Consider the following 41,930-nt stretch of genomic DNA (forward strand, 5'->3'; position numbering starts at 1 on the left):
AGAACACCAATCGCCCCAGTGGTGGCGGTGGCCACGGCGGTGGTGACGGTGGGGGCGACGGAAACGGCGGAGGCAGCCAGGAGAACATCGGTCGGCGTCCCGGCGGTGTCGGTGAACCCGGCGGTGGCAACCGCATCATCGTCCAAGGTGGCCTGCCCGCCTCGGGCGAGGACGGCAGCGGTGATCACATCATCGTCCAGGGTGGCCTGCCGGCCTTCGGCCTCGGAAACGCCGCCACGCACCTGCCGGATTCCGGCCCCGCAGCGGAAGGCGACGAAGGCTTCAACGGCGGTGCGTTCCTCAGCGGTTCCGGCGCAGGCTGAGTCACCGCATGCTCTGCCGTGTCTGCCGCGTCCACGTGCGGCGCGACTTTCCGTACTGCCTGCACTGCGGCACCCCGCGCCGGGGTGTCGCACCGACCTCGTTCGCCGCACCCCAGCTGCGCGGCCTCGACGACCCCACGCTGCTCGTCGCGCTGACCGGCCCGGTCACCACGCTGGGCCGCGGCGAGGACAACGACGTGGTTCTGTCCGACACCAGCGTCTCGCGCCGCCACGCCCGCATCGTCCGCACCGCTGAGGGCTTCCGGATCGAGGACCTGGACTCCTTCAACGGCACCGCCGTCGGCGGCGTCGACCTGCACGGCGGTGCGGCCGGCCTCGCCGACGGCACCGAGTTGTCCGTCGGCGACGTACGCCTGGTGTTCGAGCAGCCCCGCGACACCCGGATCGGCTCGCGCACGATGGTCGTCGGTACGCAGCTGACCCAACTGCCCGCCGCCGGGCAGGCCGGGCAGGAGGAGGCCCCCGAGGCGAACGGTCCGCTCACCGCGCGGCCCCGCCGCCGTTCCGGCTGGGCCCTCAAGCAGATCCCCACCGAACGCGGCGCACCCCGCTGGGTGCTCAGCAGCACCCGTACCGGCCGCTATCTGGAACTGGACGAGCGCCAGGTGTTCCTGTGGCACGCCGTCGACGGCGAGAACACCGTACGGGACCTGCTTTTCGCCTACGCCGACCGCTACGGCGAACTCGCCCTGCCCCGCATCGAGTCCGCGCTTGCCGCGTTCGCGGACGCCGGGCTGCTGCGTGGCCTGCCGGGACGGCCGGAGGAGGAGCGGCCGAAGGGCTGGCAGCGGGCGGCACGTGCCGTGTACCGGGCGCTGCTGAAGCTGGAGGTGTCCGTCCCCGGCCTCGACCGGCTGGTGACCCGGCTCTACCAGGCTTTCGGCTGGCGGCTGTTCACCCGGACAGGGGTGCTGCTCGCCTGGCTGTCGGTGGCCGGCGGCCTCGGCGCCTTCGTCGTCGCGCAGGGCCGGCACCATCTGCTGGACTTCGGCGGGGCGGGCGTGTGGGGCCCGGTCGCGCTGGCCGCAGGCTATGTGAGCGCGCTGCTCATCCACGAGCTCACGCACGCGCTGGCCGTGAAGTCGTACGGCCGCAAGGTCAGGCGCGGCGGGTTCCTGCTGATGATGGGCATGCCGTTCGCGTTCGTGGACACCAGCGACATGTGGTTCGGCTCCCGCTGGTCACGGGTCGTCGTGGCCCTTTCCGGGCCGCTGTCCACGGCGGCGCTGGCCGGCTGGTGTGCCACGGGCGCGGCCCTGCTGCCCGCGGGACCGGCCTCGGCCGTCCTCTACCACCTGGCCTTCGGCCTCTACCTGAACACCCTCTACAACTTCAACCCGCTGATGCCGCTGGACGGTTACCAGGCGCTGACCGACGCCCTCCGGGTGCCCCGGCTGCGCGAGGAGGCGAGCGCCTACTTCCGCACGAGCCTGTGGCGGGACCTGCGCGCGGGCAACCGGCCCGGCCCCCGTCAGGCAGGCCTCGCCGCGTACGGCCTCGCGGTCGTCGTGGGCACCTACGGCTTCCTCGGCCTCGCCCTGCTGGCCTGGCGCTCCCGCATCGGTGACCTGCTGGACGGCCGCCTGCCCGAGCCGTGGACCACGGTGATCGAGGCGGCCGTGGTCGCCCTGGTCGCCTTCCCGGTGTGGTCCACACCCGCCCGCTGGCTGCTGCGCCGGATACGGCGTCGACGGGACGCGAGGCACGTACCGCAGGGGGCCGGGCTCCCCGCACCGGTGGAGAGGACCGCATGACCCAGGACACGCACACCGAGGGCGGCTGGGCCGTCCCCGGTTACGCGGCCGTCCGGACGCTGGGCGAGGGTGCCGGCGGCCGGGTCGTCCTCGCCCGGCACACCGCGATCGGCGTCCCCGTCGCCGTCAAGTACCTGAGTGAACGCCTGTGCGTGGACCGGGAGTTCCTGGCCCGCTTCCGCGCCGAGGCCCGACTGCTCGGCGAGCTCCGGCACCCGTGTGTGGTGCGGCTGTACGAGTACGTCGAGGCACGTGCCGGGGCTGCGATCGTGATGGAGGCGGTGGACGGCGTCAGCCTGCGCCAACTGCTGCTCCGGCACGGGGCGACCGGCCCCGAGACAGCGCTCGTCCTGCTCAAGGGCTCCCTGCTGGGGCTGGGCGCGGCCCACACGGCCGGGGTGGTGCACCGCGACTTCAAACCGGAGAACGTCCTGGTCCGCGCCGACGGCACCAGCGCGCTCGCCGACTTCGGCATCGCGGTGCGCAGCGGCCGGGAGACCGACGTCGAGGGCACGCCCGCCTATATGGCGCCGGAGCAGTGGAACGGCGAGCCGGCCGGCCCGGCGGCCGACGTCTACGCCGCGTCTGTGGTGTTCTTCGAGTGCCTGACCGGTCGGCGGCCGTTCCCCGGCGACGACGTGACGGCTCTGCGCCTGCAGCACCTGCGCGCCCCGACCCCGCTGGACGACGTACCCGCGCCGGTGCGTCCGCTGCTGCGCTCAGGCCTGGCGAAGGACCCGGCGGACCGGCCCGGCGTCGAGACGTTCCTCGCCGACCTGGAACGGTCCGCCGCGGAAGGCTACGGCGCCGGCTGGGAAGAGCGCGGCCGCCGTCGGCTGGCTGAACTCGCAGCGCTGCTCGCCCTGCTGTTCCCGTTCACCACGACCGCGACCCTCGAGGGCTCGGCCAGTGCGCTGACCCTGCTGGACCGGCTGAAGCGCGGGGGATGGAAGGCGGTGACCGGTGGGGCGGCCGCGCTGGTCGTCGTCGCGGGCGGAGCGACGTACGCGACGGGCCGTCCGCACGAGACGTCGACGACGGTGGCGAGCTCGACCCCGGCACCGGTCAACTCACCCACAGCGCCCGGCGTTTCACCCTCCCCTTCCCCTTCGGCGAGCAGCGCCCGGCCCACGGCCGACACGTCACCCACGACCACCCCCTCGGACAGCCCGTCGACCTCGCCCACGCCGTCCACGGAGACGACCGCGCCGGCCGTGACGCCGACCACCGGGTCCCCCGGCCCGGCCACCGCCGGCACGGTCAGCCTCACCATCGGCTCCTGGCAGCGTGGGCAGAAACCCGGCACGCTCATCGCGGCCGTGACGGTCGAGACGACGGGCACCGGTCCGCTGACCGTCACCGCGAACTACTACGTCGACACACCCGCCGACCCGTACGGCTCGCAGTCCCGGACCCTGTCCGGAAGCACGCACTACGACCTGACCTTCGAGGGCGATTTCTCCAACCATCCGTGCCGGGGGACCTGGGAGGTCTCGCTCAGCAGCGACCCGGCGGCAGCGAACGGTCCCCAGACGGCCTCCCTCGACGCACCTCCGTGCTGACCAGGCCCCCGAGAGACCCGAGAGACCTCAGAGCCACTCCCCGCCGCGACGAGAACGGATCGACATGACGACAGCCACCACAGTGGCCGGACGGCCCCTGTCCGGCTGGTCACGGGACGCCCGCCACGGCACCTGGTACGCCCTGTTCCCCGCGCGGTCCGGCGAGCGCACCCTAGGCGCGCTGCGCATCGACCGCGCCCTGCTGGCGCCCGAGGGCACGCGCGAGCGCCTGGCGGCCGTGGTGCTCGCCACGGCGAAGCTCAGGCTGCCCGGGCTGCTGGGCACGGTCGACCTCGTGGCCGAGGCCGATGAGGTGTGGCTGCTCACGGCCCGGCCGCCGGCTCCCACCCTGGCCGACGTCCTGTCATCGGCGGGGGGCCCGCGCCCGGACGCGGGCAGCGCGGCCAGCATCCTCAACGAGACCGCGCAGACCCTTCTCGCCCTGCGTGCGGCAGGCCTGCCCCACGGCCCGCTCGGCCCCGACACCGTCGTGATCGCTCCGGACGGTGTCGCGCTGCTGGCCGAGGCGGAGCTGGGCGCGGTGCTGGGCGACGCGGCCGTCATACCGGTGTCGGGCGACGCGCCGCACGCCGATCGCCGGGCAGCAGTCGCCACCGCTGCCTGGGCCGCTTTGGCCCGCACTCTTGGCGACGCCTGGACGCAGCCAGAAACCCCCGCGGCGGATCTGTTCGCCCGCTGTGCCGCCATCGCCGAGTCGCAGGGGCTGGCGGCGGCCCGGAGCGCGCTGGTCGCCGGAGGGGCGGTGCTCCCGGCGGACTTCCTGCGCCGCACGGCGCTCCGGGCGGTGGCGGTCGCATCGACCCCGGAGTTCGCACCGCCCAAGGCACAGGCACCGTTCGTCACGGCGGCTCCCGGTCGCCCTGCTCCACGTACGGACCCTCACCCGGTGCCGGACGCAACCGACTCCGACCCACGCCCCACGGCCCCCGAAAACCCCGCTCCCGCACCCGACCGCTCTGCCCGCCCCACCACCACCGTCGGCCAGCCCGCCACGGCGGCCCACGGAGCCGGTGGCCCGGATCCGCGAACCTCCCTGGCCGCCCCCGTCCCTCACTCCTCAGCCGCCGACCAGATCACCACGGTCGGCCGCGGTCACCGTTCCCGTGCCGCGGACACCCAGGCAACCGTCCTCGGCAAGCGCAACCGCGTCGTCAGGCCTCCGGCAGAGGCGGGGGAGGACTCAGGCGGGATCTTGCTCCGGTTCGGGCCAGGGGTCCCGTTGGAGGAGCAGGACGTCCTGCGGGCCCGATGGCGGACCGAGGCAGCGGTTCCCGCCGCCCCCCGCTCGCGGCGCGGACGACGGGGCTGGATCGCCACCACCGGCGTCGTCGCGATCGCCGCCGTACTGCTCTGGCTGCTGCTGCGCCCGGCGCCCGCTCCCGAGGTCGTCTCCGTCCGAGTCGACGCCCCCGCCCGGCCGTTGCACTGCGGTCAGACGGCCGACCTGACCGGTGTCGTCACCACCGACGGGCACGGCGGCCCCGTCACCTACCGGTGGCTGCGCGAGGACGGCCAGGACTCGGGCGAGCTGGTCCGCACCGCCGATCGCGGTGAGCGCCGGGTCAAGGTGCACCTGCGCTGGACGGTCCGCGGTTCCGGCCGCTTCCGGGGGACCGCCCGCCTGAGGATCACGCACCAGCCGGCCCCGATGGAGGCGAGGGCGAGCTTCACGTACGTCTGTCCCTGAGGCACCTGTCCTTGACGAGTGTGTCCTTGGGCATGTCGTCGGCGTGAGCCGCGTCGCATCGGAGCGGGCGAGGTTGCTATGCAACGAGTTGCATAGCAGGATCGGTGGCATGGCCCTCGAACACGCGATCTTGGTGTCGCTTCTGGAGAAGCCAGGATCCGGCTACGAGCTGGCCCGGCGCTTCGAGCGGTCCATCGGCTACTTCTGGACCGCCACCCACCAACAGATCTATCGCGTGCTCAAGCGCATGGAGAACGACGGCTGGATCGACGTCCGGGAGGTCCCGCAGCAGGGTCGGCCGGACAAGAAGGAGTACTCCGTCGCCGACCTCGGCCGGGCCGCGCTGTCCTCCTGGCTGCAGGATCCGATCGAACCGGAGAGTGTCCGCCACGACCTGGCCGTGAAGATCCGCGGAGCAGCCTTCGACGATCCGGCCGCCCTGATCCGCGAGGTGGAGCGACACCGCCAGGCGCACCGGGACCGCCTGGCGCACTATCTCGCAGGAGAGGCGCGCGACTTCACGCCCCAAGCAGGCACGCCCGGTCCTGGTGCGCCGCTCGACGCGGAGCGGGAACTCCAGCACGTGGTCCTGCGCGGTGGCATCGCGTACGAGCGGATGATGATCGACTGGCTGGACGACGTGCTCGCCACGCTGGCCCGATTCGGTCCCGCCCGCTGACCGTCGCTGTAGCCGCCGCCGATCCTCCCGATTCCCCGCTCCGTCCGATTTCCCGATCCGATCCGGTCCGTCCAGCCGTCCGACTTCCCGTTTCCCGCCCGTCCACCAGCCGAAAGGCGTCACACCATGGCCGACCAGCTGCTGTTCAACCCGCGCACCTACGACCCCGCGCACTTCGACCCCGAGACGCGGCGCCTGCTGCGTGCCACCGTCGACTGGTTCGAGGAGCGCGGGAAGAGGCGGCTGATCGAGGACTACCGGACGCGCGCCTGGCTCGGCGATTTCCTCGCCTTCGCGGCGAAGGAGAACCTGTTCGCCACGTTCCTGACGCCGTCGTCCGCCGCGGGGGAGGGAGAATCCGACAAGCGGTGGGACACCGGCCGGATCGCCGCGCTCAATGAGATCCTCGGCTTCTACGGCCTGGACTACTGGTACGCCTGGCAGGTCACGATCCTCGGCCTCGGCCCGGTCTGGCAGAGCGACAACGCCGCCGCCCGCGCCCGCGCCGCTGAACTCCTCGCCCAGGGAGAGGTGTTCGCCTTCGGCCTGTCCGAGAAGGTCCACGGCGCCGACATCTACTCCACCGACATGCTGCTCGAGCCCGACGGCAACGGCGGCTTCCGCGCCACCGGCTCCAAGTACTACATCGGCAACGGCAACGCCGCCGGACTCGTCTCGGTCTTCGGCCGCCGTACCGACGTCGAGGGCCCCGACGGCTATGTGTTCTTCGCCGCCGACAGCCGTCACCCGGCCTATCACCTGGTCAAGAACGTCGTCGACTCCTCGAAGTTCGTCAGCGAGTTCCGCCTGGCGGACTACCCCGTGGCGGCCGAGGACGTCCTGCACACCGGCCGCGCCGCCTTCGACGCCGCGCTCAACACCGTCAACGTCGGCAAGTTCAACCTGTGCACCGCCTCGATCGGCATCTGCGAGCACGCGATGTACGAGGCCGTCACCCACGCCCACAACCGCATCCTCTACGGCCGCCCCGTCACCGCCTTCCCGCATGTGCGGCGCGAGCTGACCGACGCGTACGTCAGGCTCGTCGGCATGAAGCTGTTCAGCGACCGCGCTGTCGACTACTTCCGCTCCGCCGGTCCTGACGACCGCCGTTACCTCCTCTTCAACCCGATGACGAAGATGAAGGTGACCACGGAGGGCGAGAAGGTCATCGACCTGATGTGGGACGTGATCGCGGCCAAGGGCTTCGAGAAGGACAACTACTTCGCGCAGGCGGCCGTGGAGATCCGCGGCCTTCCCAAGCTGGAGGGCACGGTCCACGTCAACCTGGCGCTGATCCTGAAGTTCCTGCGCAGCCACCTCCTCGAGCCGGTCGACTACCCCGCCGTACCGACCCGCCTCGACGCGGCCGACGACGACTTCCTCTTCCGGCAGGGACCGGCCCGCGGTCTCGGCTCGGTGCGCTTCCACGACTGGCGGCCCGCCTTCGACACGTACGCGCACCTGCCGAACGTGACCCGCTTCCGCGAACAGGCCGACGCACTCTGCGAGTTCGTCGCCACGGCCGCGCCGGACGCGGAGCAGAGCCGGGACCTCGACCTCCTCCTCGCGGTCGGTCAGCTCTTCGCCCTCGTCGTGCACGGACAGCTCGTCCTGGAGCAGGCCGCCCTGACCGGCCTCGACGAGGATGTGCTCGACGAACTCTTCGCCGTTCTCGTACGGGACTTCTCCGCGCACGCAGTCGAACTGCACGGCAAGGACTCGGCGACTGAACAGCAGCAGGAGTGGGCGCTCGGTTCGGTCCGGCGGCCCGTCGTCGACGAGGCACGCACGGAGCGGGTCTGGCAGCGGGTCGAGGCGCTGTCCGGCGCGTACGAGATGGCCCCGTAGGCGCGCGCGTCACCAGCCGGTGGCCGGGCGGCGTGGGCCCGGCCACCGGTCGGCGAGGCTTCAGCCCCGCTGCAGTTCCGCGGTCCGGCCGAATGCAGGGCCCGTCAGGCGGGCTCCTCCCCGGGGTCCGGCTCCGCCGAGGCCAGAGCGGTCGCCGGATCCTGGCAAGCCGCTCCGGCGGGCACCCAGCGGCCCCGCTCCTTGCGATACGGCCACCAACGCCCGTCCCGCCCCAGGCGCAGTTGGGCCGGTGCGCCGACGACTGTCCACCGGTTGCCGCTCGCCCGCAGTGACGGTCGCTCGTCCTCGTCCCAGGCCGACTCCAGGGCGGCACGCGCGCGTGCGAGAGCCTCGCCCGAGACGGTCCACTCCTCCTCCAGCACGGACAGCGCGGCCGCCCCTGCGAGGCGCCACGCGCGCGTGGCCCGCGCCAGCCCCTGCCGGTCGCGTCCGGACCCCTCGGCCAGCCGGTCCACCACAGCCCTGTCATCGGGTCCTGCGGCGAGACGGACCGCATCCTGCGCGAGCGTCAGCACCTCTTCCGGGGCCTGCGCTTCGCTCCCGGAACGGAGAGCGTCCGCGAGCAGGCGGTGTGCCTCTGCGGCCGTTCGCGCGGCCAGATACTCCAGGGCGGCCGGGTCCACGCCCGGCCCGGGAGGGGCCTCGGTGTCCAGGCATGGCGGAATACCGGGTTCCGCGGGCAGCTCCGGCGGGGTGGGCAGGGGCGGCAGGATGTCGCCGGTCCTGTAGGCCTCGGCGGCGTCCACCCCCTCCGGTTCGGCCGGCTCCTCAGTGGGTGTGGTGTCGCGGGCCTGGAGGTCGTTCAGGAGGGCCCGTTCGCCCCGGCCGCGGATCAGCAGCAGCACGAAGGGATCCTGGTCCAGGAGCCGCGCCACCTGATAGCACAGGGCCGCCGTGTGCCCGCAGTGGTCCCAGGCGCCGCAGTCGCACGCCGGTTCAAGATCGCCCATGCCCGGCAGCAGTTCGATGCCCGCGGCCGCCGCGTCCTCGACCAGATGCGGTGGCATCTCGCGGTCCAGCAGCGCCGCGACGTGTCCGGCCCGCTCGACCGTCATGTCCAGGAACCGGTCCCACCGTTCGCCGTCCAGCTCCTCCAGCAGGACGTCGGCCCGGTGAGGCGTGCCACCGCGGCTCTGGACCACTGCCGTGATACGTCCCGGGCGTACGGACACCGCGCCCACACACCCCGCACGCGCCAGCCTGCGGCCCGTCTTGAGCTGTTGGGAGTCGAGCGCCGTGTCCTCCAGGGCTTTGAGCCAGGCCTGGCCCCACCAGGTGTGCGCAAACCCCCGCCCGTGCGCGGGCGGCAGCGCGGCTAACGTACGCTCCATGTCCTGGTCGTGCCGGTTCATCGGCTGCCCCCTCGCAGCTCCACCAGATCGGCCAGCTCCGCGTCCGTCAGCTCCGTGAGCGCCCTCTCGCCGGAGCCCAGTACCGCGTCGGCAAGCTCCCGCTTGCGGCCGAGCATGTCGGCGATGCGGTCCTCGACGGTCCCCTCCGCGATCAGCTTGTGGACCTGCACGGGCCGGGTCTGACCGATGCGGTACGCACGGTCGGTGGCCTGCGCTTCGACGGCGGGGTTCCACCAGCGGTCGTAGTGCACGACGTGTTCGGCCCGCGTCAGGTTCAGCCCGGTGCCCGCGGCCTTCAACGACAGCAGGAAGACGGGGACCTCACCGTCCTGGAAGCGCCGCACCATGGCCTCGCGTTCGGCGACGGGCGTGCCGCCGTGCAGGAACTGCGAGGTGACGCCACGGGCCGTCAGGTGCCGTTCGATGAGGCGCGCCATGCGCACGTACTGCGTGAAGACCAGAACGCTCGCCCCCTCGGAGAGGATGGTGTCGAGCAGCTCGTCCAGCAGCTCCAGCTTCCCCGAACGACCGTCGATCCGCGGCCGTTCCTCCTTGAGGAACTGCGCCGGGTGGTTGCAGATCTGCTTCAGCCCCGTCAGCAGCTTCACGATCAACCCGCGCCGCTCCATGCTGTCGACCGCGGAGATCTCCGCGAGCGTCTCGCGCACCAACGCCTCGTACAGGCCCGTCTGCTCCTTGGTCAGGGACACCGCACGATCGGTCTCGGTCTTCGGCGGCAGCTCCGGCGCGATCCCCGGATCCGACTTGCGGCGGCGCAGCAGGAACGGCCGTACGAGACGGGCGAGCCGCTCCGCGGCGGCCGGGTCCCGGGCGCCCTCCACGGCCTGCGCGTACCGCGTGCGGAAGGTGCCGAGCCGGCCCAGCAGCCCGGGGGTCGTCCAGTCGAGGATCGCCCACAGCTCGGAGAGGTTGTTCTCGACCGGGGTCCCGGTGAGCGCCACGCGTGCGCGTGCACCGATGGAACGCAGCGCCCGTGCGGTCGCCGAGTACGGGTTCTTCACATGCTGGGCCTCGTCCGCCACGACCATGCCCCACGCAATCTCGCCGAGCCGACCCGCGTCCAGGCGCATCGTCCCGTACGTGGTGAGCACGAACTCCCCGTCGGTCACCGCGCCCAGGCTGCGCCGCGCCCCGTGGAAGCGGCGCACGGGCGTGCCGGGCGCGAACCTCTCGATCTCGCGCTGCCAGTTGCCCATCAGCGACGTCGGACACACCACGAGGGTGGGACCGGCCGTCGACGCCTCGCTCTGCCGGTGCAGATGCAGCGCGATCAGCGTGATCGTCTTGCCGAGTCCCATGTCGTCGGCCAGACAGCAGCCCAGACCCAGGGACGTCATCCGGGCCAGCCAACCGAGGCCCCGGCGCTGGTAGTCCCGCAGGGTGGCCGCGAGAGCGGCGGGCTGCGCGACCGGCTCCTGCGCCTCCGGGGCCGCGAGCCGCTCCCGCAGGGCCGCCAGCCACCCCGTGGGCTGTACGTCGACCCGGCGGCCGTCGACCTCCGTCGAGCCCGTCAGCGCGGCTCCGAGCGCGTCGATGGGTGTGATCTTGCGGTCCTGCTGGGCGCGGGCGCGCCGCGCCTCCCGGGGGTCGATGAGGACCCATCGGCCGCGCAGACGCACGACGGGCCGGCCGGCCTCGGCGAGCCGGTCCAGCTCCGCGCGCGTGAGCTGCTCGTCGCCCAGGGCGAACCGCCAGTTGAAGGCGAGCAGCGCGTCGGCGGACAGGAACGACGGCGTGTCCGAGGCGGCCCGGCCGGCCACCGGCTCCTCGTCCGGCGGGCCGATGACCGCGCGTGCGGTCAACGTCCGGGCCAGTTCCTTCGGCCAGTGCACGTCGACTCCGGCGGCGGCGAGATCCCGGGTGCCCGGTCCGAGCAGCTCGGTGACCTCCTCGTCGGCGAGTTCGACGGCGTCCGGCACGCTCGCCGACAGCAGGGGCGTCAGCGGCGGCCAGGACCGGGCGGCCCGGCGCAGCGCGAGCAGGGCGTCCATCCGCGCGCGCGGACCGAAACGCCGGCCCCCGCCTCCGGATGCGCCCCATACCTCGGAAGCGTCCGCCACCAGCGCCGGATCACTGACACTGTGCACCTGCAGAACGGCCCGGAACGGCCCCGCAGCATCCTCCGGCGTCAGCTCGGCGAGGCCGGGCACCTCGATCCGCAGCGAGAGCCGTACGCCCGCGTCGTGGCCCGCGGCGACATCGGCGGCCCACGCCCGCTGCCCGGGCATGTGCTGCGGTGCCTGCGCCGCGTAGGCGGGTCCGCCCGTCACCAGGAAGGCCGCGGGGGAGCGCGGGAGCGTGTCGGCCACCGCGTCCAGGAAGGCGCGCAGCAGCCCCTCCGGGGTGGGCAGCCGCAGCGGCCCGGAGCCGTCCACCGGGATGGCGTGCGCCTCGGGCGGCATCGCGGCGGCCAGCCCACGGATGCGGTCGACGTCGTCCGGGGACAGGGGGCCGATGCGCCAGGCGTCGTGATCGCCGGGGGACAGACCGGGCAACAGCAGCCCCCGGGCGAGGAGTTGGAGAGCCAGGACGGCTGCCGAGCCCCAGAAGACTGCCCCCCGGTGTGCGTGCGCCTCGGTACGCGCGCGCGTGAGGACCGGAAGCGCCGCACGCACCGGCAGCAGGACGGCGGGAAGCTGCACCAGCCCGACGCCGTCACCGCCCGGGAGGACGACGCCCAGATCCTGAGCGGACCCGGCCGCATGAGGTGATGGGGCGCTGCCGTCGGGCCGCCAGAAGGCGACCCGGCCGGTGCGGGCCGGGTCACCGGGCACGAAAACGGCGCAGCAGTGGGCCAGTTCGGAGATCTCGGACGGTGGTGCCGCAGGGATCCTCTGCACAGCGAAGCCGCATTCCTCAAATTTGACTACTGGGGTCGGGGTCGCCGAGGTTACAGCATTCGGCGGGCCGACGGGACACGGCCGAACCGCCCGCCCCCGGCCCGTCCCGCTTCTGCGGTGTCGTCAGCCCCACGACCCACCACCGGCTGACCCCCGCCCGTACACGGGTGGTGGCGTCATGGTCGCAACGGGTCGTCGCTTCGTACGTTTCCTCAGGTCAGCCCGTTGCCCGAGAGAGCCGGAGACCGGACATGCCCGAGTCCACCACAGCCGTAGCCGAACCCCTCCGGGGAACGTGTGACGCACCGCCCGGCGGAAGCGAGTTCGCGCCCCTTCTGCGCACGGTCCGGGGCCAGGGACTCCTGGAACGGCGCCGCACCTGGTACGCGCTCGCCATCGCCATCAACGCACTCGCCCTTGCCGGCATCGTCACGGGCATCGTCCTGACCGGCGATTCCTGGTGGTCGCTGCTCCTGGCACCGCTGCTCGCCGTGTTCGGCGCCCGCACGGCCTTCATCGGCCACGACGCGGGCCACTCCCAGATAGCCGCCGGCAAGTCGGCGGCCCGGGTCATCGGCCTGATCCACGGCAACCTGCTCCTGGGCATGAGCTACGCCTGGTGGAACGACAAGCACAACCGCCACCACGCCAACCCCAACCACATCGACAAGGACCCGGACGTCGTCGCCGACGTCCTCGTCTTCACCGGCGCACAGGCCAAGGAGCGCTCGGGCTTCCGTCGCTGGCTGACCCGCAACCAGGCCTGGCTCTTCTTCCCCCTCACCCTCCTCGAAGGTGTCGCCCTGAAGATCCACGGCTTCAAGGACCTGCGCCGGCAGACACCGCGGGAGCGTGCCGTGGAGGGCCTGCTGCTGGTGACCCACGTGGCCGCGTACGCGACCTTGCTGCTCACCTCTCTCTCCCCGGGCAAGGCCCTCGCGTTCGCCGCCCTGCACCAGGCGCTGTTCGGCCTGCACCTGGGGCTGGCCTTCGCCCCCAACCACAAAGGCATGGAGATGCCCGACCCGAACGGCGAGCGCTGGGGACATCTGCACCGACAGGTGCTCACCTCGCGCAACATCCGCGGCGGCATCCTGACCGACTGGTTCCTGGGCGGCCTCAACTACCAGATCGAGCACCACCTCTTCCCCAGCATGCCCCGCCCCCATCTCCGGCTCGCCCAGCCCCTGGTGCGCGCCCACTGCCGGGAGTTGGGTATTCCCTATGCGGAGACCGGACTCGTCGACTCCTACCGGCAGGCCCTGAGTCACCTGCATGCAGTGGGGGAGCCACTCAGGGGGGAATGACGGACAGTGTTCTCAGGGACGAGTCGGGGTCGCACCTCAGGGACGTCTCAGGGTCGTGGTCCGGAACCGTGGGAGGCACGGGCCCGTTTTCAGGAGAGAGCGGCACAGGCCGCGAAGGAGGCGACGTACATGTCGAACAACGCGAAGATCGCCATAGGAGGTGTGGCGCTCGGGCTCTTCCTGTGGATCTGGCTGCCCTTCTGGGCGGTGGTCCTGATCGTCCTCGGAATCCCGACCGCCGCATACCTCACGCTGGACCCCTCGCAGCGGCGCAGGTTGCGCCGCATCACCCGCAAGGAGCTCGGCCGCTGAAGCACTACCGCACGGGATCGGCCCGGTCGGCCAGCGCGCAGGAGTCGACCACATCGCCGTCCGCGGGCCGTACGACGGTGTGGTCCGCGGGCGGCTGCGCGCCCGTCTCCACCCAGGAGACCAGCGCGTCGAACGCCGAGCGGTAGCAGGGCAGGATCGGCCGCAGCCGTTCCGGAAAGGTGTCGTACAACCCGTCGACGTGCGTGCCGCCCTGGATCGTGTAGTAGCGGTGCAGCGCACCCCGTCCGCGCGCGGCCACCATGCGCGCGTACACATCCGAGTCGGCGGCCTTGGGCAGCAGCGCGTCCAGGTCGCCGTGCAGCGTGATCAGCGGCCGGCCGATGCGCCCCGTGAGCGCCACGCGGGCCACGGCGCGATGGACGGACGCGGGCCGCGACGCATAGTCGTACGCCGCGTCTGCGGGGCAGGGCGAAAGGATCTGCTCAGCGGTGCCACCGGCGGACGGGCCGGGGCAGCCGGGGTCGTACGCCGGGTCGAACTCGGCGCGGTAGATCTTCTGCGTGACGCCCCAGTACGCCTTCTCGTGATACGGCCACAGAAACTCCGAGCCACGCGCGAAGCCCACCGCGTACAGGTCCTCGTCCCGCGCCGAGCCCAGCATCCGTGCCACCGCCGTCGGCAGCGAGGTGAGCACGCTCGGGCCCTGCGCGGTCCACAGGGCGCCCTCCCAGTCCACGCCGCCGTCGTACAGCTCCGGGTGGTTCTCCAACTGCCAGCGGGTGAGATAGCCGCCGTTGGAAATACCGGTCATGTACGTGCGGCGCGGTGCTTGCCCGTATCGCTGGGCCACCGCCCGCTTGGCGGCCCGGGTGAGCTGAGTGGTCCGCGCGTTCCACTCGGCGACCGCGTCACCGGGCTGGGATCCGTCGCGGTAGAAGTCGGCACCGCTGTTGCCCTTGTCGGTCGCCGCGTACGCGTACCCCTGGGCGATCACCTGGTCCGAGATCGCCGTGTCCGTCGCGTACTGCCTGCGTGTGCCGGGGGCGCCGGTGACCACCAGGCCGCCGTTCCAGCGGTCGGGCAACCGGATCACGAACTGCGCGTCGTGCCGCCAGCCGTGGGTGGTGTTGAAGTGCGAGGAGTCCGGGAAATAGCCGTCGATCTGCACTCCCGGCACCCCGGACGGGGTACGGGTCGCCTTGGCCGTCAGTCCCGCCTGATCAGCCGTGTCGGTGTACGGCGTGCCGGCGAGCCCGGTCGTGGTCAGGTCGGGCAGACAGGCGCTCTGCTGGAAGGCGGCGCCCGGCACGTGCACCCGCTCCTGGCGGACACAGTGGTTCCCGCCCACGGCCGTGGCCTGGGCGGGAGCCGGCCAGGTGAGGGCCGCTGCCACCAGGGCGGCGGCAGCGAGCGGAACACCGCGGGACGGACGCATGACGGACCTCCGGGGCGGGACGGCAGGGAACGACGCCCGCAGGGGAGCGGGCGCCGACGGCTGCCCCATCGTGCGGTCAGGCCTCCACCGCATCCATGGGCTGGGACCACATGGCACGCGCCCGCGACATGGCGGCTCGTAACAGGGGTGGTGGATGAAATGCCGTGCGAGGGAAGGAGATCGATGCAATGCGGCCCGGCGGACGCTTCACCGTGAGCGCCGGTGATCGCGCCCGTGCCGTCGCAGAGTCTGCCCCGACTGCGTCTCGCCCGGCCGACACCGCGGAACTCGTACGCACACCCCAATGCCTTGGTTGCCCTGCCGTGCAAGGCACACGCCAACGCGCCCGTCAGCACCCGGAAACAGGACCGGCGCCCCACCGGAACAGCGTGCGGGGTGCCGGTCCGCGCTGACTCAAATGGGCCGCACGGCCATCTTGTCGAGCGCCTCCAGCAGACCCGGCAGCTCCGGCCCGCGGCCGACCGGCAGCACCTCGCCGGGCTCCGCGTCGAGCAGTATGAACGCGATGTCGTCGGTCCGGGCGACGAGCGACCAGCCCGGACCGTCGGCACGCAGGGTCCGCGCGTCGCCCGGGGCGAAGGACGACCGGACGCGGCCGAGGGGCGGCGGAGTGTCCACGTACGCGCGTGCCTCGGCGAGCACCCGCCGGACCCCGCCGTGTCCCGGCTGACCGTCCGCCTGCTCGCCCGCCGCGGCCGGAGCGTCCTCCTTCTCCGCGTCCTCGGAGGTTCGGTCCGCGCTCGGGAAGGCGGAGTCGTCGATCTGCTCCCGCCACACCGTCCACTGCAGCGCGATCTCGTCGGCACCCAGGCGCCGCTGAGCCGGCCCCCACCTGCTGGTGTCCGGCGGCGTCAACGGCGGGCCGTCCGTCACCTCGGGATCGGGATCGTGCGGCTCGGGCACACCGGGAGCCGCCACCGCGACCGCCAGTGGCCAGCCCGGCAGCGCGGCGACGACCGAGCGCTCGTCCGGCGACAGGTCGTACTCCATCCCGCAGTCCCAGGACGCGATCGCGACGGCGACCAGCGACACGTCGTCCACCACGACCGTCCACCGGGCGCCGTCACCGTCCTGGCCGAGCACCAGGCCGTATCCGTCGGCGAGCGGCGCGAGGCCGAGCGCCGCGCAGGCTTCCGGATAGTCGTCGCCCAGCACGCTCGGGAACTTCGCCGGCGTCAGCAGTACCGCCGTGAGCACATAAAGCGCATCGTCCGCGGCGGCGACGGCGTCCTCGTCCGTCCCGGCCATCCCAGCCTCCCCATGGATTCATCCGATCGCGCGCACCCTAGTGCGACCGGAAGCAGCTTGTCACGAGGCACAAGTGCACCTGGAGCTGCAGTTTTCCGGCTGGACGGGGCGAATCGACCGCACCTGACCCGACGCGTCAGGCCGCCGGGAGGCCCAGAAGCGCGCGGGCCACCGTCCCCGGCGACTCGTCGCGCTCCCGCGCGAGCGCGATGACAGCCCGGCACGCCAGCTCGTTGACCCCGAACGACAGCGCTTCCGGAGACACCCAGCCCGCCGCCTCCTCGATCCGCTCCTGGTCGTCCTCCGCGCACGCCGAGACATACGCGGCCGCGGCCTCGAAAAGATTGTGTGTACGTTTGTCCCGGCCGTTGTCGATGTCCGCGTGAACGGCTTTGAGGAATCTCGCACAGGACTTGCGCACCCTGCCCAACATGCTGACCACCTTCCCCCTGCGTGGTTGCCCTGGCCGATCGTTCATCTCCTGCTGTTCAACGTAGAGTTGGAGTTCCGGCGACAGAAGGGGGGCGTTACGGTGAAGCGCTTCCGGCGGCTCGCACAGATCCGGCGGATGGTCCCCTGCAAGGACGCTCCCGAGATCTAACGGCTCAGCGCGGCCGACGAGTTCCCGTGGGACTGCAGAAGGGCCGGACACGGTGACTCGTTTTACCGGGCGAGGGATGCGGGACGGGATACTTGTTGTCTTCTCACGACGTCGCGACCAGGGAGCGGATCTGTGAACTCTGCCGCCGGGACAGGCCGTAAGGGCGAGGGTGGCGGTCGGCGCGGGCGGCATGCGGTCGTCGTGGGTGGGAGCCTCGCCGGGCTCCTCGCGGCGCACGCCCTGGCCGGACATGCCGACCGGGTGACCGTTGTCGAACGTGACCGGTTCCCGGAGGGGACCGGGTCGCGGCCCGGCGTTCCGCAGGGCCGGCATCCCCATGTCCTGCTGCAGGGCGGGCAGGTGGCCCTGGAGTCGCTGCTGCCGGGCTTCCTGGCGGAGCTGCAGGCGGCGGGGGCGCCACGGGTGGGCATGCCGTCGGACATGGTGCTGTGGCAGAACGGGCGCTGGTTCCGCCGGGTGTCCGCGACGACGCACATCTACACCGGTTCCCGCGCGCAGCTGGAGGCGCTGGTGCGGCGGCGGGTTCTCGCCAATCCGGTGATCGACGTGGTGGAGGGGGCCGATGCCGTCGGGCTTCTCGGGGATGCCGCGCGTGTGCGGGGCGTGCTGCTGCGGGACCGCTCCGGCGGCACCGACGCGGAGCACCGGGCCGAGGAGGCCGATCTGGTCGTCGACGCCTCCGGCAGCGGCACCAAGGCGCCGCAGTGGCTCGCGGCGATCGGCGCCGAGGCCCCGCACGAGGAGACCATCGACACCGGCCTCGCCTACGCCTCCCGCGTCTACCGCGGCCGGAAGGGCGTACTCGACGGCGAGACACTCGGCTACTTCGTCTACACCGGCCCCGAACAGATCCACGGCGGCGGTGCGCTGCCGCTGGAGGACGGCAGCCACCTGGTCATCGTCTCGGGGCTGCGCGGCAGCGAACCACCCACGGACGACGACGAGTTCGAGACATACACCAGACGGCTGGCGCATCCGCTCCTGGACCGGTGGCTGGACGACGCCGAACCGCTCTCGCCGGCCTTCGGCTACCGGCGGACCGCGAACATCCGCCGCCGCTACGACCTGCCCGGCCGCCGCCCGGCCGGATTCCTCGCGGTCGGCGACGCGCTGTGCACCTTCAACCCGATCTACGGACAGGGCATGGCCATCGCCGCGATGACCGCGGTCGCCCTGCGCGACGCGCTCGCGGACCGACGCCGCACACCCACCACGCGGCGCGTGCAGCAGGTGCTCCTCGCGGCGTCCCGGCAGGCGTGGGACATCTCCGCCGGGGCGGACCGTGAGATGCCCGGCGCTGTCGGCAACGCGGCCGTCGGTGGCCCTGCGGACCGGATCGCGGGGTGGTACCTGCGCCGGGTCACGGAGCGGGCCCCCGGTGACCCCGTCGTGGGGCGTGCCTTCCGGTCCGTGGTGACGCTCTCTGCGCCTGTCACCGCCCTGTTCGCTCCGCCCGTGGCCCGAGCCGTCCTCTTCCGCCCGCCCGCGTCTACGCCCACCGAGCCGCCGGCTGTACCGGAGTGGACGAGCGAGAGCCGTTGACCCGCAAGGTGCCGTACTCGTGCCTCGCCGCGGCCGTCGCGGGCCGCTGCTGAGGCTCAGCCTTCCCGTACGGCCAGCGCCAGAAAGCGTGCGTCCTCGTCGACGTACGAGGTCATGTGCCAGCCCGAACCGGCCAGCAGCGGACGGAGGTTGGGCTCCGCGCGCAGGTCGTCCGGAGTGATTTGACGGCCTTGGCGTGCCGCCAGTGCCGCCCGGCCGATGGGGTGGAACAGCGCCAGTGTGCCGCCGGGGCGGACCACGCGGGCCAACTCCCGCAGATTCTCGGACGGTTGGGGCAGGTGTGCGATCAGCCCGGCGGCGAACACGGCGTCCAGCGTCTCGGACCGCAGCGGCAGTGCGGCGACGTCGGCGAGCAGCAGCTGCCCGTCGTGGCCCCTTCCGGCCCGTACGGCGGCCTGCAGCATGGCGGGGGTCAGATCGGCCCCGACGACCACTCCCGATGGCCCCACGGCGGCGCGCAGCGGTGTCAGGGCGCGCCCGGTGCCGCAGCCCGCGTCGAGCACCCGGGCGCCCTCGCGCAGCCCGAGCTCGGCGACCGCGGCGGCGTAGGCGGGACCGTCGTCGGGGAACCGGCTGTCCCAGTCGGCGGCGCGGGCGCCGAAGAATTCCTGGACATGTGTGTGGTCGTCGCTCATGTTCCGCATGATTCCTCACCGACACGGATGGGTGCTGCTGCGCACATGTTCGAGCGGGGCGCGATCGTTCACGTACCTCTCTGCGTCATATTCCAACAGCTTTCGAAATGCGCGCCCTTGGTGCGCCCTTGCCGGGACTAGCGTCCCGGAGCCATGGGACACCTGGACCACGCCACCTTCGGCTGGCTTACCCCCGTGCTGTCGTACGTGATGGCCTGTATAGGCGCCGCGCTGGGACTGCGGTGCACGGTCCGTGCGCTGGGCGCCACCGGGCGCTCGCGCCGCAACTGGCTGATCACCGCGGCCTCCGCCATCGGCACCGGCATCTGGACCATGCACTTCGTGGCCATGCTCGGCTTCGGCGTCAGCGGCACCGACATCCGCTACGACGTGCCGCTCACCATCGTGAGCCTGCTCGTCGCCATGATCGTGGTCTGGGCCGGCGTTTTCGCCGTCGGCTACAGCCGTGACCGCACCCGCGCGCTCTTCCTCGGCGGACTCACCACCGGGGTCGGCGTCGCGAGCATGCACTATCTGGGCATGGCCGCGGTGCGGCTGCACGGCCACGTCAGCTACGACCCGGCGCTCGTCGCACTCTCCGTCCTGATCGCCGTCGTCGCGGCGACGGCGGCCCTGTGGGCGGGGCTCAACATCAAGTCGCCCATCGCCGTCACCGTCGCCTCCCTGATCATGGGCGCCGCGGTGACCAGCATGCACTACACCGCGATGTTCGCGGTACGCGTCCATGTCACACCGTCCGGCCACACGCTGCCCGGGGCCACGGCGATGCAGTTCATCTTCCCCCTCGCCGTCGGCCTCGGCTCCTACCTGTTCCTGACCTCGGCCTTCGTCGCGCTGTCGCCGACGACCGGGGAGCGCGAGGCATCCGCCTCGGCCCAGCGGCCGGTCGAGAGCGCCGTCGCCCGTTAGCGACGGCCCGGCCCGCCCCCGTACCACTCCCGAGCGAGGAGGCCATGCGTACACCCCGTAGGACCCCCAGCCCCAGCCCAGAGGCGCCGCCCGCGCCTCCCGTGCGCGGCCGTCGCGCCCACGCCGGCCCGCCCGCCGACGAGGTCCCGGACGAGCCCGCGGGCGCGGCGCCGGCCGATGCACCCGCGCCCGGGAGCCGCTGGCGGATACGGCCGCGCACCGTCCGCGCCAAGATCGTGTGCCTGCTGATGGTTCCGGTCGTCTCGCTGCTGGCCCTGTGGGCCTACGCCACCGTCAGCACCGCCCAGGACATCGCCCGGCTACGGCAGTTGCAGCGCGTCGACTCCCAGATCCGCACCCCGGTCGCCACGGCCGTCGCCGCACTGCAGGCCGAGCGCTCGGCCGCGGTGCGCTCTGCGACCGCCCCCTCGGCCGGACGGAGCGACGACTACGAGAAGCTCGCGGACCGCACCGACCAGGCCGTGGCAGGGCTGCGGCTCGGGGGCCACAACACCGTCGCCGACAGCGAGGAACTGCCCTCCGGCGTGGCCCAGCGGCTCAAGACCTTCGTCGCCGGCGCCGAACAACTGCGCTCCTTGCGCACCGCGGTGCTCGACCGCCGCGCGAACTGGGCCACGGCGTACGGGCAGTACACCAGGACCATCAACAGCGCCTTCGCGGTGGGCGGCGCGCTCACCGGCATCCAGGACGCCGATCTGGGCTCCGACACGCGCGTGCTGCTCGAATTCTCCCGTGCCGGCGAGGCGTTGGCCCAGGAGGACTCGGTGCTCTCGGGTGCCCGTCTGACCCGCGGACTCAGCGGCGAGCGGCTACGGCTGTTCACCGGCGCCGTCGACACCCGCCGCACGCTCACCGAGGCCGCCGTCGCCGACCTGAGCGGCCCCGAGCGCACCGCCTGGCGCACCCTCGCCGAGGGCAATGACTACGCCGCCCTGGGCCGCACGGAGGACCGGATCCTCACCGCCGCCCCGGGCGGACGCGCGATCGCCGCCGCACCCGAGGCCGACTGGAACACGGCACACGCGCGCGTGCAGGACGGGATGCGGACGATCGAGCAGGACGCCGGCAGCAGTGTCGCGCACCGCGCCGACCCGTTCACCCGTGGCCTGCTCACCCCGGCCGGCGCCGCCGTGCTCCTCGGCCTCGCCGCGGTGGCCGCCTCGCTCGTCATCTCCGTCCGCATCGGACGCGGCCTCGTCGTCGAGCTGGTCAGCCTGCGCAACAGCGCCCTGGAGATCGCCCGCCGCAACCTCCCCGAGGCCATGCGGAAGCTGCGGGCCGGCGAGGAGATCGACATCCGGGCCGAGGCTCCACCGGGACCGCCCGCCGAGGACGAGACCGGACAGGTCGCCGAGGCCCTCGGCACGGTCCACCGCGCCGCACTGCGCGCCGCCGTCGAGCGCGCCGAACTCGCCAGCGGTATCTCCGGGGTCTTCGTCAACCTCGCCCGCCGCAGCCAGGTCCTCGTCCACCGCCAACTGAGCCTCCTCGACAGCATGGAGCGCCGCTCCGACGACCCGAACGAGCTCAGCGACCTCTTCCGCCTCGACCACCTCACCACCCGCATGCGGCGCCACGCCGAGAGCCTGATCATCCTCTCCGGAGCGGCACCGGGTCGGGCCTGGCGCATGCCGGTCTCGCTGACCAACGTGGTGCGCGCGGCCGTGTCCGAAGTCGAGGACTACGCGCGCGTGGAGGTGCGACAGCTCCCCGAGGCGGCCGTCGTCGGCTCCGCCGTTGCCGACCTCACCCACCTCCTGGCCGAGGTCGTCGAGAACGCGGCCCAGTTCTCGCCGCCGCACACGCGCGTGCGCATCACCGGCGAACCCGTCGGCAACGGCTACGTGATCGAGGTCGAGGACCGCGGCCTGGGCATGGGCACGGAGACCCTCACCGAGGCCAACCGTCGCATCGAACAGTCCGAGGCGCTCGACCTCTTCGACAGCGACCGGCTCGGCCTCTTCGTGGTCAGCAGGCTCGCGGCCCGCCACGGCATCAAGGTGCACCTGCGCACCTCCCCCTACGGCGGCACCACCGCGGTCGTCCTGCTGCCCACCGCCCTGCTGCACGGCGGCGCGGCGGAACGTTCCCCCGGCAAGGCCGCGGACCCGCAGCGGCCGACGGAACGCGAGTACGCGCGCGTGTCCGGCGGCGCTCCGCACCAGGACTCCGTCCCGGCGACGACCGAGCGGCCCGCGCTGGTGGCCCACGCACCGGCCGCGGTGGACACGACGCCCGACACCCCACCCCCCGGAGTCACCACCTTGCGCCTGCACCGTCCCCAGGAGGACACCGAAGACTCCGACGACCTGCCCCGCCGCGTACGCCAGGCAAGTCTCGCCCCCCAACTGCGCGAACAGCGCCCCGAGGAGCCCGCCCCCCAGCAGGCCTCCGCCCGCGAGGACCGCCGTACCCCCGAGATCGTGCGGGACCGTATGGCTGCCTACCGCGACGGCTGGAAACGCGGCGGCGGCAGGCAACCAGGCCGCGGCATGGGACCGGACCCCACACCGCGCAGCGACAGCAGCGAAGGAGACCGCGCATGATCCAGAACCCGAGCACCGACCGGCGATCCGGCGAACTCGACTGGCTGCTGGACGACTTGGTGCTGCGTGTGAGCGAAGTACGGCACGCCGTGGTGCTCTCCAACGACGGACTCGCCGTGGGCGCCTCCTCCGACCTGCGCCGCGAGGACGCGGAACACCTCGCCGCCGTGGCCTCCGGCTTCCACAGCCTGGCCAAGGGCGCGGGTCGGCACTTCGGCGCCGGCGGGGTGCGCCAGACGATGGTGGAGATGGACGACGGCTTCCTGTTCGTGGCCGCCGCGGGCGACGGCTCCTGCCTCGCCGTACTCACCGCCGTCAGCGCCGACATCGGCCTGGTCGCCTACGAGATGGCACGACTGGTCAAACGCGTCGGCGAGCACCTGTACACGCCGACCCGTGTCGCCGCGCGGCCGCCGGCCGCCCGATGAGACGCGAGGGTGGCGCGCGCACATGAACGCGGACAGCACCGGCATCCCTCCCGAGCCGGGCAGCCAGTGGTACGACGGCGAGGCCGGGCCCCTCGTCCGCCCGTACGCCATGACGGGCGGACGCACCAGGCCCGGGCCCACCGGGGTCCGCTTCGACCTGATCGCCCTGGTCACCCTGGACTCGGGCGCACCCGGCGTCGACGACGACACCGGGCTCGGGCCGGAACACCGGGCCCTGATCGACCTGTGCCGCACCGAGACCCAGTCGGTCGCCGAACTCGCCGCGGGCGCCGACCTGCCCGTGGGCGTGGTCCGGGTACTCCTTGGCGACCTGTTGGAACTCGGCTGCGTCACCGTCAGCCGTCCCGTACCGCCCGCGCAGCTTCCTGACGAACGGATTCTGCGCGAGGTGATCGCAGGGCTGCGGGCCTTGTAGATGTCAGTTCACCACCACCCGGTCCCGTACGGGGCAACCCGGTACTCCCGAGAGAAGTGATCGATGGTCTCCGAGCACTCCGACGCGCAGGACGGCGAGACGGCCGCGCTGGCGTTGAAGATCCTGGTCGCCGGCGGATTCGGCGTGGGCAAGACCACCCTGGTGGGCGCCGTCAGCGAGATCAGGCCGCTGCGCACTGAGGAACTGCTCAGCGAGGCAGGCCAGTTGGTGGACGACACCGATGGTGTGGACCAGAAGGTCACCACGACCGTCGCCATGGACTTCGGGCGCATCACCATCAGGTCCGGCCTGTCCCTGTACCTCTTCGGCACACCGGGGCAGGACCGCTTCTGGTTCCTGTGGGACGAACTGTCGCAAGGAGCTCTGGGTGCCGTGGTCCTCGCCGACACCCGGCGCCTTGAGGACTGCTTCCCGGCGGTGGACTACTTCGAGCACCGGCACATCCCGTTCGTGGTCGCCGTCAACTGCTTCACAGGCGCCCGCACTTACGGCGCCCAGGATGTCTCACGCGCCCTCGACCTCGACCGGGGAACACCGGTGGTGCTGTGCGACGCCCGTGACCGCGACTCGGGCAAGGAAGTGCTGATCCGTCTCGTCGAGTACGCCGGGCGGATGCACACCGCCCGGCTGCTCGACTCGGTCGGCTGACGGACACTCCGCGCGGGCGCCCCCTCAGCTCGCGATCGCCTTCTCCGCCAGCACCTTGTCGATCGTGACCCGGACGAGGAGTTCCCCCGGCACCCCGTTGCGGGCCCCGAACTCCTCGGCTCGCTCCTGGCCCATGTAGCGCGCCCCGATGCGGGTGGCCCACTGCCTGAGCTCGTCGACGTCCTCCGAGATGCGGGCACGGCCCTGTAGGACGACAAAGTCGAAGGGCGGCCGGTCGTCGTCCACGCACAGCGCGACCCTGCCGTCACGCAGGACATTGCGCCCCTTCACGCTCGTGCTCGCGGTGTTGAACACCACGTCGTCTCCGTCGAGCACGAACCAGATCGGGGTCACGTGCGGACTGCCGTCGGCCCGGACGGTCGCCAGCTTTCCGGTGCGGGTGCCGTGCGAGACGAAGTCCCGCCATTCCTTGTCGGTCATCTTCTGCGCCATGCCCCTATCCTCCTTGCCCGCGCCGCGGTCGTGGTGAAGGCTGGCGTGGAGATCCTCCGGCCAGGGGGAGTCATCACGCGGGGAGACCGGATCATGGTGCAGAACCAGGGACTTGGCTGGCTGTTGGACGACCTGACCGAGCGCGTCGAACATGTACGGCACGCTCTGGTCCTGTCCAACGACGGCCTGGTGACGGGAGCGAGTACGGGACTGCGGCGCGAGGACGCCGAGCATCTTGCCGCCGTCTCGTCCGGACTGCACAGCCTGGCCAAGGGCTCGGGACGCCACTTCGGCGCGGGCAGAGTGCGCCAGACGATGGTCGAGTTCGACGACGCGGTGCTGTTCGTCACCGCCGCCGGCGCCAGCAGCTGTCTGTGCGTGCTCAGCGGTGCGGAGGCCGACATCGGCCAGATCGCCTACGAGATGACCCTACTGGTCAACCGAGTCGGCGAACACCTCGGCGTGGAGGCCAGGCAGCCCGAGCGGACCCCGACCACAGAGGCCTGACCTGTACGTTTGCCCTCTCCCGTGGAGTTATCCACAGGCTCGCCACGAGATCCGCCGAAGCGGCTACGGTTTTTTCCGAGGCCGCGCGAACGGCGCGGGCCACAGACTCCACGGGGGAGATGGGCCATGTCAGGCAGCACCGTCACACAACCGCACAGCACCTCCTGCACGCCGAGCCGCGCGGCGCGCGAACTGAATCTCAGGCGAGGCGAGTTCGAGCTCGCCGTGGACCTCGGATGCATCCGCACCGTGCCCGACGAAGGGGGCGGAGGCCGACGGGTCACCCGCACCGAGATCGATCGGCTGCACGCAGAGGACGGCTTCCCTGAGTCCCTGAAGCAACGCGTCGCAACCGTGGGTACGAAGGAAGGCGCGGCCCTTCTGCAGGTGACGCCCGGGAAGTTCACGGGGCTGGCCCGGCTCGGCGTGGTCAAGCCCGTCAAGTTCTATCTGAACCGGTACCGGGCCGTGGTCTGGCTCTATCTGGCCGAAGAGCTGCGGCAGTTCGCGGCCGACGAGAACAACGCACCGCTGTTGCAGGGCCGAACGCCCTCCGGCGCGCGGGAGCAGCTCTTGGAGGGGCTTGATCTGCGCCCCCGAAACTGGCGCTCGCGACACCTCGGCTTCCTGCTGCGGCGGGCCGACAACCATCCCTGGGCGTGCGCCGCGGCCGTGGCCTCCCTCCTCGACGCCGTCCAGATCGCGGAAATCATCCAGGACCCCTACGAGCGCGTCCACCTGAACCGGTTCAGGCCCAGGCCACAGGCGCACGGCGCACCGGGTTCGCCCGCCGCGCACCTCGCCGAGAGCCTCACCATGGCGGAGGACCCGGACGAGATCGACTGGCTGCGGGCCGATCTCGCACAGGCCGTCAGCCATGCGCGCGCACTCCAGCCGGCGCCGCGCCCGATTGTCCGGCCGCGGCCGGCGGAAGGACGGCAACGGGAACGACCCGCACTGCCGACGACTGCGGAACACAAGCCGCCCATGCCCTCGACGACCGTGGAACAAGACCCGCCCCGGCGCGGGGAACCGGGACGCTCACACGGTCTGTTGGGCTGGCTGCGCCGCAGAACTGACTGAGCTACAGCGCCCGGAACAGACCTTCCTGGACCACCGACACCAGCAGCCGGCCCTCGGCGTCGTAGATCCGCCCACGTGCCAGGCCGCGGCCGCCCGTTGCGATCGGTGACTCCTGGTCGTAGAGGAACCACTCGTCCGCGCGAAACGGACGGTGGAACCACATGGCGTGATCCAGCGAGGCGATGTCGAAGCTCCGCGGGCCCCACAGGGGTTCGACCGGGATGCGGACAGCGTCCAGGAGGGTCATGTCGCTGGCGTAGGTCAGCGCGCAGGTGTGCACGACCGGGTCGTCGCCCAACGGCCCGACCGCGCGCATCCACACCGCGCTGCGCGGCTCGGCGTCCTTGGCCTCCGCCACGCTCCAGCGCAGCCGGTCCACATAGCGGATGTCGAACGGCTGACGGCGCGCCATCCGCTCGTAGCGCTCGGGCAGCGCACCCAGATGCTCCCGGATCTCCTCGGTGACCGTCGGCAGGGACTCCGGGTCCGGGACCTTGCGGGCCGGCGGCAGCTGGTGCTCGAAGGACCCTTCCTCAGGCTTGTGAAAGGAGGCGGTGAGATTGAAGATCGTGCGGCCCTGCTGCACCGCGGTGACCCGGCGGGTGGTGAAAGACCTGCCGTCCCGCACCCGTTCGACCTGGTACACGATCGGCACCCCCGGCCGGCCCGGGCGCAGGAAGTACGCGTGCAGCGAGTGCACCGGACGCTCGCCGTCCGTGGTGCGGGCGGCGGCGACCAGCGCCTGTCCCGCCACCTGGCCGCCGAAGACCCGCTGCAGGGACTCCTGCGGGCTCAGGCCACGGAATATGTTGACCTCGATCTGCTCCAGGTCGAGCAGGTCGACCAGTCTCTCGGCCGGGTTCGTCATGCGTGGGATTCTCCTTGGCTCACGACTTGGCTCACAGCTGGCCGACGTCGGTGACGCGGACGACCGCACGGCCCTCGGCGTCGGAGGCCGCGAGGTCGACCTCCGCGCTGATGCCCCAGTCATGATCGCCGTTCGGGTCGGCGAAGATCTGGCGAACGCGCCACAGACCGTGCTCCGGCTCCTCCTCGATGAGCAGCAGCTTGGGGCCGCGGGCGTCCGGGCCGGTGCCCAGGTCCTCGTACTCGTCCCAGTACTTGTCCATCGCCTCGCCCCATGCGTCGGCGTCCCAGCCGGAGTCGGCATCCAGCTCGCCCAGCTCCTCGACCTGGTCGAGAGCGGCGAGCTCGACGCGGCGGAACATGGCGTTGCGGACCAGGACCCGGAAGGCGCGGGCGTTGGAGGTGACCGGCTTGACCTCGTCGGCCTTCTCCTGGGCCTCCTCGGCGGTCATCTCCTCCGGATTGGCGAGCTGTTCCCACTCGTCCAGCAGGCTGGAGTCGACCTGGCGGACCATCTCGCCGAGCCACTCGATGAGGTCCTGCAGGTCCTCGGACTTCAGATCGTCGGGAATGTTGTGGTCGAGGGCCTTGTAGGCGCTGGCGAGGTAGCGCAGCACGATGCCCTCGGTGCGGGCCAGCTCGTAGAAGGACACCAACTCCGTGAAGGACATGGCGCGTTCGTACATGTCCCGGATGACGGACTTCGGCGACAGCGGATGGTCGCCCACCCAGGGGTGGCTCTTGCGGTAGGTGTTGTAGGCGTGGAAGAGCAGCTCCTCCAGGGGCTTGGGGTAGCTGATGTCCTGGAGGCGCTCCATGCGCTCCTCGTACTCGACGCCGTCTGCCTTCATCGCGGCCACCGCCTCGCCCTTGGCCTTGTTCTGCTGGGCGACGAGGATCTGCCGCGGATCGTCCAGCGTCGACTCGACGACGGACACCATGTCCAGGGCGTAGGACGGCGATTCGGGTTCGAGGAGCTCGAACGCGGCGAGTGCGAAGGTGGACAGCGGCTGGTTGAGCGCGAAGTCCTGCTGCAGGTCCACGGTGAGGCGGACGATGCGGCCGGCGGCGTCCGGCTCGTCGAGCTTCTCGACGATGCCGCCGTCCAGCAGCGAGCGGTAGATGGCGATCGCGCGCCGGATGTGCCGCAGTTGCTGCTTGCGCGGCTCGTGGTTGTCCTCCAGCAGATGGCGCATCGCCTCGAAGGCGTTGCCCGGACGGGCGATCACCGACAGCAGCATGGTGTGCGTGACACGGAAGCGGGAGGTCAGCGGCTCCGGATCGGAGGCGATGAGCTTCTCGAAGGTGTTCTCCGTCCACCCGACGAAGCCCTCCGGCGCCTTCTTGCGGACGACCTTGCGGCGCTTCTTCGGGTCGTCGCCCGCCTTGGCGAGCGCCTTCTCGTTCTCCACGACATGCTCGGGGGCCTGCGCGACGACAAAGCCCGCGGTGTCGAAACCGGCCCGCCCGGCACGACCGGCGATCTGGTGGAACTCACGGGCGCGCAGCGTGCGCACACGGCTGCCGTCGTACTTGGTCAGCGCCGTGAACAGCACCGTGCGGATGGGCACGTTGACGCCCACACCGAGCGTGTCCGTACCGCAGATCACCTTCAGCAGACCGGCCTGTGCGAGCTTCTCCACCAGGCGCCGGTACTTGGGCAGCATGCCGGCGTGGTGGACGCCGATGCCGTGCCGCACGTACCGGGAGAGATTGCGGCCGAACTTGGTGGTGAAGCGGAAGTTGCCGATCAACTCGGCGATCTGGTCCTTCTCCTCCCGCGTCGACATGTTGATGCTCATCAGGGCCTGCGCCCGCTCCACGGCCTGCGCCTGTGTGAAGTGCACGATGTAGACCGGGGCCTGCCGGGTCTCCAGCAACTCGGTCAGCGTCTCCGTGAGCGGGGTGAGCCGGTATTCGTAGGACAGCGGGACCGGACGGGTCGCGGAGCGGACCACCGACGTGGGGCGGCCGGTGCGCCGGGTGAGGTCCTTCTCGAACATCGAGACGTCGCCGAGCGTGGCCGACATCAGGACGAACTGCGCCTGGGGCAGCTCCAGGATCGGGATCTGCCAGGCCCAGCCACGGTCCCCCTCCGCATAGAAGTGGAACTCGTCCATGACGACCTGGCCGACGTCCGCGTCCTTGCCGTCGCGCAGCGCGATCGAGGCGAGGACCTCGGCGGTGCAGCAGATGACGGGCGCGTCCGAGTTGACGGACGCGTCGCCGGTGAGCATGCCGACGTTCTCGGTGCCGAAGATCTTGCACAGTTCGAAGAACTTCTCCGAGACGAGCGCCTTGATCGGAGCGGTGTAGAACGTGACCTCGTCCCGGGCCAGCGCGGCGAAGTGCGCCCCCGCAGCGATCATGCTCTTTCCGGAGCCGGTCGGCGTCGAAACGATCACGTTCGCACCGGAGACCACCTCGATCAGCGCCTCCTCCTGATGGGGATAGAGGGTGAGACCTCGCTCCTGGGCCCACGACTCGAAGGCTTCGTAGAGGGCGTCGGGGTCGGCGGTCGGCGGCAGCTGATCGATGAGGGTCACGCACCCCATCTTGCCTGGCGTCCTGCCCCAGAGGGGAATCGGTTGTCGGCAGGAAGATCACGACCAGTACGCTGTGTCGCCGACGGAGCATCAGCGCACCCGGTCAACTGGACAGCGGCACAAGAGGAATGGGGCGGGCAACGGCCATGATGGGACCAGCACACTCACTGTCGGGCGCCGCCGCCTGGCTCGGCGTCGGTGCGGCGGCCGCGGCGGCCGGGCACCCGATGCCCTGGCCGGTCATCCTGGTCGGCGCTCTGATCTGCGCCGGAGCCGCTCTCGCCCCGGACCTGGACCACAAGGCGGCCACCATCTCCAGGGCCTTCGGCCCCCTCTCGCGCGGGCTGTGCGAGATCGTCGACAAGCTGTCCTACGCCGTCTACAAGGCGACGAGGAAGCAGGGCGACCCTCGCCGCTCCGGTGGGCACCGCACACTCACCCACACCTGGCTGTGGGCGGTCCTGATCGGTGCGGGTACGTCGGTAGCCGCCATCACCGGTGGCCGCTGGGCGGTGCTGGCCATTCTCTTCGTCCATATCGTGCTGGCCATCGAGGGCCTGTTGTGGCGGGCCACCCGGGGCTCCAGCGCCGACGTGCTGGTGTGGCTGCTGGCCGCGACCAGCGCCTGGATCCTCGCCGGCATCCTGGACAAGCCGGGCAACGGCTCCGACTGGCTGTTCACCCAGCCCGGCCAGCAGTACCTGTGGCTGGGGCTGCCGATCGTGCTGGGCGCGATCGTCCACGACATCGGGGACGCCTTGACGGTCTCCGGCTGCCCGATCCTGTGGCCGATACCGGTGGGCCGCAAGCGCTGGTACCCGATCGGCCCGCCGAAGGTCATGCGTTTCCGCGCCGGCAGCTGGGTCGAGCTCAAAGTGCTGATGCCGGTGTTCATGCTGCTGGGCGGGGTGGGCTGCGCGGCCGCGCTGAACTTCATCTGAGGAAACCGGCCCGCAGGAGTGGGGCGCGCCTGCCGTCGCCCCACCCCTGCAAGCGCTGAGGGTCAGTCCCTCCACTGCTGCGCGGGGGAGACCCCCGGCAGCGGCCTGCCGATCACGGCCAGCGGGATGAAGAAGCAGACCTGGCCGATGGCGATCGTCAGCGTGGTGAGCGCCGTCTCGTCGTAGTGCTTGGCCGCCTCGGCATACAGGTCGTCCGAGACGCGCTCACCATGCGGATTCGGCGTGAGAACGGCCTCCACGAGTGCCAGCGCAACCCGCTCGGCGTCCGTGAAGCAGGGGGCGTCCGTCCAGGTCGCCACACCCGTGATCCGCTCCTCGGACTCGCCGGCCTTGCGCAGGTTGCCGCTGTGCATCACGGTCAGATAGGTGTTGCCGACCAGCTGGCCGGCGCGCAGCTGCATCAGGCTGATGGTGCTCTGCGGAACCGAGCCGTTGCCGGTGGCCTTGAACAGCGCCCCGGCGACCGGACCGAACTCGGGGACGAGCTTGACGGGGTTGGACAGACGCGGCTGCGTGGCCATGACGTTTCCTTCCGGGATCTTCGAGATGCTTCCGTTGCACTGACGGATCCCGAAGGGCGGATGTGACCGCCCGGCGTCATGAATGTCCGCGCGGAACCTCAGGCGTCCTTCCCGCCGCCGTAGCGCCGCTCGAACTGGGCGATGCGTCCCTCCGTGTCCACGGTCCGTGCCTTGCCGGTGTAGAACGGGTGGCTCTCGGAGGAGATCTCCACGTCCACCACCGGATAGGTCTCGCCGTCGTCCCACTCGATGGTCTGGTCGCTGTTCGCGGTGGACCGCGTCAGGAAGGCGTAGCCCGCGGCGCGGTCGCGGAAGACCACCTGGTGGTAGTCGGGGTGCTTGTCCTGCTGCATGCGGTGCTCCTTGGCTGGTCGGCGGCTGGTCAGCCGGACAGGGCGTCCTCGTCGACGATGTGCATGGCCGCCTCCTCGGCAGAGGCCGCCGCGCCGTCGATGCCGACGTCCCGCGCGACCAGGGCGCTCTCGTCGTCCTCGTGCGCGCCCTCGTCCGGTGCCACGAGACGGCCGGAGCGGACGGCGCCGACCTCGTTGTCCAGGAGTTCGCCGTCGGTGCCCTCGCAGTCGCCGATGCCGTCGGTGTCGGGCATCACCAGGTCCGGCAGTTCCTCGGCGAGCCGCTGGTCCAGGGTCTCCCCGTGCTGCCGCTCGGCCGCCGTCACATCGGGGCGCTCCACCGCCCATGGTCGGTCCGGAGGGGACCAGCCCCGGTCGAGGGGGTCGTCGACACCGTCGTCGACCAAGGTGTCCTCCGCGTCGAGCAGCCCGGAGTCCTCCTGGATCTCGGATCCGTCGGGCTGGTAGACGTCGTCTCCCCATCCGTCGGCGCTGTTCACGGGTACCTCCAGGTGGTGGGGACGGGCCCGTTGCTCACCGCGCGGGGCGTCGGTGCGCCGTGACGCGGAGCACAGGCTGCGCCCGGGAGGAACCATCGGTCCCAGGGCGCTCCCCGAGCCGGTGCCGATATCCAGCCTTCCACCCCTTTTCGGGACTGCGCAACGGCACGGCAGCAGGAGGTACGCGGCGCAGGGGGAAGCGGCCCCGCGGGGCATGTCCGCGGGGCCGGGGGGCGACGTCAGCCGCGCAGCACCGCCGACGACCAGACGTGGCCGTCGTCCGTCACCAGATCGACGCGGTCGATGGCGGGGGCCGACCCATAGGCGATCCAGGTGGCCCGCCCGGAGGGCGGCATCCACCACTGGCCGGCGTCGCGGGTGGAGCCGTCCTTGAGGAGGAGCCGGCAGGTGTAGTGGGTGCCGGGCCGGCCGGCCGTGATCTGCATGACCAGGACGTGCTCGGTCCCGGCCCGGCTCGGTTCGACGGTGCCCACCCGCGCCCCCGAGCCGGTGAGCAGCAGGCCTCCGTGGTCGCTCGCGGTCACCTGGGCCGGGGCCGAGTCGTGGTGCAGGAGTGCGGTGCCGGCCGTGCCCAGGGACAGTCCGGCCATGGCGGCCGCGGCGAGCAGCAGCGGGGTGCGGCGGCGCCGGCGGGCGGGGGAGGGGCGGCGCAGCGCCAGGCGGTCCAGGACCCGGGCATCGAAGCCTGGCGGGGCCGCGACCGCGGGAGCCGCGGGGAGCACCGCGTCGACGGCCGCCGACAGGTCGTCGTAGGCGGTGCGACAGGTGGCGCAGACGGTGAGGTGACGCAGCAGCTGCGCCGGTGTGCCGGGGAGGGTGCCGAGGGCCAGGGCGGTCAGTTCGTCCTCGTCAGGGTGGTCCATCGCGGCTTCCCTCCTTCAGCACGTCGCGCAGCCGGCGCAGGCCGGTGCGGATGCGGGTCTTGGCGGTGCCCAGGGGGATGTGCTCGTGCCGGCCCACCTCGGCGGCGGTGCAGCCGCCGAGCACGGCGAGCGCGACCGCCCGGGCCTGCTCGACCGGCAGAGCCCGCAGCCGGTCGAGGGCCCGTTCGCTCTCCAGGGCGATCAGGGCCAGCCGTTCCGTGTCGGCGGAGTCGTTCTCGGCCCGCAGGGTCACATCCAGGAGCCGTTCCAGGGTTTCGGCGAGGACGGGAGTGGAGCGCCGCGCCCGCACGGCGTCGATCGCGGCGTTGCGGGTGATCGTCAGCAGCCAGGTGAGCGCCGAGGCCCGCCGGGGGTCGTAGTTCCCCGCGGCCCGCCAGGCCCGTACGAACACCTCCTGGCTCACGTCCTCGGCAAGGACCGGATCACGGGTCACCGACAGCGCCAGCCCGTAGACCGCGTCCTGGAAGCGGCGCACGAAGGCGTCCGCCGCCGCCTCATCGCCCAGCGCGAATCCGGCGACGAGTGAGGCGTCGTCGACCCGGTCGGCACGCGGGAACAGCTCCACGTTCAAATGTACGCACGGAAGCATCGAAAGGATTGGCCGCAATCCACGCCAATCCACCCACATCGCTCGCCCGTACAACCTCTGTCAGAAGGGACGGAGAGACCATGAGGCGAAGCAGGATCACCGTGGCGGGGATTGCACTCGCGGGTTTGGCGCTCGCCGGCTGCGGCGGCGGGGGCGGCAGCGTCCACAGTGCGCGCCCGGCAGCGGCCACCATGGACACCTCGGTCATCAAGGCGAGCCACTCACCGGTCGGTGACATCCTCGTCGACGGCCGCGGGCGCACGCTGTATCTGTTCACCGAGGACGGCAAGAACACCAGTTCCATGAACTGTGACGCCACGTGTATGAAGCTGTGGCCGCACATGGAGGGCAAGCCGCACGCGGGCGCAGGCGTCGAAGCGAACCTCATCGGCCACACGAAGGGGTCGGGAAAGGTCCAGGTCACGTACGCCGGGCACCCGTTGTACTACTACGCCAAGGACCGGAAGGCCGGCGATCTGAAGGGCCAGGGCATCGACAAGGTCTGGTACGTCCTGAACGCCAAGGGCACCGCGATCAAGAAGGCGGTCCCGGCGTCGAGCAGCAGCGGTGGTGGATATGGGTACTGACCCGGCCGGGGGCCGCCGTGCGGCCGCCCCCGGCCGGGCCGGGAACGCTCACCCGTGCCAGGACCGCCACAGCGCGGCATACGCTCCCTGCGCCGCGACCAGCTCGTCGTGGCTGCCGAGCTCGCTGATGCGGCCGTTCTCGACCACGGCGATCACATCGGCGTCGTGTGCGGTGTGCAGCCGGTGGGCGATGGCGACCACCGTGCGGCCGTCGAGGACGCGGGCGAGGGAGCGCTCCAGGTGGCGGGCCGCACGCGGGTCCAGCAGCGAGGTCGCCTCGTCGAGGACCAGCGTGTGCGGGTCCGCCAGCACCAGCCGGGCCAGCGCGATCTGCTGGGCCTGCGCAGGGGTGAGCCCCAGCCCGCCCGAGCCGACCTCGGTGTCCAGACCGCCGTCCAGTGCACGCGCCCACCCGTCGGCGTCGACCGCGCCCAGCGCCGCCCACAGCTCGGCGTCCGCGGCGTCCGTCCGGGCCAACAGGAGGTTGTCGCGCAGGGAGCCCACGAAGACGTGGTGTTCCTGGTTGACGAGGGCCACATGGGAGCGGACGCGTTCGGCGGGCATCCGGGACAGCTCGGCGCCGCCGAGGGTGATGCGGCCCTCTCGCGGCGCGTAGATGCCGGCGAGGAGCCTGCCCAGCGTGGACTTGCCGGCGCCCGAGGGGCCGACCAGCGCCAGCCGGGTGCCGGGCGCGACCTGGAGGGACACCTTGCGGAGCACGTCCACGCCTTCGCGGTAGCCGAAGTGCACCCGGTCCGCGTGCACGTCGCGCCCGTCGGGGGCCAGCGAGTCCTCACCGGCATCGGGCTCGATGTCCCGCACGCCGACCAGCCGGGCCAGCGAGACCTGGGCCACCTGCAGCTCGTCGTACCAGCGCAGGATCAGGTTCACCGGGTCGACGAGCATCTGCGCGATCAGCGCACCCGTCGTCAGCTGGCCCACCCCGATCCAGCCCCGCAGTACGAAGACGCCGCCGATCATCAACACCGAGGCGAGCACGGTCACATGGGTGAGGTTGATGACGGGGAAGAGCACGGACCGCAGCCAGAGCGTGTAGTTCTCCCAAGCGGTCCATTCCTTCACTCGGCGCTCGGACAGCTGGATCCGGCGCTCACCGAGGCGGTGGGCCTCCACGGTGCGCCCGGCGTCGACCGTCTCCGCCAGAGCGGCGGCCACGGCCGCGTACCCGGCGGCCTCCGATCGGTAGCCGGACGGCGCCCGCTTGAAGTACCAGCGGCAGCCGGCCACCAGCAGTGGCACGGCGACCAGCACGGCGGGCGCCAGCGGCGGCACCGTAACGACGAGACCGCCGAGCAGCAGCACCGCCCACACCGCGCCGATCGCCAGCTGCGGCACCGCCTCGCGCATGGCGTTGGCGAGCCGGTCGATGTCCGTGGTGATCCGGGACAGCAGGTCGCCCGTGCCGGCCCGTTCCAGGACGCCCGGCGGCAGCCCGACCGACCGTACGAGGAAGTCCTCGCGCAGATCGGCCAGCATCCGCTCGCCCAGCATCGCCCCGCGCAGCCGCACCTGCCGTACGAAGACGGCCTGGACCAGTAGCGCGAGGACGAACAGCGAGACGGTGAGCGGCAGATGAAGACCCCGGGCACCGTCCGACACCCGCTGGACCAGGTCGCCCAGCAGCCATGGGCCCGTCATCGAGGCGAGCACGGCCGCGGTGTTGACCGCGATCAGGACCAGGAAGGCACGGCGGTGCCGGTGGAACAGCTCGGCCACATAGGCGCGTACGGTCGCGGGGGCGCCGACGGGCAGGGTGTGCGCCGTCGTCGGGGCCGCCGGGTCGTACGCCGGTGGCGCCACGCCGATCATGCTGTCTCCTCGATCTCTTCCAGTTCGTTCAGAACGTCGTCGTCTTCGAGTACGCCGCTCAGGGCGGCCTCCTCCTCGGTCTCCCGGGTCACCACGGCCCGGTAGCGGGGCTCGCTGTGCAGCAGCTCGCGGTGCACGCCGACCGCGGCGACCTGGCCCTCGTGGACCAGTACGACCCGGTCCGCGTGGTCCAGGAGCAGCGGCGAGGAGGTGAACACCACCGTCGTGCGCCCCTCGCGAAGGGCGCGCACCCCCTCCGCGATCCGTGCCTCGGTGTGCGAGTCGACGGCCGAGGTCGGCTCGTCCAGGACGAGTACCTCCGGGTCCGTGATCAGCGATCGGGCCAGGGCGAGACGCTGTCGCTGACCGCCGGACAGCGACCGCCCGCGTTCGGTGATCCGCGTGTCCATCGGGTCCGCGGCGTCCAGCGACCCCTGGGCGAGCGCCTCCAGGACGTCCCCGCACTGCGCGGCCGCCAGCGCCTCGCGTGCGCCGACGTGGCCCGAGGCGGGCACGTCGAGCAGCTCGCGCAGCGAACCGGACAGCAGCACCGGGTCCTTGTCCTGGACGAGCACCGCCTCACGCGCGGTGTCCAGCGGCAGCTCGTCGAGGGGTACGCCGCCCAGCAGGACGGAGGTGCCCTGCTCGGCGGGGTGTCCGCCCAGCCGTTCGGCGAGCAGGCCCGCCGCGTCCGGGTCGCCGCACACCACCGCGGTCAGCCGGCCCGCGGGGGCGAGCAGACCGGTCGCCGGGTCGTACAGGTCCCCCGAGGGGACGTCGGCCGTGCGTGAGCCCTCGGTGTCCGTCGCCCGTTCCAGCGACAGCACCCGCGCCGCCCGCTTGGCGGAGGGCCGCGAGAAGGAGTAGGCCATGGCGATTTCTTCGAAGTGGCGCAGTGGATACGTCAGGACCATCACCGAGCTGTAGACGGTGACCAGTTCGCCGACGGTGATGCGGCCCTGGCCGGCCAGGTGGACGCCGTACCAGACGACCACGACCGTCAGCAGGCCCGGCAGCAGCACCTGGATCGCGGAGATCAGGGACCACATGCGGGCGCTGCGGACGGCCGCGTGCCGGACCTCCTGGGAGGCACGGCGGTAGCGGTCGAGGAACAGCTCCTCGCCGCCGATGCCGCGTAGCACACGCAGTCCGGCGACGGTGTCCGAGGCCAGTTCGGTGGCCCGCCCCGCCTTCTCGCGCTGGAAGTCGGCCCGTCGCGTCGCCCGTGGCAGCAGCGGCAGCACCGCGATCGCCAGCAGGGGCAGACCCGCGGCGACGACCACGCCGAGCGCCGGCTGGTAGACGAGCAGGGCGACGCAGACCAGCACGACGGTGAGGGCCGCCGCGGTGAACCGGGAGACGGCCTCCACGAACCAGCCGATCTTCTCGACGTCACCGGTGGAGACGGCCACCACCTCGCCGGCCGCGACACGCCGCGTCAGCGCCGAACCCAGCACCGCCGCCTTGCGGGCGAGCAACTGCTGGACGCGGGCGGCGGCCGTGATCCAGTTGGTGACCGCGGCCCGGTGCAGGAACGTGTCACCGAGTGCGGTGCCGAGGCCCGCCAGGGCCAACAGGGCGCCCGCGAGGGCCAGCCCGGTACCCGAGCGTTCCACGACGGCCTGGATGGCCATGCCGACGCAGAACGGCAGCGCGGAGACCGACGCGAAGTGCAGCAGGCCCCAGGCCAGCGACTTGAACTGACCGCCCAGCTGGTTACGGCCCAGCCACCACAGGAATCGGGGACCGGAGCGTGCGTCCGGCACACCCGGGTCGGGATACGGAAGGTCTTGAATCTGCATGACGACTGACGTCCCAGTGGCTCGTGTCAGGGGGGTGGGGGGAACCGCGAACGGCGGCAGCAAACCGTGACAGGTTCGCGTCGCAGCGTGGTCGGAAGCAAACGGTTTTCCGTGGCGCCGTACAGAATGGGGCGATGCGAAAGATCGGTGCACCGCGTGCGGCGGCCGCGGTGGCGGCCCTGGGAACCCTTCTGACGGCCTTGACCGCGTGCGGCGGCGCGCAGGACAGCAGTACCGCGCAGACAGGGGCCGCGGGCAACATGGCCGCCACGCGCGCGCGTGCCGCCCAGGGCACCCGCATCCCCGGCATCGGCGACCGCCTGAGACAGCGGATTCCAGCGAACTCCCGTCAGGTCGTGGCGGTCTACGGGACGGGCAGGGACTCCGCGGACTCCACGGTCGTGCTGTACACGAAGCACGGTGCGAGCTGGCAGCGGACCCGTAGCTGGCCGGCGCACAACGGCAAGAAAGGCTGGACCACCGACCACCACGAGGGCGACCGGCGCAGCCCCGTCGGCGTGTTCACCCTCACCGACGCGGGCGGCGTGCTGGCCGACCCCGGCGCCCGCCTCCCGTACACACGCGACGCGTCCTTCGCGGCCCCGCGCCAGTGGGCCGCCTCGCACTGGCACGACTTCGACTACGTCATCGCCATCGACTACAACCGCGTCAAGGGCACCGCGCCCAATGACCCGACCCGCCCCGAGGGCGACGCGAAGGGCGGCAGCATCTGGCTGCACTTGGACCACGGCAGCGGTACGTCGGCCTGCATCAGCCTGTCCAGCGCGGCGATGGAGTACCTGCTGCGCACGCTCGACCCGGACCGGCATCCCGTGGTGGTGATGGGGGACAGGGCGGACCTGGCGGCCTAGCACTTCTGACGGAGGCCTCATTGCCACGAGGTGCCAACTCCCCGTAGAACACGGGCCATGAAGAGACAGATCGTCATGTCCATGCTCGCCGGAGTGGCCCTTCTGGCGAGCACCCTCCTCGGGGCGGGGCCGGCCGGAGCCGCCGATGTGCCCGCCGAGTTCGGTACCGACTGGCACGACCCGGTGACGGCGGCTCCGCCCGTCGACAGACCGGCCGGCAAGTCCTGCCAAGTCACGCTCGCCGAGGCGCAGTTCAAGGACTTCACCGCCTACAAAGGAACGTACACACCACCCACGGGCTGTGGTGACCGCTGGAGCAAGGTGGTGCTGCGCCTCGACGGCAAGGTCAAGGGGCGGCAGTTCGACCGGCTCGGCTATCTGCACGTCGGCGGGGTCGAGATCCTCCGAACCTCCACCCCCGAGCCCTCGCCCGACGGCATCGCGTGGTCCGTCGAGAAGGACGTCACGCGCTACAGCGACACCTTCCGTCGCAGCCAGGACGTCGAGATGCTCATCGGGAACGTCGTCGACGACACCTACACCGGCGTACTCGACGTCAAGGTCACGCTCACCTTCTACCCGGGCGAACCGGCCGCGGCGCCCGCGGACAAGGTCCTCACCCTCGGCGACGGCAACACCCTCACCACCCCGCGCAACAGTGAGCGCATCCTCGCGGAGGTGTACGCCACCGGATCGGGCGGCGGCTGCGAGGAGTTCTGGTATCTGGCGGTGCCCGGCAAGGCGCCGTATTCCTGCCAGGCCGACGGCGGCCCCTACCGCGAGGTGCAGATCAAGGTCGACGGCCAACTGGCCGGAATCGCAGCACCGTTCCCGCACGTGTGGACCGGGGGCTGGTCCAACCCCTTCCTGTGGTACGTCATTCCGGCACCGCGCGCCTTCGACGTCAAGCCGATCGAATACGACCTGACACCCTTCGCGGGGCTGCTCAACGACGGTCGCCCGCACAAGGTCGACGTCTCGGTGGTGGGCGTGCCCGAGGGGCAGAGCGGCTGGAGCGCGCCGGTCGACGTGCTGGTGTGGCAGGACGCCGGGCGGACGCACGTGCCCGGGAAGCTCACCGTGGACCGGGCCGGCGACCTCGCGAACTCCTCGACGTATACGGCCGGTTCACCGGAGCGGGTGGACACCGAGGCCGGTCACCGGCTGACCGTCTCCGGATACGTCGACACCTCGCACGGCCGCGTCACCACCACGGTCGGCCGCACGCTCGCCAACACCTCCGCCCACCGCTGGACCGACGGCGAGAACATGGACGGCCTCGACGCGAAATGGACCGACGACGAGTCGGTGACCGTCGACGGGCGCGGACCGGCCCGCACGACGCTCACCCACCGCACGTACACGATGAACGGCTCGACCACGATCGGCGACGACGCCCGGCTGCGCACCGTGCTGACGCTCGGCGACCGTGCGGCCGTCGTCGAGTCGCGCGGCGGCCGGCGGACGGGCTGGTCGCGACTGGACGACACGGTCAGCGGCGACGCCACCTACACGACGGGCGTCCCGCGTGATCAGCGGCATGCGGTCGGCACGACGAGCGAGCGCTACCGGCTGTACGGCTCGGCGGGCTGCTACGACCGCTCCCTGACGACCGTTCAGGGGGTGCTCACGGAGGATCGGGACGGCTGCTGAGGCCAGTTGTGTGCGATGTGTCACACGGGGCGTGATTTACATGTCCGCAACACAGAGGTTGCGGGCGCGATCATCCGGAGCGCGAAAGTGATCGTCACGGAAGCCGCTTTCCGTATCGCAGAAGTCTCCCCGGCTTCTGCGAGGTTGACGTCCCCACTAGGAGTGCCCGTGCCGCCGTCCGTCCCGTCCGTCCCGCGACGCGTCGCACGCATACTGCGTACCTCTCTGTTCGTGCAGGTCCTCTGCGCGCTCGTACTCGGAATCGTCGTCGGGAAGCTGTGGCCCGGCTTCGCCGCGGATCTCCAGCCGCTCGGCGACGGTTTCACCCGGCTCATCAAGACGATCATCTCGCCGCTGGTGTTCTGCGTGGTCGTCGTCGGCATCGCCAAGGCCGGTGACCTCAAGGCCTTCGGCCGGATCGGACTCAAGGCCCTGATCTGGTTCGAGGTCGCCAGCACCGCGGCGCTGATCATCGGCCTGGTCGCCGCCAACGTCGTCCAGCCCGGCTCGGGCATGCATGTCGACCCGTCCACGCTGAGCACCAAGGCGGTCGACGCGAAGACGGGCGGCGGTGCGCTGCCCTCCACGACCGAGTTCATCGTCAACGCACTGCCCACCAGTTTCATCGGCGCCTTCGCCGAGAACTCCCTGCTCCAGGTGCTCGTCCTGGCCTGTCTGGTGGGCGCCGCGCTGCTGCACCTCGGCCACACCAAGGTGCCGCAGGTGCTGCCCGCCATCGAGCAGGCCCAGGAGATCATCTTCGCGATCGTCGGCTTCGTGATGCGGCTGGCCCCGATCGCCGTGTTCGGTGCGATGGCCGTCCTGATCGGCCAGTACGGGCTCGGAGTGATCGAGACCTACGCCAAGCTGATCATCCTGTGCTATGTCGCCGCGGCGCTGTTCATCGCGCTGCTGGCGGTCGCCCTGCGCATGGTCACCGGGCTGAGCCTGTGGAAGTTCCTGCGCTACATCCGCGAGGAGATGCTCCTCGCGCTCGGCACCGCGTCCACCGAGTCCGTCATGCCGCGTGTGATGCAGAAGCTGCGCAGGGCCGGCGCCCGCGACGACGCGGTGGGCCTGGTGCTGCCCACCGGCTACTCCTTCAACCTCGACGGCGCCTCGCTCTACCTCTCCATCGGCACGCTGTTCATCGCCCAGGCCGTCGGTGTCGACCTCAGCCTGAGCCAGCAGATCACCGTCGTCCTGGTGCTGATGCTGACCAGCAAGGGCATGGCGGGCATCCCCGGCTCCGCCTTCCTCGCCCTGTCCGCGACCGCCTCCTCGCTGGGTGCCATCCCGGCCGGAGCGGTGGCGCTGCTGCTGGGCGTGGACCGGATCATGGACTCGATGCGGGTGGTGACGAACCTGCTCGGCAACTGCGTCGCCGTGTTCGCCGTCTCCCGCTGGGAGGGGGCGCTGGACGTGGAGCGGGCGAAGCGGGTGCTGGGCGGCGAGGCCGACGCCGTCGGCGAGGCGCCGGTGCCGGTGCCGGCGGAGTCTGTCGCCCAGTAGCTCGGGGCAGCCTGTTCGCGGGCGGCTGCGGGTGGTTCGTGGTTGATCGCGCAGTTCCCCGCGCCCCTTCACCGGCCTGAACGAAGAGGTCGCCGCCTACGTCTTCAACCAGCCCGGCGCCA

At 71.6% G+C, this 41,930-nt stretch carries 36 protein-coding genes and 1 pseudogene; 21 read left to right on the forward strand and 16 right to left on the reverse strand.

Annotated elements, in window-relative coordinates:
• The 6 genes and pseudogenes from ACWCRD_RS40550 to ACWCRD_RS40575 form a co-directional block, all read left to right on the forward strand.
• A pseudogene (locus ACWCRD_RS40550) lies at nt 1-323 on the forward strand (hypothetical protein); the annotation flags it as partial.
• A gap of 35 nt (nt 324-358) precedes the next feature.
• Nucleotides 359-2,098 carry an FHA domain-containing protein gene (locus ACWCRD_RS40555; protein ID WP_450970682.1) on the forward strand — a complete coding sequence of 580 codons (1,740 nt, stop codon included), beginning with the start codon at nt 359-361 and terminating at the stop codon, nt 2,096-2,098.
• Nucleotides 2,095-3,660: a serine/threonine-protein kinase gene (locus tag ACWCRD_RS40560; RefSeq protein WP_450970683.1), complete on the forward strand. Its 1,566-nt coding sequence runs from the start codon at nt 2,095-2,097 to the stop codon at nt 3,658-3,660. Before ACWCRD_RS40555 ends, ACWCRD_RS40560 begins: the two co-directional genes overlap by 4 nt.
• 64 nt (nt 3,661-3,724) lie before the next feature.
• Complete coding sequence (locus ACWCRD_RS40565; protein ID WP_450970684.1) at nt 3,725-5,368, forward strand: hypothetical protein; 1,644 nt, start codon at nt 3,725-3,727, stop codon at nt 5,366-5,368.
• A 109-nt stretch (nt 5,369-5,477) separates the two neighbouring features.
• Nucleotides 5,478-6,047, forward strand: a complete 570-nt coding sequence (locus ACWCRD_RS40570; RefSeq protein ID WP_450970685.1) for a PadR family transcriptional regulator — start codon at nt 5,478-5,480, stop codon at nt 6,045-6,047.
• Nucleotides 6,048-6,173: 126 nt separating this feature from the next.
• A complete protein-coding gene (locus ACWCRD_RS40575) occupies nt 6,174-7,898 on the forward strand; it encodes an acyl-CoA dehydrogenase family protein (RefSeq protein WP_450970686.1) in 1,725 nt (574 codons plus the stop codon).
• A gap of 104 nt (nt 7,899-8,002) precedes the next feature.
• On the opposite strand, the gene ACWCRD_RS40580 is transcribed toward ACWCRD_RS40575, so the two are convergent.
• Both ACWCRD_RS40580 and ACWCRD_RS40585 read right to left on the reverse strand, forming a co-directional pair.
• A complete protein-coding gene (locus ACWCRD_RS40580; RefSeq protein WP_450970687.1) occupies nt 8,003-9,271 on the reverse strand; it encodes an SWIM zinc finger family protein in 1,269 nt (422 codons plus the stop codon).
• Nucleotides 9,268-12,132, reverse strand: coding sequence for a DEAD/DEAH box helicase (locus ACWCRD_RS40585; RefSeq protein WP_450970688.1), 2,865 nt, complete (start codon nt 12,130-12,132; stop codon nt 9,268-9,270). Before ACWCRD_RS40585 ends, ACWCRD_RS40580 begins: the two co-directional genes overlap by 4 nt.
• Nucleotides 12,133-12,383: 251 nt before the next feature.
• Here ACWCRD_RS40585 and ACWCRD_RS40590 point away from each other — a divergent pair, with 251 nt between their 5' ends.
• Nucleotides 12,384-13,439, forward strand: coding sequence for a fatty acid desaturase family protein (locus ACWCRD_RS40590; protein ID WP_450970689.1), 1,056 nt, complete (start codon nt 12,384-12,386; stop codon nt 13,437-13,439).
• Nucleotides 13,440-13,568: 129 nt separating this feature from the next.
• Nucleotides 13,569-13,751 carry a hypothetical protein gene (locus ACWCRD_RS40595; RefSeq protein WP_030931554.1) on the forward strand — a complete coding sequence of 61 codons (183 nt, stop codon included), beginning with the start codon at nt 13,569-13,571 and terminating at the stop codon, nt 13,749-13,751.
• Nucleotides 13,752-13,755: 4 nt separating this feature from the next.
• Here the strand turns inward: ACWCRD_RS40595 and ACWCRD_RS40600 are convergent, their stop codons facing one another.
• From ACWCRD_RS40600 to ACWCRD_RS40610, 3 genes are all read right to left on the reverse strand, one after another.
• Nucleotides 13,756-15,147 carry a tannase/feruloyl esterase family alpha/beta hydrolase gene (locus ACWCRD_RS40600; protein WP_450970690.1) on the reverse strand — a complete coding sequence of 464 codons (1,392 nt, stop codon included), beginning with the start codon at nt 15,145-15,147 and terminating at the stop codon, nt 13,756-13,758.
• 414 nt (nt 15,148-15,561) lie between these two features.
• Nucleotides 15,562-16,416 carry a hypothetical protein gene (locus ACWCRD_RS40605; protein WP_450970691.1) on the reverse strand — a complete coding sequence of 285 codons (855 nt, stop codon included), beginning with the start codon at nt 16,414-16,416 and terminating at the stop codon, nt 15,562-15,564.
• Nucleotides 16,417-16,552: 136 nt separating this feature from the next.
• Nucleotides 16,553-16,849, reverse strand: coding sequence for a hypothetical protein (locus ACWCRD_RS40610; protein ID WP_450970692.1), 297 nt, complete (start codon nt 16,847-16,849; stop codon nt 16,553-16,555).
• Nucleotides 16,850-17,218: 369 nt separating this feature from the next.
• On the opposite strand from ACWCRD_RS40610, the gene ACWCRD_RS40615 reads away from it, so the two are divergent.
• On the forward strand, nt 17,219-18,580 hold the full coding sequence (locus ACWCRD_RS40615; protein WP_450970716.1) for an NAD(P)/FAD-dependent oxidoreductase: 1,362 nt from the start codon (nt 17,219-17,221) through the stop codon (nt 18,578-18,580).
• 56 nt (nt 18,581-18,636) lie between these two features.
• On the opposite strand, the gene ACWCRD_RS40620 is transcribed toward ACWCRD_RS40615, so the two are convergent.
• Complete coding sequence (locus ACWCRD_RS40620; protein ID WP_450970693.1) at nt 18,637-19,236, reverse strand: class I SAM-dependent methyltransferase; 600 nt, start codon at nt 19,234-19,236, stop codon at nt 18,637-18,639.
• A gap of 153 nt (nt 19,237-19,389) precedes the next feature.
• Between ACWCRD_RS40620 and ACWCRD_RS40625 the strand changes: the two genes are divergently transcribed.
• From ACWCRD_RS40625 to ACWCRD_RS40645, 5 genes are all read left to right on the forward strand, one after another.
• Nucleotides 19,390-20,166 carry an MHYT domain-containing protein gene (locus tag ACWCRD_RS40625; RefSeq protein ID WP_344398970.1) on the forward strand — a complete coding sequence of 259 codons (777 nt, stop codon included), beginning with the start codon at nt 19,390-19,392 and terminating at the stop codon, nt 20,164-20,166.
• Between the two features lie 44 nt (nt 20,167-20,210).
• Nucleotides 20,211-22,733 (forward strand): sensor histidine kinase, encoded by a 2,523-nt coding sequence (locus ACWCRD_RS40630; protein WP_450970694.1) that lies wholly within the window; start codon nt 20,211-20,213, stop codon nt 22,731-22,733.
• A complete protein-coding gene (locus ACWCRD_RS40635; RefSeq protein WP_450970695.1) occupies nt 22,730-23,161 on the forward strand; it encodes a roadblock/LC7 domain-containing protein in 432 nt (143 codons plus the stop codon). Before ACWCRD_RS40630 ends, ACWCRD_RS40635 begins: the two co-directional genes overlap by 4 nt.
• A gap of 22 nt (nt 23,162-23,183) precedes the next feature.
• Nucleotides 23,184-23,597: a DUF742 domain-containing protein gene (locus ACWCRD_RS40640; RefSeq protein ID WP_115914233.1), complete on the forward strand. Its 414-nt coding sequence runs from the start codon at nt 23,184-23,186 to the stop codon at nt 23,595-23,597.
• A 63-nt stretch (nt 23,598-23,660) separates the two neighbouring features.
• Nucleotides 23,661-24,266, forward strand: coding sequence for an ATP/GTP-binding protein (locus tag ACWCRD_RS40645; protein ID WP_115914234.1), 606 nt, complete (start codon nt 23,661-23,663; stop codon nt 24,264-24,266).
• Nucleotides 24,267-24,290: 24 nt separating this feature from the next.
• Here the strand turns inward: ACWCRD_RS40645 and ACWCRD_RS40650 are convergent, their stop codons facing one another.
• On the reverse strand, nt 24,291-24,719 hold the full coding sequence (locus ACWCRD_RS40650) for a PPOX class F420-dependent oxidoreductase (protein WP_450970696.1): 429 nt from the start codon (nt 24,717-24,719) through the stop codon (nt 24,291-24,293).
• A 93-nt stretch (nt 24,720-24,812) separates the two neighbouring features.
• Between ACWCRD_RS40650 and ACWCRD_RS40655 the strand changes: the two genes are divergently transcribed.
• Entirely contained in the window at nt 24,813-25,226 is a 414-nt protein-coding gene (locus ACWCRD_RS40655; protein ID WP_344398966.1) for a roadblock/LC7 domain-containing protein, read from the forward strand.
• Nucleotides 25,227-25,352: 126 nt separating this feature from the next.
• Complete coding sequence (locus ACWCRD_RS40660) at nt 25,353-26,309, forward strand: DUF6397 family protein (RefSeq protein ID WP_450970697.1); 957 nt, start codon at nt 25,353-25,355, stop codon at nt 26,307-26,309.
• 1 nt (nt 26,310) lies between these two features.
• On the opposite strand, the gene ACWCRD_RS40665 is transcribed toward ACWCRD_RS40660, so the two are convergent.
• Nucleotides 26,311-27,177 (reverse strand): acyl-CoA thioesterase, encoded by an 867-nt coding sequence (locus ACWCRD_RS40665; protein WP_450970698.1) that lies wholly within the window; start codon nt 27,175-27,177, stop codon nt 26,311-26,313.
• A gap of 31 nt (nt 27,178-27,208) precedes the next feature.
• Entirely contained in the window at nt 27,209-29,722 is a 2,514-nt protein-coding gene (locus ACWCRD_RS40670) for a DUF3516 domain-containing protein (RefSeq protein WP_450970699.1), read from the reverse strand.
• Nucleotides 29,723-29,868: 146 nt separating this feature from the next.
• On the opposite strand from ACWCRD_RS40670, the gene ACWCRD_RS40675 reads away from it, so the two are divergent.
• A complete protein-coding gene (locus tag ACWCRD_RS40675) occupies nt 29,869-30,663 on the forward strand; it encodes a metal-dependent hydrolase (RefSeq protein ID WP_450970700.1) in 795 nt (264 codons plus the stop codon).
• A 62-nt stretch (nt 30,664-30,725) separates the two neighbouring features.
• Here ACWCRD_RS40675 and ACWCRD_RS40680 read toward each other — a convergent pair whose 3' ends face one another.
• From ACWCRD_RS40680 to ACWCRD_RS40700, 5 genes are all read right to left on the reverse strand, one after another.
• Nucleotides 30,726-31,205 (reverse strand): carboxymuconolactone decarboxylase family protein, encoded by a 480-nt coding sequence (locus ACWCRD_RS40680; RefSeq protein ID WP_450970701.1) that lies wholly within the window; start codon nt 31,203-31,205, stop codon nt 30,726-30,728.
• 98 nt (nt 31,206-31,303) lie between these two features.
• Nucleotides 31,304-31,558, reverse strand: a complete 255-nt coding sequence (locus ACWCRD_RS40685) for a type B 50S ribosomal protein L31 (protein ID WP_450970702.1) — start codon at nt 31,556-31,558, stop codon at nt 31,304-31,306.
• Between the two features lie 29 nt (nt 31,559-31,587).
• Nucleotides 31,588-32,058, reverse strand: coding sequence for a DUF5709 domain-containing protein (locus ACWCRD_RS40690; RefSeq protein ID WP_450970703.1), 471 nt, complete (start codon nt 32,056-32,058; stop codon nt 31,588-31,590).
• A 239-nt stretch (nt 32,059-32,297) separates the two neighbouring features.
• The gene (locus tag ACWCRD_RS40695; protein ID WP_450970704.1) at nt 32,298-32,942 is read right to left on the reverse strand and encodes a hypothetical protein; all 645 of its coding nucleotides are present in this window, start codon (nt 32,940-32,942) and stop codon (nt 32,298-32,300) included.
• A complete protein-coding gene (locus ACWCRD_RS40700; protein WP_450970705.1) occupies nt 32,929-33,528 on the reverse strand; it encodes an RNA polymerase sigma factor in 600 nt (199 codons plus the stop codon). The genes ACWCRD_RS40695 and ACWCRD_RS40700 overlap by 14 nt, the downstream gene beginning before the upstream one ends.
• Nucleotides 33,529-33,632: 104 nt before the next feature.
• Here ACWCRD_RS40700 and ACWCRD_RS40705 point away from each other — a divergent pair, with 104 nt between their 5' ends.
• Complete coding sequence (locus ACWCRD_RS40705; protein ID WP_450970706.1) at nt 33,633-34,139, forward strand: COG4315 family predicted lipoprotein; 507 nt, start codon at nt 33,633-33,635, stop codon at nt 34,137-34,139.
• Between the two features lie 48 nt (nt 34,140-34,187).
• Here the strand turns inward: ACWCRD_RS40705 and ACWCRD_RS40710 are convergent, their stop codons facing one another.
• Together ACWCRD_RS40710 and ACWCRD_RS40715 are read right to left on the reverse strand one after the other, a co-directional pair.
• Nucleotides 34,188-35,969, reverse strand: a complete 1,782-nt coding sequence (locus ACWCRD_RS40710; RefSeq protein WP_450970707.1) for an ABC transporter ATP-binding protein — start codon at nt 35,967-35,969, stop codon at nt 34,188-34,190.
• Nucleotides 35,966-37,771 (reverse strand): ABC transporter ATP-binding protein, encoded by a 1,806-nt coding sequence (locus tag ACWCRD_RS40715; RefSeq protein ID WP_450970708.1) that lies wholly within the window; start codon nt 37,769-37,771, stop codon nt 35,966-35,968. Before ACWCRD_RS40715 ends, ACWCRD_RS40710 begins: the two co-directional genes overlap by 4 nt.
• A 134-nt stretch (nt 37,772-37,905) precedes the next feature.
• On the opposite strand from ACWCRD_RS40715, the gene ACWCRD_RS40720 reads away from it, so the two are divergent.
• From ACWCRD_RS40720 to ACWCRD_RS40730, 3 genes are all read left to right on the forward strand, one after another.
• A complete protein-coding gene (locus tag ACWCRD_RS40720) occupies nt 37,906-38,643 on the forward strand; it encodes a L,D-transpeptidase family protein (protein WP_450970709.1) in 738 nt (245 codons plus the stop codon).
• Nucleotides 38,644-38,700: 57 nt separating this feature from the next.
• Nucleotides 38,701-40,296, forward strand: coding sequence for a peptide-N4-asparagine amidase (locus ACWCRD_RS40725; RefSeq protein WP_450970710.1), 1,596 nt, complete (start codon nt 38,701-38,703; stop codon nt 40,294-40,296).
• 168 nt (nt 40,297-40,464) lie between these two features.
• On the forward strand, nt 40,465-41,808 hold the full coding sequence (locus ACWCRD_RS40730) for a cation:dicarboxylate symporter family transporter (RefSeq protein ID WP_450970711.1): 1,344 nt from the start codon (nt 40,465-40,467) through the stop codon (nt 41,806-41,808).
• Nucleotides 41,809-41,930 lie beyond the last annotated feature (122 nt).

Source organism: Streptomyces sp. NPDC002092, from assembly GCF_053593775.1.

Excerpts from the sequence above, each read along its gene's own strand:
- ACWCRD_RS40560 (WP_450970683.1), top strand. The coding sequence starts at position 2,095 with ATGACCCAGGACACGCACACCGAGGGCGGCTGGGCCGTCCCCGGTTAC.
- ACWCRD_RS40565 (WP_450970684.1), top strand. The coding sequence starts at position 3,725 with ATGACGACAGCCACCACAGTGGCCGGACGGCCCCTGTCCGGCTGGTCA.
- ACWCRD_RS40570 (WP_450970685.1), top strand. The coding sequence starts at position 5,478 with ATGGCCCTCGAACACGCGATCTTGGTGTCGCTTCTGGAGAAGCCAGGA.
- ACWCRD_RS40575 (WP_450970686.1), top strand. The coding sequence starts at position 6,174 with ATGGCCGACCAGCTGCTGTTCAACCCGCGCACCTACGACCCCGCGCAC.
- ACWCRD_RS40580 (WP_450970687.1), bottom strand. The coding sequence starts at position 9,271 with ATGAACCGGCACGACCAGGACATGGAGCGTACGTTAGCCGCGCTGCCG.
- ACWCRD_RS40590 (WP_450970689.1), top strand. The coding sequence starts at position 12,384 with ATGCCCGAGTCCACCACAGCCGTAGCCGAACCCCTCCGGGGAACGTGT.
- ACWCRD_RS40595 (WP_030931554.1), top strand. The coding sequence starts at position 13,569 with ATGTCGAACAACGCGAAGATCGCCATAGGAGGTGTGGCGCTCGGGCTC.
- ACWCRD_RS40600 (WP_450970690.1), bottom strand. The coding sequence starts at position 15,147 with ATGCGTCCGTCCCGCGGTGTTCCGCTCGCTGCCGCCGCCCTGGTGGCA.
- ACWCRD_RS40605 (WP_450970691.1), bottom strand. The coding sequence starts at position 16,416 with ATGGCCGGGACGGACGAGGACGCCGTCGCCGCCGCGGACGATGCGCTT.
- ACWCRD_RS40610 (WP_450970692.1), bottom strand. The coding sequence starts at position 16,849 with ATGTTGGGCAGGGTGCGCAAGTCCTGTGCGAGATTCCTCAAAGCCGTT.
- ACWCRD_RS40620 (WP_450970693.1), bottom strand. The coding sequence starts at position 19,236 with ATGAGCGACGACCACACACATGTCCAGGAATTCTTCGGCGCCCGCGCC.
- ACWCRD_RS40625 (WP_344398970.1), top strand. The coding sequence starts at position 19,390 with ATGGGACACCTGGACCACGCCACCTTCGGCTGGCTTACCCCCGTGCTG.
- ACWCRD_RS40630 (WP_450970694.1), top strand. The coding sequence starts at position 20,211 with ATGCGTACACCCCGTAGGACCCCCAGCCCCAGCCCAGAGGCGCCGCCC.
- ACWCRD_RS40635 (WP_450970695.1), top strand. The coding sequence starts at position 22,730 with ATGATCCAGAACCCGAGCACCGACCGGCGATCCGGCGAACTCGACTGG.
- ACWCRD_RS40640 (WP_115914233.1), top strand. The coding sequence starts at position 23,184 with ATGAACGCGGACAGCACCGGCATCCCTCCCGAGCCGGGCAGCCAGTGG.
- ACWCRD_RS40645 (WP_115914234.1), top strand. The coding sequence starts at position 23,661 with ATGGTCTCCGAGCACTCCGACGCGCAGGACGGCGAGACGGCCGCGCTG.
- ACWCRD_RS40650 (WP_450970696.1), bottom strand. The coding sequence starts at position 24,719 with ATGGCGCAGAAGATGACCGACAAGGAATGGCGGGACTTCGTCTCGCAC.
- ACWCRD_RS40655 (WP_344398966.1), top strand. The coding sequence starts at position 24,813 with ATGGTGCAGAACCAGGGACTTGGCTGGCTGTTGGACGACCTGACCGAG.
- ACWCRD_RS40660 (WP_450970697.1), top strand. The coding sequence starts at position 25,353 with ATGTCAGGCAGCACCGTCACACAACCGCACAGCACCTCCTGCACGCCG.
- ACWCRD_RS40665 (WP_450970698.1), bottom strand. The coding sequence starts at position 27,177 with ATGACGAACCCGGCCGAGAGACTGGTCGACCTGCTCGACCTGGAGCAG.
- ACWCRD_RS40675 (WP_450970700.1), top strand. The coding sequence starts at position 29,869 with ATGATGGGACCAGCACACTCACTGTCGGGCGCCGCCGCCTGGCTCGGC.
- ACWCRD_RS40680 (WP_450970701.1), bottom strand. The coding sequence starts at position 31,205 with ATGGCCACGCAGCCGCGTCTGTCCAACCCCGTCAAGCTCGTCCCCGAG.
- ACWCRD_RS40685 (WP_450970702.1), bottom strand. The coding sequence starts at position 31,558 with ATGCAGCAGGACAAGCACCCCGACTACCACCAGGTGGTCTTCCGCGAC.
- ACWCRD_RS40695 (WP_450970704.1), bottom strand. The coding sequence starts at position 32,942 with ATGGACCACCCTGACGAGGACGAACTGACCGCCCTGGCCCTCGGCACC.
- ACWCRD_RS40705 (WP_450970706.1), top strand. The coding sequence starts at position 33,633 with ATGAGGCGAAGCAGGATCACCGTGGCGGGGATTGCACTCGCGGGTTTG.
- ACWCRD_RS40710 (WP_450970707.1), bottom strand. The coding sequence starts at position 35,969 with ATGATCGGCGTGGCGCCACCGGCGTACGACCCGGCGGCCCCGACGACG.
- ACWCRD_RS40715 (WP_450970708.1), bottom strand. The coding sequence starts at position 37,771 with ATGCAGATTCAAGACCTTCCGTATCCCGACCCGGGTGTGCCGGACGCA.
- ACWCRD_RS40720 (WP_450970709.1), top strand. The coding sequence starts at position 37,906 with ATGCGAAAGATCGGTGCACCGCGTGCGGCGGCCGCGGTGGCGGCCCTG.
- ACWCRD_RS40725 (WP_450970710.1), top strand. The coding sequence starts at position 38,701 with ATGAAGAGACAGATCGTCATGTCCATGCTCGCCGGAGTGGCCCTTCTG.